Below are 51,481 nucleotides of genomic sequence, written 5' to 3' on the forward strand. Positions count from 1 at the left end.
CACTGACGCTGAAGCAGGCGGACAAGCCGAAGCCCGTCGTGGTGACGCTGACGCGCGAAGTCATCAATGTGCCCTCCGTCCACCAGTCGCTCTATGGCGATGTCGGTTACATCCGCCTGTCGGTCTTCAGCGAGAATGCCGATCAGGGCATCCGGGACGCCATCAGCAAGCTCAAGGCCCAAGCCAAGACGCCGATCCACGGCTATATCCTGGACCTGCGCAACAATCCGGGCGGGCTATTGGATCAGGCGGTGTCGGTGGCAAACGACTTCCTCAACCAGGGCGAGATCGTCTCGACCCGCGCGCGTCATCCTGAGGATAGCCAGGTCTGGAGCGCCAAGCCCGATGGCGACATCGTCGGCGGCGCGCCGCTGGTGGTGCTGATCAATCCGGGTTCGGCCTCGGCGAGCGAGATCGTGTCGGGCGCCTTGCAGGATAATCGCCGCGCCATCGTTCTGGGCCTGCGCAGCTTCGGCAAGGGCTCGGTGCAGACGGTTATTCCGCTGCCGGGGAACGGTGCGATGCGCCTGACGACGGCGCGCTACTACACGCCGTCGGGCCGCTCGATCCAGGATCTCGGCATCACGCCGGATGTGCAGGTCGCCTCCTCCGACCACGAGGATGCGGATCTTCAGCCGCTGCGGGAGGCCGATTTGCAGCATGCGATGGAGAACCCCAACAGCAAGCAGCTGCCGCCCTTGCCGCCGCGCACGGATCTGCCGCCGCTGGCCCATGATATCGCGAGCAAGCCGCCCGCCGGCTGGCCGAAATTCGACGCCACCAAGCCCGCGACGGATTTCCAGCTTCAGGAGGCGATCAAGCTGGTGAACGCGATGCCCGGACAGACCCGCGCCTCCAACTGAGGTGGACGAGATGGTCTCGGCGGAGTCCCTGCCCTATCGCCCGAATGTCGGCGCGGTGTTGTTCAACCGCGCCGGCCGGGTGTTCGTTGCCCGGCGCGCGAAATTTCCCAACGCCGAGGGCCCGGCGGGCGGCTGGCAATTGCCGCAGGGCGGGATCGACGAGAACGAGGATCCGCGCGCGGCGGTATTGCGCGAACTGGCGGAAGAAATCGGCACCGACCGCGCCGAGATCATCGGCGAGCATTCCGAGTGGCTGTCCTATGACCTGCCGCCGGAGCTCATCGGCAAGGCGCTGCACGGCCGGTATCGCGGCCAGCGCCAGCGCTGGTTCGCGCTGCGCTTCACGGGCGAGGACAGCGACATCCGCCTGGACCTCGACCCGCATCCCGAATTCGACGCCTGGCGCTGGGACGAGCTCGCACAACTTCCCGAGCTCGCCGTTGGTTTCAAGCGCGAAATTTATGTGACTTTGGTGAAAGCGTTTGCTGAGTTTGCGGTTATTTGAGATTTTTGAGAATTCCGTGAGGCGCTAAGGTTTTTGGTTTTCCGCCCGCGGAAGGTATGAAGGCGATCGCGGCCCCACGGGAGACGGGGTAGGGGTAGGGGTACGGTTGGAAACAGCGAGGCAATGGGCGACGTAGGCGTCGGCAAAATCGAAGGCGGTACCACCCGTTGACCGAAAGTTGAAAAAGCTTACGGCCCTACGGGGGATTCGGAAATTCGTTGTCTGGCGTCAGATGAGCTCAGGCGACTGCCCAAGCTCATCTTTGAATTGAAATTCGAAAATTGCGTGACTTAGGCGAAGCCGTTCGCCAAGTTCGCGTGTCTCGTTAAGACATACCCCAAGTGTGCAAAAAGTTGGCGGTTTGCAGTATCGCCGACTGGTACTCTTCTTCAGTCATACCGAGAGCCTGGCGTGAGCGGTCGCTGTCGAGGTAAGAAGAAGGCGAGCGCGACGGCGATGGAGACCTCGGGATTCCGCTTCTGGCAGCTTGTTGTTGGGCCGACCCTATTTAGGCCGCCATCCGAAAATCTTCTGGCCGAAGACTAGTTGTATAGACATGCTCAAACTGGTCGTTGATGTCACTGGTCGCACTAAAACCGGATTGACCCCCGTTAATAAGACCGTAGTCGCGAGCGCCTGACATGATTTTTCTCCTGTTGAGACCGCAAAATTTCCACAGTTCGCTTAAATTAAGATGAACGGTCCAGTGAAGGCTACGCGATTACGGTTTTGTAAGAAAGTTGTTCAACCCGCCAAATGGTATTTGCGGCATCGGAATGGCTGACCACGTCGCCATGGGGCTTGGGCGCAATTAGTTACAGCCCCCAATAGGTGTTGTGCGCCAGAATGGCTGTTAGCCCCTCACTATGGGCTCGCCTTTGTTGACCCCGAATTAAAAACGACCCACCGTTCCGCCTCGAAAACTGAACCTACCGGAGACTTCGCCATGTCCATGACCAAACTCACCGCCTCTGACGGCCACAGCTTCGGGGCCTACACCGCCGGTGCTAATCATCTGACGGTCGGCCTCGTCGTCGTGCAGGAGATTTTTGGCGTCAATCCCCACATGCGCCATGCGAGCGATGTGCTCGCCGCTGCCGGGTTCAAGGTGATCTGCCCGGCGGTCTTCGACCGCGCCGAGCGCGATGTCGAGCTCGGCTATACCGGCGAGGATATGCAGAAGGGCGTCGCCCTGCGCGGCAAGATCAAGGATGCGGATACGCTGCTGGATCTCGAGGCCGCGGCGACAGCACTCGGCACGCCGCGCGTGGGGATTATCGGCTATTGCTGGGGCGGCACGCTTGCCTGGCTGGGAGCGACCCGGAGCACGAAATTCCACGCGGCCTCAGGCTGGTACGGCGGCGGCATCGCGGCGGCCAAGACCGAGACGCCGCATTGCCCCGTGCAATTGCATTTCGGCGCCAAGGACGACCACATTCCGCTAACCGATGTCGAGGCAATCCGCCAGGCCCAGCCGGGCGTGGAAGTCTTCGTTTATGACGCGGGCCACGGCTTCGGCTGCGAGGAGCGCGGAAGCTTTGACCAGGCGAGCTACGATCAGGCCCAGGCGCGCAGCCTCGCCTTCTTCCGCAAGCATCTCGGCTCGACCGCCAACTAAAGCCAGAGGCTTTTCCGGACGCGGCGGAAGTTCTCCGCCCGTCCGGTCTAGGTGGCGCTCGGACGGCGCACCGTCATCATCTTGCAACACTACACGCTGATAGCTCGCCGTTTTGACAGGCGAGGGCCGCAGGCTGTACGGTCGCGCGTCGTCTTCGACTTCGCGTAAAGCGATCCAAGGCCCAGATGGCGGGATCTGACCCTCTCCCCGCCTTAGCTCATCGCTCGATTTAACGCCTGTCGATGTTGGAGGCCCTGATGGCCCAGCCTTTGTCACCCGAACTTCTTGAGAAAATGCATGCCTATTGGCGCGCAGCGAATTATCTTTCGGTGGGGCAGATTTATCTGCAGGACAATCCGCTGCTCGAAAAGCCGCTCACGATGGATCATGTGAAGCGAAGGCTTCTGGGGCATTGGGGCACCACACCCGGGTTGAACATGCTCTATATCCATCTCAACCGGCTCATCAAAGATCATGACCTGAACATGATCTATGTCATGGGCCCAGGCCATGGCGGCCCCGGCATCGTGGCGCAAACCTATCTCGAAGGGTCTTATACGGAGCGCTATCCGGCGATCGAGCGCAGCCGCAACGGGCTGCACCGGCTATTCCGCCAATTTTCCTGGCCCTATGGAATTCCCAGCCACGTCGCGCCGGAAACGCCTGGCTCGATCCATGAGGGCGGCGAGCTTGGTTATTCTCTGGCGCACGCCTATGGCGCGGCTTTCGACAATCCGGATCTGATCGTCGCCTGCGTCGTCGGCGATGGTGAGGCCGAGACCGGCGCGCTGGCAACAAGCTGGCACTCCAACAAATTCCTCAATCCCGCGCGTGATGGTGCGGTGCTTCCGATTCTTCATCTCAACGGCTTCAAGATCGCCAATCCGACGATCCTGGCCCGGATCAGCCGCGAGGAGCTTACCTCACTGTTCCAGGGCTACGGCTACGAGCCGCATTTCGTCGAGGGCGACGATCCGCAGCTAGTGCATCAGGAACTCGCGGCCACGCTCGACACCATCTACGAAAAAATCCGCGTGATCCAATCGGAAGCGCGCGCCGGCGACGCGAAGGATGTGCGGCGCCCGCGCTGGCCGATGATTATCTTCCGCACGCCGAAAGGCTGGACCGGACCGAAATTCGTCGACAACAAGCCCGTTGAGGGAACCTGGCGCGCCCATCAGGTGCCGATCGCGGACTTCAAGAACCCCGAGCATCTGCGGCAACTCGAAGACTGGATGCGGAGCTACAAGCCCGAGGAACTCTTCGACGCAGACGGCAAGTTTTTCGACAAATACGCGGAGATCGCGCCGACCGGACAGCGCCGCATGGGTGCTAATCCGCATGCCAATGGCGGCGAACTCCTCCAGCCGTTGTCGATGCCGCATTTCCGCGACTATGGCGTGAAGATGGATGCGCCCGGCACGGTTCACGCGGAAGCGACGCGGGTCTTGGGCCATTTCCTACGCGACGTGATGAAGCTCAGTCTCGGCAAACGCAATTTCCGGGTCTTTGGCCCGGACGAGACGGCATCGAACCGGCTGGAAGCCATCTTCGAGGTCGCCGGCAAGGAATGGATGGCTGATGTCGAGGATGTCGACATCAATCTGAGCAAGGAAGGCCGTGTCATGGAGGTGCTGAGCGAGCATCTCTGTGAGGGCTGGCTCGAAGGCTATCTCCTCACCGGGCGGCACGGCTTCTTCTCCTGCTACGAGGCCTTCATCCACATCATCGATTCGATGTTCAACCAGCATGCGAAATGGCTGAAGGTGACACGGAAGATTCCGTGGCGCGAGCCAATCGCGTCGCTGAATTATCTGCTGTCCTCGCATGTCTGGCGCCAGGATCACAACGGCTTCTCGCATCAGGATCCCGGCTTCATCGACCATGTTGCCGCCAAGAAGTCCGAGATCGTCCGCATTTATCTGCCGCCCGATGCGAACACGCTTCTATCGGTCGCCGACCATTGCCTGCGCAGCCGCAATTACATCAACCTGATCGTCGCTGGAAAACAACCGGAGTGGCAGTGGCTCGACATCGATTCCGCCACGCGCCACTGCGCGGCTGGTGCCGGGATCTGGGATTGGGCGAGCAATGATGATGGCGATCCCGATGTGGTGATGGCCTGCGCCGGGGATATTCCGACGCTGGAAACCATGGCCGCCGTCACGCTGCTGCGCAGATATGTTCCCGACATCCGCATCCGCGTCGTCAACGTGGTTGACCTGATGATATTGGAGCCGCAATCCGAGCATCCGCATGGCTGGGAAGACGAAAGCTTCGATGAGCTCTTTACCAAGGATAAGCCGGTCATCTTCGCGTTCCACGGCTATCCGGGCATCATCCACAAGCTGACCTATCGCCGGCACAATCACGACAACATCCATGTGCGCGGCTACAAGGAAGAGGGCACGACCACAACGCCCTTCGACATGGTGGTGCTGAACAACCTCGACCGCTTCCAGCTCGCGCTCGATGCCATCCGGCGCATTCCACGTCTCGCCGATCAGGTGGAAGCCGCGACGGCGCGTTACTGGACCGATATGGAGCGCCACAAGCTTTATATCAGCGAACATGGCGACGACATGCCGGAGATTCGCGACTGGCGCTGGATCGCGTGAACGATCGGCATGAGATGGAGGTACTCGCTCTCAACAGCGGCTCCTCCTCTCTCAAGTTTGGGCTATATCGTGTCGGCTCCACGCGGGCCGAATTACTGGTCACCGGGGAAGCCGAGTCGATCGGCGACCCCGGCGGCAAGCTCAGCGCGAAAGATGCGCATGGGAACAGCCTGCTATCCGAGACGGCATCGCTTCCGAGCCAGAAAGAAGCGATCGCGCGTATCGGCAAGCTTCTCGCCGATACCAAGCAGCCCTCGCCCAAGGCGATTGGCCATCGCATTGTGCATGGTGGCCCCAAGCTGCGGCAGCACTGCATCATCGATGACACTGTTCTCGATGAACTGAAGGCCGCGACAGCCTTCGCGCCGCTGCACACGCCGTCCGCGCTGGCGGTCATCCGCTTCGCGCAGGAGCATTTTCCTGGGCTACCGCAAGCCGCCTGTTTCGACACCACCTTCCATGCCGCAATGCCGGATGTCGCGCGGGTTCTGCCAATACCGAAAGTGCTGCTCGCGGAGGGCATCCAACGCTACGGCTTCCACGGCCTCTCCTGCGAATCAATCCTCCACCAACTTGGAAGCGATCCGCCGCGCCGTTTGGTGATCGCCCATCTCGGCAATGGCGCGAGCGTCACCGCTGTACGCGACGGCAAATCCATCGATACCAGCATGGGGCTGACACCGACCGGCGGTATCATCATGGGCACACGCACCGGCGACCTCGATCCCGGCGTGCTCGTCTATCTGATGCGCGAGAAGAAATTCGACGCAGCCAAGATCGAGGATCTCGTCGATCACCGATCCGGCCTGCAAGGCATCTCGGGCATCGGCCATGACATGCGCGGCCTGCACGAGGCAGCAGCGACCAACCCCGATGCACGCCTCGCCATCAGCATGTTCTGCTATTCCGTGCGCAAGCAAATCGCCGCGATGATCGGCGCGCTCGGCGGTGTCGATATGATCGTGTTCGCCGGCGGCATCGGCGAACACGACGACGCGGTGCGAGCGGAAATCTGTGACAACCTACCCTGGATTAGCGGCACCGCTTCCGGCTGCTCAGTGCGCGTCATCCCTTCACAAGAGGACGAACAAATCGCCCGCCACAGCTTCGCATTGTCGTCAGCCGCCCCGCGCTAGCCCGCCAGCGCCGCTTGACATCGCCCCGACCCGCGATCAAAGGCCGACCGGGGAGATAATAAACCATGGCCCGCCTCGACATCGCCGTTCGTGGACTCTTCGCGACGCCGGTCGCGGCGGTCGAGCTGCCGGATGCGGCGGCCCGCAATGCCGAACTCGCCGAGATCATCCTCCGCCGCCGGGCCGAAACGCCCTCCGTCCAAGCCTCCAACGCCGGCGGCTGGCATTCCGATCGCGACATCATCGAATGGGGCGGCCCGCGTATCACCGAAATCCTGACCCTCGCGCGGCAGGTCGCGAACCATCTCACCGCCGACCGTCAGGGCAAGCCCATCGCCCCGAGCTGGACCATGCAGGCCTGGGCCAATGTGAATGGACCCGGCGCCGGCAATATCAGCCACTACCATCCCGGCAGCTTCTGGTCCGGCACCTATTACGTCGATGATGGCGGCTGCGCGGAGAATCCCGCGCTCGGCGGCGAGTTCGAAATGCTCGATCCGCGCGGGCCCGGCCCCGGCATGTACGCCCCGGCGCTGAAATTCGCCGGCGAGGATGGCGCCTCGGTCGGCGCGGGGGAAACCATCCGGCCACGGCCTGGCCTTTTGTTCCTGTTCCCCTCCTGGCTCTTCCATCAGGTCCGCCCCTATCGCGGCGACGCGCTGCGCATCTCCATCGCCTTCAATCTGGGCCTGCCGCAAAGCGAGCGCGGTTGATGGCGGAGCTGCCGCGCCCCGTCTCCCGCCGGCAGCAGGAGATCGCGACGCTCATCCGGGAGACCGGCCGGGTGGCGGTGGAGGAGCTGGCCGCGCGCTTCGCCGTCACACCTCAGACCATTCGCCGCGACCTCAACGACCTCAGCGAGGCGCGGATCATCACCCGTACCCATGGCGGAGCGGTGGTCGGTTCCGGGGTCGAGAACCTCGCCTATGACGCGCGTAAGCTGGTGGCGCGGAGCGAGAAGCGACGGATCGGCGAGGCCGCCGCGGCGCTCATCCCCGACCACTCCTCGCTCTTCATCAACCTCGGCACGACGACCGAGGAGGTGGCGCAGGCGATTGCCGGGCGTCAGGGTTTGCTGGTCATAACGAACAATATCAACGTGGCAAACGCGCTTTATCGCAATACCTCGATCAGCGTGATCATCGCCGGGGGCACCATCCGTGCGAGCGACGGCGGCGTAGTGGGCCGCATGGCGGCAGAGGTGATCCGGCAGTTCAAGGTCGATACCGCCGTGATCGGCACCTCGGCGATCGACGCGGATGGCACGTTGCTCGATTACGACATCCGCGAAGTGCAGGTCTCGCGGGCCATTATCGAAAACGCTCGGCGGGTGGTGCTGGTGACCGACAGCAGCAAATTCAGCCGCCGCGCCCCCGTGCGGATCGGCCGGCTCGACGAGATCGACGTGCTGGTGATCGACCGCCTGCCCTCCCCGGAGATCGCCGAAATGTGCCGGAGGATGGAAATCGAGGTGATCGAGACAGGCGGCGGGCCGGAGGAGGATTAGTTTTCGGGTCGGCTACGCCGTCGCCCTTGCTATCACAACCGTCATGGCACGCCTTCGCGTGCCATGACGGAGGCGCACGCCCCTGCCCCAGCGCAAAACTCGCAAAAATGCTCGTTTTGGTCGCTTGCGTGTTCGTTTTTTTCGTGATGTAGTCTGATCCGAACGGGCGCACGAAAGAACGCGCCCTGGGATGCGGAACTTCCTTGGACGCGAGCACTTCACCATCGATCTATGACCTCGCCATCATCGGCGGCGGCATCAACGGTTGCGGCATCGCCAGAGATGCGGCTGGCCGTGGGCTGAAGGTATTCCTGTGCGAGCAGCATGATCTCGGCTCGGGCACGTCCTCAGCCTCGACCAAGCTGATCCATGGTGGGTTGCGCTACCTCGAATATTACGAATTCCGCCTGGTGCGGGAGGCGCTGATGGAGCGCGAGGTGCTGTGGGGCATCGCGCCGCATATCGTCTGGCCGCTGCGTTTCCTGCTGCCCTATCACGCGAAGCTGCGGCCGCAATGGCTGCTGCGCACAGGGCTTTTTCTCTATGACCATATCGGCGGCCGCAAGAAATTGCCGCCCACGCGCACGGTGAATCTGACGCAGGATAAAGTCGGGCTTCCGCTCAAGCCCGAATTCAAGCGCGGCTTCGAATATTCCGACTGCTGGGTCGAAGATTCGCGCCTCGTCGTGTTGAATGCGCGCTCCGCCGCCGAATTGGGGGCGACTATCGCGTCGCGTACCCGCTGTGTCTCCGCTGAGCGCGAGGCCGGCCTCTGGCACCTAACGCTGCGCGAGGAAACGGGCGGCGACACTCGGACGATCACGGCACGCGCCCTGGTCAACGCCGCCGGCCCCTGGGTCGGCGAGGTCGCACATTCCGTCGTGCGCAGCAATCAGCGCGCGCCGGTCCGGCTGGTCCAGGGCAGCCATATCGTCGTGCCCAAGCTCTATGATCATGCTGGCTGCTACATCTTTCAGAATGCGGACAAGCGCATTTTCTTCGTTATTCCCTATGAGCAGGATTTCACGCTCATCGGCACCACCGACCAGGACTACAAAGGCGACCCGACCGGCGTGCATGCCACCGCCGAGGAGATCGCCTATCTCTGCGACTCCGCCAGCGAATATTTGCGGGTGCCGGTGACCTCCGACCAGGTGGTCTGGACCTATTCCGGCGTCCGTTCGCTCTATGACGAAAGCGGCACCACCGACGCACAGGCGGCGACCCGCGACTATGTTCTGAAGCTGGAAGCAGAGTCCGGCGCGCCGCCGCTGCTCTCGATCTTTGGCGGCAAAATCACGACCTTTCGGCGCCTTGCGGAATCCGCGCTGGCCCAGCTCGGGCCGCATTTGCCGAAGGTTCAGGGACGCGCTGCGGGCTGGACAGGACGCGAGCCCCTACCCGGCGGCGACTTTCCGAAGGAGGGCTTCGAGCCGGTTCTGCGCAGCGTCTGCTCGCGCTATCCCTTCCTGTCCGATCGCCTTGCCCGGCGGCTGCTGCGGGCCTATGGCACGCGCGTCCACATTTTGCTGAACGGCGCAGGTAGTCTGGCGGATCTCGGCCAGGTTTTCGGCGCGGATTTGACCGAGGCCGAGCTGCGCTACCTTGCCGAACACGAATGGGCGCGCACCGGCGCCGACGTCGTGTGGCGGCGCAGCAAACTCGGTCTTCGGCTGAACGAAAGCGAAATACTTGCGGTGGATGCGGCTTTGGCGGACATGATTGCCGTTAGGGAGACGGCAAAATGAGTTTGGTACTCGATCACGTCGGGCTGACGGTGGGGCAGGAGGTCGTGATCAACGATGTCTCCCTCACTTTCGAGCGCGGCACCATGAACGTGCTGCTCGGGCCCACGCTCTCCGGCAAAACGACTCTGATGCGGCTGATGGCCGGTCTCGACAAACTGACCGCGGGCACAATTCATGTTCATGGCAAGAATGTCGCCGGCATCCCCGTGCGCCGCCGTTCGGTGGCCATGGTCTACCAGCAATTCGTCAATTACCCGTCTCTGACGGTCTACGAGAATATCGCCTCGCCGCTGCGCGTCGCCGGTCTGCCGAAGGCCGAAATCGAGGATCGTGTGACTGAGGCATCCCGCGTGCTGCGGCTCGATCCCTTTCTCGATCGCCTCCCCGCCCAGCTTTCAGGCGGCCAGCAGCAGCGTACCGCAATCGCCCGCGCGTTGGTGAAACGCGCCGAGCTCGTGCTGCTCGATGAGCCGCTCGCCAATCTCGACTACAAGCTGCGCGAGGAATTGCGCGAGGAATTGCCCCGCCTTTTCGCCGAAAGCGGCACCATCCTGGTGTACGCCACCACCGAACCCGCCGAGGCGCTGCTCCTCGGCGGCACCACGGCGACGCTGTGGCAGGGTCGTGTGACCCAGATCGGCGCCACGCCCTTGGTTTATCGCAAGCCGGCGAATATAGATGCCGCGCGAGTTTTCTCTGACCCGCCCCTCAATGAAATGGGCGTGACGAAATCGGCGAGTCAGGTAACACTTTCCGATGGTCGCGCGCTGACTTCTGACGCTTTGCTCGCCGGTCTGCCGGATGGGGCGTACCGGATTGGTTTCAGGGTCGAGGATGCGCGCATCGGGCCGCCGACCGGTGCCACTGACGCTTTTCCAGGTGTCGTGTCGGTCACCGAGATCAGCGGTTCGGAGAGTTTCGTGCATCTTGATGTCGGCTTCGCAACCTGGGTCAGCCTCGTCCTCGGTGTGCATGATTGGCAGCCGGGCGCGGCCGCCGAGATTCGTATCGATCCGCGACGCGTCTTCGTTTTCGATGCCGCCGGTCTGTTGCTGCGTGCGCCGGAGGCGATGTCCGTGTCGCCCCTCGCGGTCATGGCTTGAGGGCGCGCGCATGGCAACGATCACTCTCGACCATATCGCCCACGCCTACCCGGGACCCTCGGGCGCCGAAAAGCGCTATGCCCTCAAGCCGATCGAGCATGTCTGGCAGAATGGCCGGGCCTATGCGCTGCTCGGCCCCTCAGGCTGCGGCAAGACGACGTTGCTGAATATCATCTCCGGGCTGGTGATTCCCTCGGACGGCCGGCTGCTATTCGACGGCCAGGATGTCACACGGCTGCCGACCGAGAAGCGCAATATCGCACAGGTCTTCCAGTTCCCGGTGATCTACGACACCATGACGGTCGCGGAGAATCTCGCATTTCCGCTGAAGAACCGCGGCATGGAGCGCCGGCTGATCGAGGCGCGCGTCGCGGAAATCGCCGAATTGCTGGATCTCACCCCGGTGCTGCGCCGCCGCGCCCGAGGGCTTACCGCCGATGCGAAACAGAAGATCTCGCTCGGCCGTGGCCTCGTGCGGTCGGATGTCTCGGCCGTGTTGTTCGATGAGCCGCTGACGGTGATCGATCCCGCGCTGAAATGGGAATTGCGCTCGAAGCTGAAAGCAGTTCACCAGGCGCTTGATATGCTCATGATCTATGTGACGCATGATCAGGTCGAGGCACTGACTTTCGCCGATGAGGTCGTCGTCATGAAGGATGGCGCGGTGCTGCAGATCGGCACGCCGGCGGATTTGTTCGAGCGGCCGGCCCATAGTTTCGTCGGCTATTTCATCGGCTCGCCCGGCATGAACTTCCTGCCCGCCGTGATCGAGGGACGGCAGGCGGTTGTGGACGGCCAGCGCTTCGACCTCGGCGCGCAATACGCGCTGCCGGCCGGCGACGTGCAGATCGGCTTCCGCCCCGATTATGCGACCGTAACGGCGAGCGGCGGCATTCCCGTCAAGCTACAACGCATCGAGGATCTCGGCCGCCGCCGCCTCGCCCGCGTCACGCTGGGCGGTCACGGCCTTGTCGCCACTTTGCCGAATGACGTGACGCTGACCGGTGAAGCGGCGGGGTTGCATGTCCAGCCCGGCCATCTGCATGTCTATGTCGATGAGCATCGCATCGAAGGCCAACGGATGACGGAGCCGCTCCATGCTTGATAAACCATGGAACAACCGGGCGTGGTTTTTCGTCATCCCGGTGCTGGTCTTCGTCCTTTTCTCCTCGATTATCCCGATGATGACGGTCGTGAACTATTCGGTTCAGGACACCATGGGGCAGAACAATTTCTTCTGGAACGGCGCTGCCTGGTTCCAAAATCTACTCGACCCAACCACGGATATCGGCGGCCGATTCGCGGCCGCGCTGGTGCGCAACCTCATTTTCTCCCTCGTGGTGCTCTGCATCGAGCTGCCGCTCGGCATCGCGGTCGCCATCTGCATCCCACGTCATGGCTGGAGAGTTGGCGCCGCTTTGGTGCTGATCGCACTGCCGCTGCTGATCCCCTGGACCGTCGTCGGCACCATCTGGCAGATCTTCGCGCGACAAGATATCGGCCTGCTGGGAGCGGCACTCAACAGTGTCGGCATCCACTACAACGACACGCAGGATCCGACTTCCGCCTGGGCCACCATCGTCGTTATGGATGTGTGGCACTGGACCGGCATGGTGGCGCTGCTGGCCTATGCCGGCCTGAAGGCGATCCCTGATGCCTTTTATCAGGCGGCGCGGATTGACGGCGCCAGTCGCTGGTCGGTGTTCCGCAATATCGAGCTGCCGAAGCTGCAGAAGGTCTTGGTGATTGCGGTTCTACTGCGCTTCATGGAAAGCTTCATGATCTATACCGAACCCTCGGTGGTGACCGGCGGCGGTCCGGGTGAGGCCACCAGCTTCCTCTCGCTGGATCTCGTGAAAATCGCACTCGGCCAGGTCGATCTCGGCAATGCAGCGGCGATGTCGCTGGTTTATAACCTCATCACATTGTCCCTCTGCTGGATTTTCTTCACCGTCATGACGCAACTCGAGCAGCGGAAGGGTTCGTGATGCGTATCCAGGGCCGCGGCATCGCGATCACCATCTATCTCCTGGCCTTGTTCCTGCCGATCTACTGGCTACTGAACATGAGCTTCAAGACCAATGGCGAAATCATGTCGGGGCTCAACTTCTGGCCCCATCACGTAACGCTCCGCAATTATGCTCATATTTTCACGGACCCGGCCTGGTATCTCGGCTTTGTCCATTCGCTCACCTATGTCGCGCTCAACACAGTCATCTCTGTCTCTCTCGCGCTGCCGGCGGCCTACGCTTTCAGCCGCTACCGCTTCATCGGCGACAAGCACCTGTTTTTCTGGCTGCTCTCGAACCTGATGGCGCCGACGGCGGTCTATGCGATGCCGTTCTTTAATCTCTATTATTCGATCGGTCTGTTCGACACGGTCTGGGCCGTGGCACTCGCGCATTGCCTGTTCAACGTGCCTCTGGCGGTGTGGATTCTGGAAGGCTTCATTTCCGGCGTGCCGCGCGAGATCGACGAAACGGCGGCGCTGGACGGCTATTCCTTCCCGCGTTTCTTCATCAAGATATTCCTGCCGCTCATTGCCAATGGCATTGGCGTCGCGGCATTCTTTTGCTTCATGTTCTCCTGGGTCGAGCAGCTTCTGGCCACGACATTGACGACAGTTCATGCCAAGCCCATCGTTGCGGTAATGACGCGGGTGTATTCCGCCGAGGGAATGGATTGGGGCCTGCTCGCCGCCGCCGGGGTTCTCACCATGGTTCCCGGCGCGATCGTCATCTGGTTCGTGCGTAACCACATTGCCAAGGGCTTTGCCCTTGGTCGCGTTTGAGGAGGGCCGCGCCTCATGGCATGGATGGCCTGGACCTGGGCGACGGCGGGCTTCTTCGCGGCGATCGCGCTGATGCTGATCGTGATGACTTTGCTCGCGGTTTATCGTCCGGAAACGCCGCGGCGGGGGATTTTGCAGTTTCCAACAACGCGTGGCGATCGGTTGTTCGTGTCGCTGATCGGCACGGCGTTTATCTTTATCCTATGGATCCGTATTACCGGCGGTGACAATCTTTGGTATCCCGTCGTGATCGCGGTCCTGTATAGCGCGGCGATGTTCCGCTTCGCTTAGGTCAAGAACGAGAGCCGGAAGACCCTGAATGATGTCATTCAGGGCGCCGGATAGCTGGGGAAGGGAAAAATATGAAAAGACGTGACGTCATCAAAGGAGGTGCCGCAGCCGCTGCGAGCGCCGCCATCCTCGTCCATAGCGCGCCATCCCATGCGCAGCAGGTCGATGCCGCGAAGAAGTGGATCGACAACGAGTTCCAGCCCTCCACGCTCAGCAAGGATGAGCAGATGGAGGAGATGCAGTGGTTCATCAATGCGGCGAAGCCTTTCGCCGGCATGTCGGTGAACACCGTGTCCGAAATTCTCAACATCCACGAATATGAATCCAAGACTCTGACGAAGGCCTTCGCCGAAATCACCGGTATCAAGGTCAACCACGATCTGATGGACGAGGGTCTGCTCGTCGACAAGATCGAGGTCGAGATGCAGTCCGGCCATCCGATCTATGACTTCTGGATGAATGATTCGGACTTCATCGGTACGCATCCACGCTACAACGACATCGTTGACGGCTCGTTGACCGACTTCATGGCGAAGAACGGGAAGGACGTCACTAACCCGCATCTCGACCTGAAGGATTTCGTCGGCCTCTCCTTCGGCACCTTCACTGACGGCAAGCTCTATCAGCTCCCCGATCAGGCATTCGCGAACCTCTATTGGTTCCGCTATGACTGGTTCAAGCGGCCGGAGCTGAAGGCGCAGTTCAAGCAGAAGTTCGGCTATGAACTCGGCGTGCCGGTAAACTGGTCGGCCTATGAGGACATCGCCGACTTCTTCACCAATGACGTGAAGACGATCGATGGCGTGCGCGTCTATGGCCACATGGATTATGGCAAAAAGGACCCGAGCCTCGGCTGGCGCTTTACTGATGCCTGGCTGTCAATGGCCGGCGGTGGCGATCGCGGGCTGCCGAATGGTCTGCCGGTCGATGAGTGGGGCATTCGCAACGAAGGCGGGCGTCCGCGTGGCTCGTCTACGTCGCGCGGCGGTGATGCCAACGGGCCGGCGGCGGTTTATGCGCTGACGAAGTTCGTTGAGTGGCTCAAGAAGTATGCGCCGCCCGAAGCGGCCGGCATGGACTTCCTGGAAGCCGGACCAGTGCCGGGCCAGGGCCATATCGCGCAGCAGATCTTCTGGTACACGACCTTCTCCGCCACCATGAACCAGCCTGGCTCGCCGATGATGAATTCGGACGGCACGCCGAAATGGCGCATGGCGCCCTCGCCCCATGGCCCCTACTGGAAAGAGGGCATGAAGCTCGGCTACCAGGATTGCGGCTGTTGGACGATGCTGAAATACGCGCCCATGGAGAAGATCAAGGCCGGCTGGCTCTACGCCCAGTTCAGCGTCTCCAAGACCGTCAGCCTCAAGAAGGCGCTGCTCACCCAGCATCTGATCCGCGCAAGCGACATCAACAGCTCTGCGATGTCGGAAGCTGCTCCCAAGCTGGGTGGTCTCGTCGAGTTCTATCGCGGACCGGCCGTCAAGCAATGGACGCCTACCGGTGTCAACGTGCCTGACTACGGTAAGATGGCGCAGGTCTGGTGGCAGAACGTGTCGAACGCGATCGCGGGCTCGGTGACACCGCAGCAGGCGATGGACGGGCTGGCACGCGATCAGGACGCCATCATGACGCGTATCCAGCGTTCGGGCGTGCAAGGAGATCTTGGCCCGCTGATGAACAAGGCACGTGATCCGGAATACTGGTTCAAGTATGCCGAAACCAACGGCCATCTCGCACCTCAGCGCAAGCTCGCGAACGAGAAGCCGCAAGGCGAGACGGTGGACTACGACGAGCTCATCAAGAGCTGGTCCGCGCCGGGCACCAACAAGACCTGAGCCTCGGCTGACGAATGAAAGGGGAGCCGGCAACGGCTCCCCTTTTCTCGCGACGATAGGAACGAATGAGCCGTGGCCGCGCATATTCTCGTCATCGACCAGGGCACCACCTCCACCCGTGCGATTGTCTTCGATGCGGCGATGAAGCCCGTCGCCAGCGCGCAGGAAGAGTTTCCGCAGATTTTCCCGCAGCCTGGCTGGGTCGAGCATAATCCCGAAACGCTTTGGGCAACGACACTCGGCACCGCGCGCGCGGCGCTGGCGCAAGCGGATCTCGAAGCGAGCGACATCGCGGCACTCGGCATCGCCAATCAACGAGAGACGACGCTGATCTGGGACCGCGCGAGCGGCCGTCCCATTTACAACGCCATTGTCTGGCAGGACCGCCGCACCGCCGCGCATTGTGAGGCGCTTGAGGCTGAGGGCCATGCGGCCCTTGTTGCCGAGCGCAGCGGGTTGCGGCTGGATCCGTATTTTTCCGCGACCAAGATCGGCTGGATGCTCGATCACGTCGCCGGCGCCCGCAAACGCGCGGAGGCGGGCGAACTTGCTTTCGGCACCGTCGACAGTTTCCTGCTCTGGCGTCTGACCGACGGCGCGGTGCATGCGATAGACGCCACCAACGCCTCGCGTACTCTGCTTTGCGATATCCGCAGCGGGACTTGGGACGCGGACCTACTTCGCCTTTTCAACGTGCCCGCCTCGCTGCTTCCCGAGATCCGCGATTGCGCCGGCGATTTCGGTGCCACGCGGCCCGACCTATTGGGTGGCGCCATTGGCATCCGCGGCGTCGCGGGCGACCAGCAGGCGGCGCTTATCGGGCAGGCGTGTTTCGCGCCCGGCATGGTGAAGGCGACCTACGGGACAGGCGGCTTCGTGCTGCTCAATATTGGCGACACGCCGAAGGCTTCCGCGCATCGGCTGCTCACCACGATTGCCTGGCAGCGCGGCGGCCATCGCACCTATGCCTTCGAGGGTTCCATTTTCTCCGCGGGCGCCAGTGTGCAGTGGCTGCGGGATGGTCTCGGTCTGGTCGAAAATTCGGCGGAGACCGGCAGGCTCGCCGAAGCCTCTGATCCGCAGCAGCCGGTTTATCTGGTGCCCGCCTTCACCGGGCTCGGAGCGCCGCATTGGAACAGCCGCGCGCAGGGGCTGATTTCCGGCATCACACGCGGCACGACGAAAAAAGAGCTCGCCCGCGCAACCTTGGAAAGTGTGGGATATCAAACGCGCGATCTGCTGCAGGCGATGCTCGCCGATTATGGCCAGCCCGCTGACGACATGATCGTGCGCGTCGATGGCGGCATGTCGGCCAGTGATTGGACGATGCAATTCCTCGCCGACATGCTTAACCGCCCCGTCGATCGCCCAGCTTTTCGCGAAACCACCGCAATGGGCGCGGGTTACCTCGCGGGGCTGGATGCCGGGATTTATCCCGAGCCCGAGGAATTCGCGAAACTCTGGTCAGTCGATCGGCATTTCGTGCCCGGTTTGGACGCTGCGACGCGCGAGCGGAAATATCGGGGATGGCAGAAAGCGGTGAAGCTCGCGATGATTCCGGATGATGAAAGTTAGAGCAGATATCTTTGGTTTGAACCGCTGTCATTCCATCGTCATGCTCGGCGCAGGCCGAGGATCCAGGCCTTCCTCCCTCGTCGAAAGCGAGGCGTGGATGGCACGCCTTCGCGTGCCATGACGGATCTCTGAATCGTAATTCAAAAAGATGCAGATCATATTTCGCTGTGATCCGGCGCTGATCGATCGCATTCCGCGGCCGGTGCCGGCGCGGGATGCGCTGCCCGATTGGCTGCGCACAATGCCGCGCCACGCCTTCTCCGATCTGCATGGCGAGAACATTCGCACGGTCAAGCACTGCCCGCCCTTCGTCGATGCGATGTCCTTGGGCTTCGTGATTCCGCTGCCCTGCGATGTTCATGTCGAGAACGGCCGGCTCTCGTGGAATTGGGACATCCCCGCACTGGCCGCACGCACCCATCCCCGCGCGCCGATGAGCTTTCATGCGCCGGCGCAAGTCGACGGCACGCCTTTTCAGCAGCCAGGCCAGATCATCGTCAAGTTCAACAGTTTCTGGACGGTGGAATTGCCCGAGGGCTGGTCTTTGTTCGCGACACATCCGGTGAACCGCGACGATCTGCCGTTTCGGCTGTTGAGCGGCCTCGTGGACTCCGACCGGTTCCATGATGTCGGCATCCTCTTCCCCGCCGTCTGGCTCGATGCAGGCTTCTCGGGCGTGCTCCCTAAGGGCATGCCGGTCGCGCAATGTGTGCCGGTACCGCGCGTGCCGCTCGATCTCACCTACCAGAGTTTCGCGCCCGATGAGACCAAGCGCTATGACGAGACCGCGCAAACACTCCTCAGCGGCCCTGGACATTATCGAAAGACTTTCCGTGCCGCCCGCTCAGGAGCCGATAGCGCCACGGCGGAGGAGGTCGCGCCTCAAAACGGAAGGGTCGAGCCATAGGGCGCCGGTCCGCCCGGAAGCAAGTGCCTGAGCGATCCGCCCGAAGCTATCCGGCCGCAGCCGCAATGCCACGCCATAGGCATCCAGTGCCGCCTCCAGCTTCCCCGCCTCCTGCAACGCGATGCCGAGGTTGAGCGCCGCTTCGTGGAAATCCGGGCGCTGCCTGAGTGCTTCGGCATAGGCCTCGGCAGCCTCCGCATGCTCACCCTTATCCTGGCGCGAAAGGGCGAGGCTATACCACGCAGCGGCCAACCCCGGATCGAGCGCAACGGCCTTGACGAAAGCCGCGAGCGCCGCGTCTCCCCGGCCCAACTCCACCAGCACCTGTCCTAGGCGATGCGCTCCGGGCGCTGAACTCTGCGCTGCCCGGCCGAGCGACGCCAGCGCGGCGTTGGTTTGTCCGGACTGATGCAACACCTCGCCGAGGGCTAGCCAGCCTTCGGCGTAGGCGGGAAAGCGTTCCAGTTCGGGAAGCAATGCCGCAACGCTGGGGTCGCGCGCTTGCAGCAGCGCAACGGCGCGGCGAAACAGATCCGCGGCGCGTGTCACCGGCGCGGGAGGTTGGTGGTATCAAGCATGTGCAGCGAACTAACAGATCCAACACCCGCGCGACACGCTTGTAGGGTTGCATGGTTGCAATCTTCCCTTCCCGAGAGGGTGAGGCCGGGTTGGGTTCGCTCGGGCGGCGAAGCGTGCCCGTGGCTGCCGACCCCCAACCCCACCCTCACAGTTGAGGGGCTACACGTCTCGCCTATCGGCTTTTCTTGTAAAGCTTGCTTGCGATGTCAAAGATTTCCTCAGGCGCGTAATCCGGTGCGAAGGCGCCGTAATTGCCCAGCAACTCGGGGATCTTGCCGCCCTCTGGATGTCCTTCGACAACCTCGAGGTTGCCCGGCGGATCGCCCGGCAGTGCCACTTCGTCGTTCGACCAGATGCCCGACATTTCCTTGTAGTCATTGGGGCTGAAGCGGTACAGCCTCCGGTGGCTGCCCTCGTTGAGGTATTTCTGACACTCCGGCACGCGATCGAGGTTGATGTTCGGCGTCGGCAGCATCTTCTCGATCTCGACGCCCGTCAGCTTCTTCAGCGCCAGCGCATAGGCATGCGCGTGCACGGATCCGCGCACGAGCAGATAGCCGCAAACCTCGCGCCCCGTCGGCTCCGTCATCGTCTCATACACGCGCAGCTTGTGGATACGGGCGCCGCATTCGAGATGGAAGTTGTGCAGCAGGTCGATGATCAGATTGCCGGTTGTGGTTACCATGTCCATGTTCCAGGACGCGGCGTTGCTGTTCATCGGCAGAGCGCCGCCGCCATTGCTGAGAAAGCTCCCAGCGAGGCGAATGCCCTGCATCTCATTGAACGGCGCTTCCGAAACATCGACATCCGGTGTCGGATCGCCCGGCCCACAATTCAGCATGGAGATGCCGGTGCTTACCAGCTCGACATGCCCGAGTTCCTCGGCGAAGATGCTTGATACTAAACTATAGAATGGTTTCAACTTCGTCTTATTGCGAAAGTTGAAGCTCTGAAACATGTAGTTGCCGAGCGTGGACATCTCGCCGTACTTGCCGCCGAGGAGTTCCTGCAGTGCCGCCGCCGCGTTGGGGTCCGGCTTCTTCGGTTCCGGCAAGGCGGCCTGAAGCTTGTCGATCCGCATGAACATGGCGTGTATTCCTCGTGATGGTGTAACCGGGCGCTACATGGCCCGATGCCTTGGCCGTAACAGGACACTTTGCCGCTGCTGCTAAGACTGTGATCAGACGGCAGGGCACACCGAGCCAGCTACCCCGATCGATCGCCCGGACAGGCGAGGTCGACACACGAGAGGCGATGGTAAATTATCGCCCCCGAGAACCACGATGTTGGGACGCTATATGAGTACGACTAGGATTGCTGTCATAGGGGCCGGGTTCAGCGGCACGCTGCTGACGCTGCACCTGCTGCGGCAGTGTCCAACCGCTGAAATCGTGTTGATCGAGCGCAATCCGCAATTCGGCCGGGGCCAGGCCTATGCGACCGGCAATGCCAATCACCTCCTCAACGTGCCGGCCGGGCGGATGAGCGCCTTTCGCGATCGCCCGAATAACTTCCTCGAATGGCTACAAAGCACGCCGCATCCCGAGCTTGGCGAGGCACCCACCGCCGGCAGCTTCGTGCCGCGCCTGCTTTTTGGCCGCTATATCCGCCACCTGCTCAAGGAGCAGATTCGGCACGCCGACAAGGATGGCCGGCTGGAGCTGGTGCGCGGCGACGTGCTGCGAATGGATGCCAGCGATAGCCGCCTTGCTCTCGAGCTCGACCGGGACCGCCGAACCGTCGCCGATGCAACCGTGCTCGCGGTTGGCAATTTTCCGCCCGAGCCGCCGCCTGTGGCCGACCCCGGTTTCTATGATAGCGCCCTCTATCGCGCCGATCCTTGGGCGCCGGATGCGCTCACCGACCTCGACCCCGAGGCGCCGGTGCTGCTCATCGGCACCGGCCTTACCATGATCGACACCGTCGTTTCCCTGCTCGATCAGGGCCATACCGGGCCGATCCACGCCCTTTCCCGCCGCGGCCTGCTGCCGCATCGGCACAATGGCAGCGGCCAGCCACCACGGAACGAACCGTCATCCTACCCCACCGTTCTAAGCGACCTCGTACGCCTCATGCGGCGGGAGATCACGCGCATGACTGGGCTGGGCGGCACCTGGCATCCGGTGATCGACGCTCTTCGCCCCATCACGACAGAGCTGTGGCAGACCGCCTCGGCCGAGGACAAGGCGCGCTTCGTGCGGCACCTGCGCCCCTGGTGGGATATCCACCGTCACCGCATCGCGGCGGATGTCTCCGACCGCATCGAGGCGGCACGGGAACGCGGTCAGCTCACGAAATGCGCGGGCCGTATCCGCGAGTACCGGGAGACGCCGGGGGGCGTCGAGGTCACGTTCCAGCCGCGCGGCACATCCTCGCTGGCCTCCTTCCAGGTCGCGCGGGTGGTGAACTGCTCCGGGCCGTCCTGCGACTACGACCGCATCACGCATCCTCTGATTCGCAACCTGCTGGCCGAGGGGCTCGTGCGCCCCGACCCGCTGCGCCTCGGCCTGGATGTCACGACGACCTGCGCCGTGCGGGACCGGCAGGGCGCGATCTCCCGCCGCGTCTTCGCGGTCGGGCCGGTGACCAGGGGCGCCTTCTGGGAAATGACCGCGGTGCCCGACATCCGGCGGCAAACAGAACTGCTGGCGGAACATCTCGGCAATATGACCGCACGCAAGGCCTTCGCATTGCCCGCCCTTGCCAGCCACAAACCGTGATGACGGTTGCCGCCCCTCTGACCTAGCGAGGCAGGGCACGCCATGTCCTGCTTTCCCAGTCGAATTCCAAGCGCCGTCGTGGCAGGCTGAGCGCCGAAGCGGACCGCCGGCCGCGTGCTGGCCGCCCTCGGGGATTAACTCCCCGCGGATCGGACCTCAGACCCAGGCCAGGCCCCCGATCCGTGCTGGAGTCTGAGCCATGACCACCGACCGCATCGCCACCCTCGCCGCCCTGGAACGCAAGGTCCTCTGGCTCGCGACCTGGATGATCCACAATGCCAACCACCTGCGGCCCAGCGCGGACGGGCTGAAGGTCGGCGGCCATCAAGCCTCCTCGGCCTCGATCGCCACCATCATGACGGCGCTCTATTTCTCGGTGCTGGGGCCGGAGGACCGAGTCGCGGTCAAGCCGCATGCCAGCCCGATCTTCCACGCGATCCAGTACCTGTTTGGGCAGCAAACCCTGGAGAAGCTCCAGAATTTCCGCGGCTACAAGGGCGCGCAATCCTATCCGTCGCGCACCAAGGACGTGGATGACGTCGATTTCTCGACCGGCTCGGTGGGGCTCGGTGTCGCCCAGACGCTCTTCGCCTCGCTGGTGCAGGACTATGTCCGCGCCAAGGGCTGGGGCCTAGACCGTCCGCAGGGCCGCATGGTCGCGCTCATCGGCGATGCCGAGATGGACGAGGGCAATATCTTCGAGGCCCTGCTGGAGGGCTGGAAGCACGGCCTTCGCCGCACCTGGTGGGTGGTCGATTACAACCGCCAGAGCCTGGACGCCGTGGTGCGCGAGGGGCTGTGGGCGAAGTTCGAGTCGATGTTCCGCAATTTCGGCTGGGATGTGGTGGTGCTGCGCCATGGGCGGCTGCAGCAGACCGCCTTCGCGGAGCCCGGTGGCGAGCGGCTCCGCGACTGGATCGAGGCTTGTCCCAACCAGCTTTACTCCGCGCTGACCTTCCAGGGCGGTGCCGCCTGGCGCAAGCGCCTGCTCGACGAGCTGGGCGACCAGGGGCCGACCTCCGCCCTCATCGAGCGCCGGTCCGACGATGAGCTGGCGCAGCTCATGGGCAATCTCGGGGGCCACGACCTGCCCTCGCTGCTCGACGCTTTCGAGGCAGCCAAGACGCATGACCGCCCGGTCTGCTTCATCGCCTATACGATCAAGGGCTTCGGCCTGCCGCTGGCCGGACACAAGGACAACCACGCCGGGCTTATGACGGCGCCGCAGGTCGAGATCATGCGCAACGCCATGCGGGTGCGTGAGGGCCATGAATGGGAGGCATTCGAGGGTCTCTCGCTCCCCGCCGAGGATCTGCGCGCCTTCATCGACGCCGCGCCCTTCATCCAGCAGGGCCGCCGCCGTTACGAGGCGCCCTTGGTCGAGGTGCCGGAGGCGCTGGCCGTGCCGCAGCAACCCGTCATGTCGACGCAGCACGGCTTCGGCCTGCTCATGCACGAGATCTCGAAGGGCACGACGGATCTCGCGCGACGGATCGTCACCACCTCGCCGGACGTCACGGTCTCCACGAATCTCGGCGCCTGGGTAAACCGTCGCGGCCTCTTCGCGCGAGAGGAGATGGTGGATCTGTTCCGCAAGGAGCGCATCCCCTCGACCTTCAACTGGCATTTCTCACCGCAGGGTCAGCATCTTGAACTCGGCATCGCCGAGATGAACCTCTTCATCATGCTGTCGGCCCTCGGCCTGTCGCATTCGCTCTTTGGCGAGCGGCTGCTGCCAGTCGGCACGCTCTATGATCCCTTCATCGAGCGCGGGCTCGATGCGCTGAATTACGCCTGCTACCAGGATGCGCGCTTCATCATCGTGGCCACGCCTTCCGGCATCACGCTCGCCGGCGAGGGTGGCGCGCATCAGTCGATCGCGACGCCGCTGATCGGCATGGCGCAGGATGGGCTGGCCAGTTTCGAGCCGGCATTCGTCGATGAGCTGGCGCTGATCCTGCGCTGGGCCTTCGACTATATCCAGCGCCCGGCGGATGCGGCGCCTGACGCCTTGGCGGGTTTGCGGGACGAAAGCGGCGGCTCGGTCTATTTGCGGCTCTCCACACGCGGCATCGCGCAGCCACAACGGCAATTGGCCCCCGAGACTGCGCGGGACGTGATTGACGGCGCTTACTGGATGCGCCGACCTGGCCCGAATGCCGAGGTCGTCGTCGCCTATACCGGCGCGGTGGCGCCCGAGGCTCTGGCGGCGGTTGGGCTGATCGGCGAGGACCGTCGCGATGTCGGACTCCTCGCGATCACCTCTGCCGATCGGCTGCATGCCGGGTGGACGGCGGCGCAGCGCGCCCGCGAGAACGGGTTGCCTGGCGCGCGAAGCCATATCGAGCGGCTACTAGCGGATGTGCCGCAGCGTTGCGGCCTGGTGACGGTGCTTGACGGCCACCCGGCGACGCTCGCCTGGCTCGGCGCCGTGGGGGGCCATCGCACCCGCGCGCTCGGGGTCGAGAAGTTCGGGCAGACGGGGACGCTGGCGGATCTCTACCGCCATGCCGGGATCGACGCCCAGGCAATAGCCGCCGCCGCCCAGGCCATCGCACCCGGCCGCCCGATCCGGCATCTGGCGGCGGTATCGTTTACGGCGGCTTAGGGCGGAGTTGCAGGCGGCCTGTTATGCTGGCCGACAAAGAGACTGCCCGATTCGGCGAGTATTTCGTCATGCTCGGCGAAGGCCGAGCATCCAGGCCTTGCCTTCACTCCGCGAGCAAAGGCGTGGATCTTCGGCCTTCTCCGAAGATGACGTTGCTACTGCCGCAGCGTCGCCAACTCCCGCCCTAGCTCGGTGCGCCCACCTGCGCCATCGGATCGGCCTTCGCGAAAGCTGGGATTTCCGCACAGCGAGCGGAGATCCGGTTCACCGTCGGGATGTCTGGCACCTCGACCTTGAAGACCCTGGCGACGGCAGTGACGCTCGCGAGGCAGATATCCGCGAGCGTCGGCGTATCGCCATGGCAGAAGACGCCGGTGGCCGACTCCTTGCTGAGACGCGCCTCCATCGCCTGAAAGCCACGCGTGAACCAGTTCACCTGCCATGCGCGCCAAGCGGCATCGTCGAAACCACCAGAGGCCGTCAAATACTTCTTCACGCGCGGCACGATCAGCGGATGCGTGTCGCTCGCCATCAAGGCCGCGAGCGATCGCACCCGCGCCCGGCCATGGGGATCACTTGGGAACAGCGGCGGCGACGGAAAGCGCTCGTCCAGAAACTCCAGGATCGCCACGGATTGCGTAAGCGGCGGATATCCCGGCTCGATCAAAGCCGGAATCGCGCCTTGCGGATTGATCGCGAGGAAGTCGGCGCTGAGTTGTTCCCCAGCATCGAGGTCGATCAGGATTTCTCGCGCCGTGAGTCCCTTGAAGTTCAGCGCGACGCGCACACGAAAGGTCGCTGACGAACGCCAGAAAGCATAGAGTTCGAAGGCTGGCTCTGCCATTTTCTTATCCCTCAGTGCCGCCGCTCATAGCTCACGCCGCGCGCCAGCCAGCAGCCGGCTTCCAGCCCCGCCACCTCGCCTCGCTCATCCCGGCGGAACTTCAGGGTCCAGTCGCCGGGCGGGTGAAAATCCAGCGCGCGCGGACAGGGCAGCAGCCAGCGGTCGGGACCAAACGGGGTGAGTTGCAGCATCTCGCCCTCGCCCAGCGCGCCCGAGAAAGCACCGTAAAGCGCGCCGCCGGACGAGGTGCAGGTGAGAGTCGCATCGAGTTCATCGGAGTGGAACAGGCCCTCGATATCCGGCGAAGCGTCGCCCGTGCACGGTATCAATGGCGCGTCGAGATTGTCCGACGGCCGGTTCAGCCAGAGCGTGTCTCCGCGACGATACAGCCGGTTGCCGCCGCCGCGGTAATCGCGCTGCGCGGTCGGCCACAGGATGTCGGGCAGCGGCCCATAATGAAATTGCAGGCTGCCGTCATGGACCGGCTCGACCCGAACCGAGAGGCCGCTCGCCGGTTCGATGTAGCGGCCGGCCCAGCCAGAACCCAGCGAGATCGCGGGCGTCTTCGGCTCCACTTCGCCCAGCGCCGCGCCGAGCAGGTCGAGCGCCGCCGCCTGCGGATCGGCCATGTGATTAAACAGGACGACGACGGAAACGCGCTCCGCCGGCACATAGAGGCGGAAGCTGCGGAAGCCGCGCAGGCCGCCGGCATGGCAGGTCGCCCGGCGGCCAAACAACGTCGCGTGGCTCAGCCCGAAGCCATAGAAGGCGGGCGCGCCGTTGCGGAAAACCTGCGGCGCCGAGAGCCGGTTGTAGAGGCCCTGCGGATCGTCGCGCGTGGCGTCGATGAAGCTCTCCCACGCGATCATGTCGTCCAGGGAGGCGGTGAGCCCGGCGTCGCCGGTCCAATGGATACGATTGACCGCCGGGCGGAAGCCGAATTCCGCCGATCCCTCATAGCCCAGCGTGCCGCCGGGAACTGTCGTGGTGACGGCGTTCAGCGCCGCATGGGGCATCGCGGCGCGATCGAAGATGCGATAGCGCAAAAGGTCGGCGAAGGACTGGCTGGTTTGCCGCTCGATAATCTCTGACAGAATGCGAAAATTCTGGTTCACGTATGAATAGGCGGTGCCCGGCTGGAAATGCAGCGTGCGCGTGCGGCCGATCAGGCGATGCGCATCCTGCGGCCCGAAAACACCCTCCACCGGCGCGCCGCATAGCATCGCGAGCGCCCAATAGTCCCGCAGCCCGGACTGGTTGTGGCAAAGATCGAGGATGCCGGGCGCCTCCTGCTGCAAATCCGGCATCAGGCGCCGCACTTCGTCATTCAGCGTGGTGGGCTCGGGGAACAGGTCGAGCAACAGGCCGCAGGTGAACTGCTTGGTGATCGAGCAGATCAGCGACATGGTTTGCGGCGTGAAGGGCAGCCGCTGCTCGGTATCCGCCCAGCCCCAGGCGTGCCGCACCAGCACCTCGCCATCCCGCAACACGGCGACGGCGCCGCCGGGTCCGGCATAGCGTCTCGGCAGAGCGCCGACCGCTCTTTCGAGACGGGTAAAGGTCGAGCCGCTATCGGTCATTCAGAAGATCCCGGGCGCTGTGGTGGCACGCCGAGCCTAACCTAGCGGCGCCGGACGGGGGAGGGGGAGGACTTGGCTCACCGTCATGGCACGCGAACGCCTGCAATCCACGCCTTTCGGGGCCGGGACCATCACCCGAGGAAGGCGTGGATGGCATGCCTTCGCATGCCATGACGTATTGAGGGCGTCGGCTGCGCCGCAGCCCGGCCTAGCCGCCTTTCGCGTAGATCTCCTTCGCATTATCGGCATCGATCCGACTCGTCGGCACCGTCACCAGGCGAGGCACCGAGGTTGCGCAGTCGATCAAGATCTTCTTGGCGAGATCCAGGGCCTCCGCCGCGCCGGTCGGATAAACGAAGGTCGCCGCCCATTCGCCATCCGCCACCGAGCGAATGCCGCCCGATGGACCCGGCAACCCATCCGTGCCGATGATCTTGACCTGGCCAAGCTTATTCGCCTGCTTGACAGCGATATAAGCGCCCGCCGCCGCCAGATCGTTGCTGGTATAGACCAGCTTGATGTCCGGATGGGCCTGCAGCATCGCGGAGAATACCGTCACCGCCTTGTCCTGCATCCAATCCACCGGCTGCGTCGCCACAACCGTGATCTTCGAATTGCCCGCAATGCCCGCCTTGAAGCCTTCGAGGCGTTCGATGGCGGGCGACGAACTCGGCAGCCCTTCGAGGATCGCGACCTCGCCGCCATCCGGCAGCAGTTTGGCGGCGTATTCGCCGGCCTCCTTGGCGATGGCGCGGTTATCGCCACTGACGAAGCTCGTGTAGTCATTGCCCTCGGTCGCGCGATCCATCTCGATGACCGGGATGCCGGCCTTGTAGATTCGGCTGACCGCCGGCGTCAGCGGTGCCGCCTCGAAGGCCGAGATGAACAGGATATCAACTTGTTGCGTCAGGAAGTTCTCGACTTGCGAGACCTGCGTATTGTCATTCGCCTGACCATCCGCGATCACCAGCTTGAACTGCGGATAGTTCTTCACCAGCGTTTGCAGGTCGTGGTTGACGTGCTCGCGATACGGCTCCTTGAAGTTCGCCTGGCTGAAGCCGATCACGTATTGGTTGTTGGGACCGCAGGTCTTGGCGATCGATTGCGCCGCCTGCGCACCCGGCGCGACCATCGCAAACGCGGCCGCCGCGAAAGTGGTGGCCATCAGCGAGGCTTTGACTGTCTTCATCTCATCTCTCCCCATTTTTAAGTTAGCGCGAGCTTCCGTCGCGTCCTCCGACGAGCGTTTGCAGCCCGGCCGCGAGAACGATGATCGCTCCCGTGGCGAGAAGCTGCATGGCGGCGCTCACGTCGTTGAGTTGCAAGATATTGGCGAGCGCGCCCAGCATGACCGCGCCCGCGATGGTGCCGATCATGCTGCCCGCGCCGCCGAACAGATCCGTGCCGCCGATCACCACCGCCGCGATGGCGCTTAATTCGTAGCCGGAACCGTCATTCGGGCTGCCGAAACTGAACTGTCCCGCATGTACGATGCCCGCGATACCCGCGCAAAGACCGCTGAGCCCATAGACGGAAATCTTGATCCAGCGCACCGGAATGCCCGAAAGCCGCGCCGCGCGCTCATTGCCGCCCACCGCGAAAACATAGCGGCCATAGCGTGTCTGGTTCAGCAGGAAGGTCGCGACAATCGCCAGCGCGAGAAAGACCAAGGTAGCGACCGGGAAAGTATCACCGAACAGCCGCTCGCCGAGGATCGCGAAGGCCGGCGGCGCGCTGCCTGGACCGTGGCCGTAATTGATGTTGATGAAGGTATTGTCGGAAGCGATCAGCGCCAAGCCACGCGCCGCCTGTAGCCCCGCCAGCGTCACGATGAACGCCTGGATGCGCAGCCGCGTCGAAAGATAGCCCTGCATCAAGCCGAAGAGTGTGGCGACGACGACCACCAGCGGCAGCGTCGTCGCCAGTCCCCAACCCTGGTTCACCAGCAGCGCCGCCGTCAGCACACTGGAAAGACCAAGCACGGCGCCGACCGAAAGATCGATCCCCGCCGCGATGATGACGAAGGTCATGCCGAGTGCGAGAATGCCAGTCTCGGAAATCGAGCGCACGATATTCGCGATATTCTCCGGCCCGAGAAACAGAATGTGGCCATGCCGGCGTGGCGAGAAAATGATGCCGCCGACCACCACGAGAATCAGGCCGAGCAGGCTCTGGAAGCGAATGAGATAGCTCAGCGGATGCTTGCGCGGTCGAGGCGCGGTGGCAGCGACCGGCGCAGGATTCTCCTCAGTCGCACCGCTCATGCTGCCTGAACCTCTCCAAGACTGTAGCGCCGCAAGGTTTCCTCGCTGACGCCGGCATCGAAACTCGCGACAGTGATGCCGCCATGCATGACGATGATGCGGTCGCAAAGGCCAAGCAGTTCGGGCAATTCCGACGATGCCACCAGAACACCGAGGCCGGCACTGGCGAGATCCCGAAGCTGGCGATAGATCTCGGCCTTGGCGCCGACATCGACGCCGCGCGTCGGCTCGTCGAGCAACAGCAGATGCGGGCCGCTGAGCAATTCCTTGGCGAAAACGACTTTCTGCTGGTTCCCGCCGGAGAGGTTGACGACGCGGGTGGAGGGCACGCGCGGCCGCACATCGAACCGGGAAAGCGCTGCCGACACCTCGGCCTGTTCGCGGGATGCGGAGGCGAGGCCCCAAGGGGTCACGCGCGGCAGCGTCGACATCACGATGTTCCGCGCGACCGACTGGCCGAGCACGAGCCCGGTGCCGCGCCGGTCATCCGTGACATAGGCCATGCCCGCGCGACGGGCCGTCGCCACTGAACCAAGCTTTACGGGCCGGCCGCCGATCTCGACCCTGCCGACCCAACGCCCCCGCGCCTCGAAGCCGTAGAGCGCCGACAGGAGTTCGGTGCGCCCGGCGCCCATCAAGCCCGAGAGGCCGACGATCTCGCCCTCATGCACGGTCAGCGAAACATCCTGCGGTGCCTGCCAGCCGGCGCGATCCACCAGGGGGACGAAGCGCGCATGCACGAGATTCAGAATCGGCTCGCCGAGCAGACCGGCGCGCGGCGGGAAAAGATCCTTGAAGTCCTTGCCGACCAGCATCCGCACCAGCTCAGCTTGCGGCGCATCGGGCGCCGCCTCGCCGACCACCCCGCCGTCGCGCATCACCGTCACGCGGTCGGCGATGCGCGGCACTTCCTCCAGCCGATGCGAGATGTAGATGATGCCGACGCCGCGCGCCCGAAGCTCTCGCACCGTGCCGAAGAGATATTCGGCCTCGGTCGCGGAGAGCGCCGCCGTGGGCTCATCCAGGATCAGAATTCGGGCCTCGGCAGCAAGCGCTTTCGCGATCGCAACAAGTTGCCGCTCGCCCATGCGAAGAGACGACACCAAAAGCGCCGGATCGAGACTGACGCCGGCGCGGCGCAATAGCTCATGCGCCTCCCGCATCATGCGCGACCGCGCCAGGGTGCGGATGCCCGTCAATTGTTCGTGGCCGAGGAAAAGATTGGCGGCGATGTCGAGCCCCGGAACGAGATCCAGCTCCTGCGGGATCATCACGATGCCGGCGGCATGGGCGTCCCTCGGCGTCTGGAAATTCACCGGAGCGCCATCGAGCGACATCGCGCCGTGGTCGGGCTGGGCCGCGCCGCTGATGATGCTCATGAGGGTCGATTTGCCGGCGCCGTTCTCGCCGAGCAGGACGTGGATCTCGCCCGCGGACAGGGTGAAGTCGACGCCGCGTAGCGCCTGCACTCCGCCGAACCGCTTCTCGATCCCTGACAGAACCAGGATGGGCAGGCTCATGCCCGCTGACCGTCCATTCGCACTCTCCCCGCGCCATCGGCCATCTCAGCCGCTCTCTTGCTTGTCGTTCACGCTAGGCTTGGGCAAGTCCTTGTCAAGCACGCGTCAGGGACCGCGCGGGAGTGGATATTCCGCCAGAGCGGGATGTCTTTGGCTTGAACCGTGCCCATTCCACGTCGTCATGGCATGCGAAGGCATGCCATCCACGCCTTCGGTCAGGCGCCATAACTGAGGCGTGGATGGCACGCCTTCGCGTGCCATGACGGATTCTCTGGATCGCGATTCAATACAAGACCACCACGCCCTACCCCGTCCGCGCCAACACATCCGCCACGCGCCGAGCCAGTTGCTCACGCTTGAACGGCTTTCCGATGAGTTGCACGCCCTCATCGAGACGGCCGTGATGCACGATCGAGTTTTCCGTGTAGCCGGACATGAAGAGCACCTTAACCCCCGGCCTCATTGCCGTGATGCGCCCCGCCATCTCGCGCCCGCGCAGCTCGCCCGGCAGCACCACGTCCGACAACACCAATGCGATGCTGTCGGCCTGGGCGGCGAAAACCCTGAGGCCTTCCTCGCCATCCGCCGCCTCCAGCACGCGATAGCCAAGATCGTTGAGGATAGCGACCGCTACCTCCCGCACCGCAGGCTCGTCCTCCACCACCAGGATGGTCGCCGAACCGCGCGGCAGAGCGATGGGCGGACCAGAGCGCTCCACAGCCTCGAAGGCGGCATTATGGGCGCGGGGCAGGTAGATACGTACCGTCGTACCCTGTCCCGGCTCGGAATAGATCTTCACGTGGCCACCCGACTGCTTGACGAAGCCGAAGACCATCGCGAGGCCGAGGCCGGTTCCCTTGCCGTCCGGCTTGGTCGTGAAGAATGGCTCGAAGACGCGGCGCGCCACCTCGGCGGTCATGCCATGCCCGGTGTCGGATACCGCGAGCATCGCGTAATCCCCCGCGTCAACCTCCGCGTGGCGGCGGGCGTAATCCTCGTCGAGCACCCGGTTGCCCAGCTCGATCGTCAGCCGACCCCCGCCGGGCATGGCGTCGCGTGCATTCAGCGCGAGATTGAGCACGGCGCTTTCCAACTGCGCGGCGTCCGCCATCGCGGGCCACAGTCCGGCAGTTTCGACGTATCGCACGTCGATGTGCTCGCCGAGCGTGCGCCGGAGAAGCGGCACCATCGCCGGCACGGTGGCGGTCAGATCCAGCGGCGCCGGCGCCAAGGGCTGCTTTCGCGCGAAGGACAGCAATTGCGCGGTGAGCGTGGCGCCGCGCTCGGCGGCCCAGGCGGCGCGCTCGATGCGAAGCTGCAGCGCCGGATCCGTGCCGAGCCTTGTCGATACCACTTCCAGATTGCCCATGATCACGGTGAGCAGGTTGTTGAAGTCATGCGCGATGCCGCCGGTGAGCTGGCCGATCGCCTGCATCTTCTGGGCCTCGCGCATAACGCTCTCGGCCTGCGCCCGCTTCGTCATATCGGTCACGGTGATCACGAAACCGCCATCCGGCATAGCGGTGCGACGCAACTCAAGCGTATGGCCGCCGGCCCGCATGCCCTCATAGACGGTCGCCTCGCCGAGACCGTGGCGCCCATGGCGGAGCTGATCTTCGGTTTCCAGGATCATCCCGTCTTCGGCGGCGTGCCCGGCTATGTCGGTATATCGCGTGCCGGGGCGGAGCATCGGCTCGGGTAGATCCAGCAGCACCTGGAAGCACTCGTTCCAGTTCGTGAGATGTCGCTCGACATCGAAGACCCCGACACCCTGGCTCAGACTGTCGAGCGAGACACGCAAGCGCTGCGCGGCGAGCCGCTCCTCCGATTCCGCCCGGTATGAACGCGACCATGCCTGATTGAGCAACCAGGCGGCATAGATCAGCGCCAGAATCGCGAGAGCGGTGCCGCCGAAGAAAAGCCAGCGGATCAGCAGGGCTCGCTCATCCAGCACCGCGAGGCGCTTGGCGAGCAGACTGTGTTCCTCGTTCGCCATGCCGGCGATCGTGGATTCAATCTCGACCATGAGATCGCGGCCGAGGTTGGTCTGGACGATCCGCAACGCCGCGGAAGCGCCGTCGTCGCGGCGGATCACGATGGTCTGGCTCATCTCCTCAAGCTTGCGCTGGACCAGGGGGCCCAAGGCCGCAAGCCGCGCCTGCTCGGCTGGATTGTCGGCCGTCAACTGGTTCAGCGCGGATTCCAAAAGGGTCACTCGCCCGAGAGCCGCGTTATATGGCTTGAGATAGTCCTCGTTTCCGGTCAGCAGGAAGCCACGCTGGCCGCTTTCGGCGTCGTGGATGCTGAGGTCCAGATCCTTTATGGCGCCGATCACACTATAACTGTGCTGCCACCATTGCCGCGCGCTGCGGGCCGCATTCAGGCGATCCCAGGTCGCGATGCCGACCAGCAGCAAAAGGACGACCAGAACTCCGAAACCGAGAAGATTAGCGCGGGTGACGATATACTTGGTCACTACTTACTCGCTGCGCCGCTTCTGGACCTAGGCGATCCGCTCTCCCGCGCGAGAAGGTCGGTCCCGGCGGTAGAGTGCACGCGAAGACGTCCCTAATTCAAGAATACTCGCGTGTCCCAGTACAGTGTATCCTGGTTGGGCGGAACCCCTCACGATTTCGCGCGCGCGCGGGGCCAGCGAGAGGTGGCGGCGAGGCAGGCAAAGAGGATCAGCACGGCGCCTGCCACGGTCCAGATCGCCGGACGCTCCGCGAAGAAGACGTAGCCGTAAATTGCGGCCCAAAAGAAGGCGGTGTATTCCAGCACACCCAACCGTCCCGCCGGCGCACGGGCATAGGCCCAGGCCATGCAATAATGGCCGCAGGTTCCCATCAGCCCCGAGACGACAAAAGCCAGCCAATGCGAGGCTGTCGGCGCCTGCCAATGGATCAGCATCACGGGCGAGATCAGCAAAAAGGCAAAGCAGTTCGACAGCATGACCAGCGTGCCGATGCGGTCGAGATGGCTCTGCTTCCGCATCAGGACGTTGGACAGGGCGTAGAAGAACGCGCAGCTCAGCGCCGCGAGGATCCCGACGAGGTCGAAGGCGCGGCGCGGATCAGCGATCTGGCCTTGGGCGATCACCACCACGCCGGCCAGGCCAATCACGATCCCCAACAGCGCACGCGGGGCAATCGGCTCCTTGAGCACGACGCGGCCAAGAAGCGAAAGCAGGAGCGGCGCGATGAAGGTGAGCGCGACAGCCTCGGCCAAAGGCAGGCGGGCGATGGCGGTGAAGAACGAGGCTGCGGTGATCAGCACCACGATGGAGCGGCTGAAGTTGCGACGAAGTGACCCGAGGCTCGGCGTCTTCTCTCGCGTTACAAAGAAGGCGAGCACCGCGAAGCCGGCCCCAGTCGCGTAACGCAGTCCGACGACCTCGCTGATCGGATAGACCGGGGAGACGACCTTCATGACGGCATCCATCGCCGACATGATCGCGATGCCGCCGGCAGCCGCCAGCACGGGGAAGATCGTCGTTTCGGTGCGGAACTGCATCGTCGGCGCTTCTAGCCGCCCGCGGCCGCGACGGGCCGCCGGCGCACAATGCTAGAGACTGACCTGACCCGGGATGTGCATCCCCGGCATCAGAACGTGCAGCACGAGCAAGACGAGCAGCACCGTGATGAGCAGGCCGAACACTCCGCCCAGCAGGCGCAGCGCCGCGACGATGAGGAGGATCGCCACGATCACCAGGATCGCCGCCTGGAGCTGTCCGTTGACCCCGGCATCGATCAACAGACGGCGGCAGAAGGTCTCGACCACGCCGATCACCGTCATGACCGCCGCGACCAGACGCAGCAACAGGGTCAGAACGAAATTGATCGCCGACATAACGCCTTGGTCCATCGTAAGATCCGAACTCTCTGCCCTGGCCGCATCCTAGCGGCGGGAACCACCGCAGGCGAGCCCAGCTGCCGCCCGTTCGCGCGCGAGGCGCTAGTGACGCAGCTCCGTCGCCACGCCGCCGGGGGGAAGCTGGTCGAATACCAGCAGCCGGACCGTCGCAGTGCCGACCGGCGTCGCGGAGTGCCAGACGTTGATCATCTCCACGATCACATCGCCCGGACCAAAGACCTTGGCCAAGCCGGTCTGCACATTGGTGATCTTCAGCCGGCCGGCCTGGACATAGCCGTAGCGGGCATAGGGGTGCCGGTGCACGGGAAGCACCGAGCCGGGCGGGATGACGTATTCCGACACGACCAACCGCACCGGTCCCGAAGGCAGAGTGATCGGCTGCCCGGCCGCCGTCTCCGTGCCGCTGAACAGCGTGGTGACGGTCACGGCGGGAGACTTCGCCTGCGCTCCAGCCAGCACCGGACCGAATGCGGTCGTGGCGAGAACGCCGAGAGCCAGGGCCGCGTTACGTCGTGTCATCGCCAACCTCCGTCGGGTGTCCCATGGCTTCACCGGCCGACTTGCCTTGGCGGAAAGGAGCCATGAAGGTGTCCGCCCGGCACAATCGGGGCAGCCCCTGTGCACCGAGCAGCCGTTTGCCAGATCCCGGCACCTTCGTCACCGCCCTCCTGTCTGAGATGTCACGGGCTCGACAGCGAATGATGAGCATCCCCCGCCTCTCCCACGGAAAGCTGATGCGACACGTGCCGCTTACGGTGCATCCCTGGTCGAAAGGCCGTATCGCCAAAAGGAGTATGTCCCCGCTAAAAACCGGTCACATCCTCGCCAGGTACGCCAAAAATATTTCCGCGCGCCTCTCTTCCGCACTACTTGATTAATTCTATGGCCGCGTCATCTGGACGCTCGGCTTTTTGAAATTCGACTACGTGACAAGACCACTGAGAGTTCGCGCCTTTGCGAGAATCATTGCGGAAAGCGAGAGATGGTAGAGCGCCTTCACATTGAAGCGGCAGAACTACATGACCAAGCGGCCAAAGCACATCGGGCGGCGGCCGAGAAGCATGGAACGAGCAACCATGGAGCCGCCAGCGAGTATTCTTCGCGGGCTCATGCCCACTCTGAAGCGGCCTATAAGGCATCTGCAAGGGCGCACGGAAAAAGCGCCTCGAAGGGACCGTAGGGACAGCTAGAACAATTTATATGCAGCGGGCTTTGCCGTCGAGACTGTTCACTCGCTTACGGTATCCGACAGACTGCCGCGAACGTAGTTAAGGCTCGCGCGCAGTGTCGTTTCTATCGCCGCCAACGCCACGGCCTCGGGCCGGCGCACCGGCAAGGCGTCCAGACCGCGATGGAGCCGAAGCGGAATCTCGATGCTGATGGGAAGCCCCGGGAAACCTGTTAGGCCAGACAAAACCGGTCGGTAGTCGATATCTCCGGCGCCAAGCGTCACAAAATACCAGCCACCCGCGCGCCGCTTGACATCCTTGATGTGGAAATGCGCGCTGCTCGGCAGGGCTAGCAAGCCGTCTTCCGCCGCATCTTTGTCGTCCTTCATGTGCGACACGCGATTGCCTGGATCGAAGTTGAGCCGCACCTGCGGCGACCCGATCGCGCGCACCAGTTCCACCCCGTCGGCCGCCGTGTTGACGAGATCATCCTCTCCGTTCCCCGGATTCTCCAGTCCGATGGTGAGACCGATCGCCGCGCCGTGTTGCGCGAGCGCATCGATGTTCATGCGGAATTGTTTCGCGCGGACGCGCAGGCTGGCATTGGTGTTGATGATCCCGGCGCCGAGCGTCCGCGCGAAATCCATGCGGCGCCGAAAGACTTCCAGCGCGTCCGGGGTGCCAAGATCCATGTGAGCGGAGACGGCGTGGCAGCGCAGACCGCTCGCGGCCATGGCTCGACGGTAAGCGGTGGCAGCGGTCTTGGAGAAAGCCTCTTCCGTGAAGGGTTCCGTATAGCCAACGATATAAGCTGGCTCGACATGGCTCACCCCGCAATTGGCGAGGCTGTCGAGGGTCGCGCCAAGCGGGTAGCCGTCATAGGGCGCAGCCGAAACCGAGAGAATGCGGTTGCCCATCAGAGATTAGGATACCGCGTTCCCAAGCACTGCGCAGGTCATCATCCAGCCGATGGCGTCAGCGATACTACAACCGTCGAAGGCAATGCTCAGCGGCGCGGGACGCAGCGAACCGGGAATGCGCGCGCAGATGTCGGCGAGCGTCACGCTGGTCAAGTCAAAGGCAACACTGCAAGGCTCGGATACGCGATAAGGCTTGATCTCACCGGCGCGCTTGACGGCGGCCTCCGCGCCCGCACGGATACGCTCGCGCGCGACCTGCGGCGAGAGCGAACGCGCCGCGCGCTGGCCGAGCGCCGTCTTCACGCGAACGAATTCGGCACCGGGAAACAGAGTGCCGCAGGTCCGCTCGGTCACGTCGTCACCCGAGAGCAGGATCACCGGCACGCCCATCGCACCACCATAGGCGCCGAAAAACATCGCCTCCGAGGCACGCTCGCCATTCAAGCGAACCTCGGTGAAGGCGCGCGAACTCACTGTATGAGCGAGCACGCCGTGATCGGCACCCGGCGCGTGATAGCCGACGCACATCGCACCGGCGTACGAGGGATCCAGACCCTCAAACATTGAGGCCATCTTGATATTGCCGCGGATGAGTTCGGCGCGCGGGTCGAGCAGGTCCGGGATGATGTTGACCATCGGCCCATGGCTGTCATTGACCAGCACCTCCGTCGCGCCGCCATCGAAGGCACCGGCGACCGCGGCATTCGCCTCTTCCGTCATCAGGCGGCGGGAGTGCTCGTATTCAAGATTACCCGGCTGGCCTTGCTCCGGGATCACGACGCCCGCAACGCCCTCAATGTCCATTGAGATGAAGATTTTCTTGGTCACGTCTTTGTCTCCTCCCGATCGACGGCGCTCAGGCCGACTAATCAAAGCGCCAGCGAAGCCTCAGCGTTGAACCGCTCCCACATCGCGCCATAGCCCTTATGCGCGAAACCATAAGTGCGGGACTGCAGGCGCTCGATCAGAGTATCCGTCGCACTGGCCGCCGTTTGCCAGCACCACTCCACGAATTCTGATTGCTCCTGTAGCGTGCCGGTTCGGACAGTCTCGGACTGGCGATGAAACTCCCGCTCGAGCACGTCGAATTCCGCGCGGATTTCCGGCTTGACCTCGCGGTAATGCGCCATCGCCCGGCGATGCAGCCGCTCATGCCGCCACCACAGCGTGCCGTCGGTATCGACGCCGCTTGGCTGAAGCCCAACGCTCGGTAGGGGAATGCCGAAGAACAGCGGCTTGAAGATCGACAGATCGGTGGCCGAGGTACCCGTCATCCACACCACGAGGCTATCCGCGCGCGTCTCGGTGATCATGGCACCGGTCGCGTGCCAGAAACGCTGCGGCGAGGGTCCGGCATGCATGCACAGTTTCGTCGAGCGATCGCCCTCGGTCACGTCATACGTTGCCTCGTCGCCGACATCCCGCAGCACCGCCGCCATGTCGTGCATCGTGATGCTGCCACGCCGCGCCGCGAGCAGCCCGGCGGCGCAGCTCTCACGCTCATCCGCGCCGCTGTCGTATTCGCGCGCGGGATCGACGAACATCGCGCGGAAATCCGGCTTGGTGCCGTTGGCCGTCAGCGAAGACAGGTCCCAATCCGCGCCGATCTGGATGCGGTTGGAGATCGCCTCCGTCGCTCGCGCCCGCCGCGCGGCCCAGTGATGGCCGGCGCAATTCACGATCCACGCCTCATGGCGATCGGCGATGAGCAAACCAGAATCGAAGCAGTAATTGCCCATCATTTGGCAGTTGCCGCCCTGGCCGAACTGCACGACATGCGCGCCGATGACATCCACCGCCTCACGCGCCGTCGTCGCGCGCTCCAGACCGAGGCGCAGGAGATCGAGCACGACAACCCCGTCCTTCTCGGCGCGCTGATTGGTGAAGATCGCCTCGTCACCGATCGCCACGCCATGCTCATTACAGCCGATCTCCCCGCCCCAGCTCCAGAAGGAACGGTCGAGGATGATCTCATGCGTATGGAGCGCTTGCGGGATCGTCATATGCGTCACGCGCACCGCCGCGCCGGGAAGGTAGTCGCGCGCCGGGAAACGCAGAATCTGCTGCGCCTCATTGACTTCGGTGTCGGCGTTTTTCGCCAGCAGCATCGCGCCGTCGGCTGTCGCCTCGGGCAGTGCTACGATCGTGTCGCACATCGCTTCTTCCTCTCAGCAGTCAGAACCGTTCGGCACGGTACGGCGTGGGATCGGTGAAGGGCTTGTCCCCCATCATCATCTCGGCGATGAGGCGGCCGGTGGTGGGACCGAGGGTGAGGCCGTGATGCGCGTGGCCGAAGGCATACCACAAACCCGGCTGGCCCGGCGCCGGCCCGATGATCGGCATCATATCCGGCGTGCAGGGACGCGCACCCAGCCAAGGCTTGGGATCGAGCGCTGTGCCCAGCGCCGGCATAAGGCGCCGCGCGGCGGGCTCTGCGCGGCCGAGCTGCACCGGGGTCGGCCGGGCATCGCGGTCGGCGAACTCCGCGCCGGTGGTCAGCCGGATGCCGCGCCGCATGGGCGCCAGCATATAGCCGTTGGTGACATCCAGCACCGGCCCGTTCAGTAGGGCGTTGCCGTCCGGCTTGTAATGCATGTGGTAGCCGCGCTTGACGAAAAGCGGCGCGTTGTAGCCGAGCGGCTTGGTGATCTCCGGGGCCCAGGCGCCCAGCGCAACTACCGCCCGCCGCGCCGTCACCGCGCCGTCATTAGTCCCGACCCGCCAGCCGCCGCCGCTCGCCGATAAGGTGCGCGCGTCGCCTACCCGCAACACACCGCCGAGCCGCTCGAACAATCCGACATAGGCGAGGGTCAGCGCATGCGGATCGCTGACCGCCACCGCCTGCTGCCAATGCAGCCCGCCCACCAAGCCTTGCCGCAAATGCGGTTCGTGCCGCGCCAATGCGCCCGCGTCGAGCGCCTGATGCGTGACGCCGAATTCGCGCTGCATGACCTCAGCTTCCGCCAGCGCTTCCTCAAGCTTGCGCGGATCCTCATGCGCCTGCGTCCAGCCGGTCGGGCGGAGCAGATCCATTGCACCCGCTGCCTCGGCGAGCGCCGCATGGTCATGCACGCTCTCGGCGATCAGCGGCGCGTAGAGGCGGGCGATGGCGAGGTAACGATCCCGCTGTGAGTGATGCCAATAGCGGAAGAAAGGCGAGACCAGGCGCGGCAACATCGACGGATGATAGAAAGCCTCGGTCGAGCGGTTGCGCGCGTAGCGGAAAAGCTCGGCGAGGCCGCGCGGGAAGATATGCGGGAACACCGCCTCGCGCTGGATGATGCCGGCATTGCCGAAAGAGGTCTCCTCACCCGGCGCCCGGCGATCGACCAGCACCACGCGCAACCCGCGCATCTGCAGATGCACCGCGACGGAAACACCGACGACGCCACCGCCTAATACGATGGCGTCGAACTCCTCCACGCGGTCACTGCACATGGTCGGCCGCGAAATGGCAGGCGGCCCAGCGGCGTCCGGGCAACGTCACACGCGGCGGAGGCGTCTCGCAGATCGACCGCGCCTCCGGGCAGCGCGTGCGGAAGGGACAGCCGCTCGGCGGATCGACGGCGCTTGGCGGCTCACCGGCCAGCGGCGCCTCGCTCGACACCGCCGAGGGGTCGGCGCGCGGCACCGCCGCCAGCAGCGCGCGGGTATAGGGATGCGCGGGATGCGCGAAGACCGCCGCGGTGGGTCCGTTTTCAACCATGGTGCCGAGATACATCACGCCCACGGTCTCGCAGAGATATTCGATCACGCCAAGATCGTGGCTGATGAACATAAGCGCGAGACCAAGGTCTCGCCGCAGATCCGCGAGTAGGTTGAGCACCTGCGCCCGTACGGACACATCCAGGCCCGACACCGCCTCATCCGCGACCAAAAGGCGCGGCCGCAGGGACAGCGCGCGGGCAATGCCGACGCGTTGCCGCTGCCCGCCCGATAGTTCGGAGGGGTACCGCGCTCCCGCCGAAGCCGGTAGGCCGACGCGTTGCAGCAGCCGCGCTACCTCCTCCGCCACTTCGCCACTCGGCACGACGCCGTGCAGTCGGATCGGCTCGGCGATGGCGGCACCGATGCGCATGCGCGGATTGAGCGAGGAATAGGGATCCTGGAAGACCATCTGAACCTGCCGCCGCAACGCGCGCTTACCGGCGGCATCGAGGCGCGCGATGTCCTGCCCGTCGAACAGGATCACCCCATCATCCGGCGGCAGCAGACCCAGCACCATGCGGCCGAGCGTCGTCTTGCCACAGCCCGACTCGCCGACCAGCCCGAAGCTTTCGCGCGGCGCTATGGTGAAACCAACGTTATGCGCCGCCTGCACGCGCCTCTGCGCTTGCCCGGCGAGCGCCGCCATCAGCGGCCGCCGCAGCGGGAAATACTTGTAGAGTGCCTGCACGGAGAGGAGCGGCGTCTCAGCCATGCCCCGCCTCCATCGGATGATAGCAGGCGAAGCCACCGCCGCCCGAATGCCGCGTCCAGGATGGGAATGTCGTCTCGCATACCGTGGAGCGGCGGGGGCAGCGCGGCGCGAACGGACAGCCGGGAGGTTTCTGCGCCGGATCAGGCGGCATACCGGCGATCGGGTGCAGCGGATGCGCGGCGCGGCTGCCGCGCGGGATCGAGTCCAGCAGCGCCACCGTATAAGGATGCGCGGGGGCCTTGAAGATGCGCGCGATCGGCGCTTCCTCGACAATGCGCCCGGCATACATCACCGCGACGCGGTCGCAGGTCTGCGCCACCACGCCAAGGTCATGCGTCACCAGGATCAGCGCCATGCCGAGCCGTTTGCGCAGATCCGAGAGCAGTCGCAGGATCTGCGCCTGGATGGTGACATCCAGCGCCGTCGTCGGCTCATCCGCCAGCAGCAAGCGCGGCGAGCAGGCGAGCGCGATGGCGATCGCCGTGCGCTGCCGCTGCCCACCCGAAAGCTCATGCGGATAGGCTGCCGCTATGCGCTGCGGATCGGGCAAGCCGACCAGCCGCATCACCTCCTGCGTGCGCTCGCGGCCACCGTCCCGGCCGCCTTTGCCGTGGGTGCGCAAACCCTCCGCCACTTGCTGGCCGACCGTGATGACCGGGTTGAGCGCGGTGAGCGGATCCTGGAACACCATGCCGATGCCGGCGCCGCGTATGGGCCGCAGCGTCGCCTCGGACGCCTGCGCCAGTTGGTTGCCCTCGAAAGCCACGGTTCCGGCGGTGATCCGCACGCGGGCCGCCAGCAGGCGGATCACCGCCCGGATGGTCGTGCTTTTGCCGCAGCCAGATTCGCCGACGATGCCGTAAGCCTCGCCCTGGCGCACCGCGAAGGACACATCCTCCACCAGCGGCACCGTCGCACCCCTGCGGGTGAGACCGATGCCCAGACCCTGCACTTGCAGAAGCGCGCCGCTCATCAGCGCCCGAGCTCCGGCCGCAACACATCCGCCAGGCCGTCACCGAGCAGGCTGAAGGACACCGCGAGCGCCACGATGGCAAGGCCCGGAAACGCGCTGATCCAGGGTGCCTGGCTCACGAAACTATAGCCGTCCGCGATGATCAGCCCCCATTCCGCCGCCGGCGGTTGCGCGCCGAGGCCGAGGAAGCCGAGCGAACTGCCCGTGAAAACCGCGAGGATGACATCCGAACTCGCATAGATCAGCGATTGCGTGATGACATTGGGCAGAACATGGCGGGCGAGGATGCGGGTATTGCCGAAACCCAGGATATTCGCCGCCTGCACGTAATCCATTTGCTTGACGACGAGAATTTCGGAGCGGGTGATGCGGGCATAGCTCACCCAGTTCACCACCGCGACGGCGATATACATATTCGTCAGGCCCGGCCCAAGCACGGCGACGATGGCGATGACCGCGACGAGGAAGGGAAAGGCGACAGCGACATCCGCAAGCCGCATCGACAGCCCGTCAAAGAAGCCGCCGAAGTAGCCGCCGATGATGCCAATGGTCGTGCCGATGATAAAGACCGGCACCACGCAGAACAGGCCGATCTGCAAATCCAGCCGTGTTCCATAGACGACCCGCGTAAAGACGCCGCGTCCGAGATTGTCGGTGCCGAACGGAAAGGCGAGGCTCGGCGGATGCAGCGAATGCATCAGATCCATCGTCGTCGGATCGCCGGTGAGCAGCATCGGTCCGAAGACCGCGAGCAAGATCCAGGCGATCAGCAGCCCGACACCGAGCTTGAGATTGCGGGGCCAGTTTCTCACCCGATCTGCGCCTTTCGCACACGCGGATCGAGCAGCATCTGGAGCAGATCGGTGGCGAGGTAGATCAGCACCACGATGACGCCAAAGATCAGCGTCACCATCTGGATCGTCGGGTAATCGCGCGTGTTGATCGAGCTGATCATGAGCTGGCCCAGACCGGGCACCGAGAAGACATTCTCCACGATCACCGTCGAGCCGACGAGGAAGCCGATGTTGAGACCCAGCACGCCAATCGCCGGCAGGATCGCAACTCGAAGGGCGTGGCGCAGCAACACCGCCCAGCCGCTCAGCCCCTTCGCGCGCGCCGTATCAATGAAGCCGGCACCCAGCGCCTCGGTCATGCTGCTGCGCAGGGCCCGCATCACCAGCGGCGCCACATTCAGAGAAATAGTCAGCGCGGGCAGGAACAGGTTGAACATCCGCTGCCCCCAGGTATTGCCATAACCGCCGATGGGGAAAATCTTGAAGGTGACCGATAGGAGCAGGATCAGGATGAAGCCCGTCCAATAGGGCGGCAGACCGACGCCCACGGTCGAGACGATCCGCACGACATGATCCGCCGCGCGGTCGCGCCGCGTCGCCGCGAGGATACCGGCGGGAACGGCGAGGACGAGCGTGAGCACGGTGCTATAGGCCAGCAGCAGCAGGGTCGGCACCGCGCGCTCTCCGACCAGCCGGGCGATCGGCTCGCCGTAGTAATAGGACTGCCCGAAATCGCCCTGCACCAGGTTGCGCAGGTAGATCAGATACTGCACCACGATACTGTCATTCAGCCCCAGCCGCGCCCGCACCGCCGCCAGCAAATCGGGCGTCGCATGAATGCCGAGGATGGCACGCGCCGGATCACCCGGAATCAGCCTCACGAGCAGAAAGACCGCGAGCGTGATCCCGAGCGCCACCGGGATCATCAGCAACAGGCGGCGAAGGATATAGCTCAGCATGAGGCGGGTCTCGCGGCCACCGCTGGCATCGTCAGCGGAGGGTGCCCTGCCAGGGACCGAGCAACCACGACTTGCTTGGGGCCAGCAGGCAAGGCGTGGATGGCACGCCTACGCGTGCCATGACGGGAGAGGCGTGGCGGTGGGAAGCCGTAGACCACCACCGTCATCCTCGGCGAAGGCCGAGGATCCACGCCTTCCTTGCGGTCCGAAGGGGTGCACGGCATAGGGCGTCCGACACGCCTATGTGTGCCATGACGAGGGAATCCTTGCGCCGCGAACCCAAGCCCGCGCCTCAGCTCTTCCAGACGTCTTCCAGCCAGTAATTGCCCGTCGGCAGAACCGCGAAGCCATGCACGCCGTCGCGCACCGCTGTCACCGCTGGCGTCCAGTAGAGCCAAAGGAATGGCGCGTCTTCGAAAATCTGGCGCTGCATGTCGAGATAGATTTGCTTCCGCTTACTCTCGTCCAGTTCGCCCAGCGCCTGTTTGGCAAGCGTGTTGACCTTGGCGTTGTTGTAGTAGGTCCAGACGGCGAAGGTGCCCTCGTCTCCGGCGCCCGCGAAGGCCACCAGTTCACAGGGGTCGAAGATGTCGCTGGTCATATAGCCCTGCGACATCTCGTAATCGGCGGAGGCCTGCTGGGCGTTAAGCGTATCCTGCTCCACCTGCTCGATCGACATCTTGATTCCCAGCGGCAAGACCATCTGCTGGACGATTTGCGCCACCTGATTGAAGATCGTGTCGCCCGCGTAGATCTTGCACTTGACCGGGAAACCATTCGGCATGGTGCTCGCCGCCATGAGTTGCTTCGCTTTGGCGAGGTCGTAGGGATAGGGCTTGTTCTCGGTATCGGCGAGGAACATCTTCGGCAGGAAGGTCGTCGGCACCTCGCCATAGCCGAATAGCACCGCCTTGATAATCGCCTCGCGATCGACCGCGTAATTGAAAGCCTGGCGAATCTTTACATCCTGGAACACCGGCAGCTTCTCGTTCCACTGGAACCAGTCGATGCGATCATAGGTCGCGACCTGAACATCCAATCCCGAAACATGCTTAAGTTTGTCGATCTGGTTAAAGGGCACCTGCGTGCCGACGTCGATCTCACCGGACTGCACCTTCAGCATCCGAACATTGTCGTCGGCGATGACCGACAGCACCACGGTATCGAGATAGGGGCGGTTCGGATCCCAGAAATGCGGGCTCCGCTGCATCGTGCAGCTGTCGCCCTTCTTCCACTCCGTCAGCATAAAGGGCCCCGACCCGATCGGCTTGTCGCCGAAAGTCTTGACGCCGACCTTGTTGAAATAGGCCTTCGGCACGATGCAGGCGCCATGCACGGAGACGGCCGCCAGGAAAGGCGCCCAGTCCTGCTGCAGCTTGAAGACGATGGTGTGTTTGTCCGGCGTCTCCATGCTGAGCTTGGGAAACAGCGACGCGGCCCAAGAATCCTTGTCGTAAATCGCGCGCTGGAACGAGAATTCGACATCCTCGGAGGTGACGGGCGTGCCGTCCGAGAAGGCGGCGTTCTCCCGGAGGTGGAAGGTGTAGGTGCGCTTGTCGTCCGATACGTCCCAGCTGCTGGCGAGATCCGGAACCACGTTGTCGCCGCCCGGGCTGGTGCGGATGAGTAGCTGGAAGATCAGCAGCTTCGCCCAGATCGACATGTTGTCGGTGGGCACCACCGGCTCAAAGGACACTACGTCGGCGGTGCGCGCCATGGTGAGGGTCCCGCCCTTCTTGGGCGTATCGGCATAGGCGCCCGACCGCGGAAGGCCGACGCCGACGGTCGCGGCGGCCATCCCTAGGCCGGTGGTCGCGAGCAGGCGGCGACGCGAGAACAGGAAAGCGGAGAGAGGATCGGTCGGAAGCGCCATCGTCAAAGCCCCTCAATGTCTGAAAACGTCGCGCATTTCCGATCTCTCCGAGACGGCGTGTCAAGAACTTCGTTCTTGGGCTGTTTCGCTTCTCCGTGGCTCAATTGCTATGCAAAGCATCCTATTCTTGCACCACATTTAATTTTGGAACGCACCAAAGCTGCATCAAAAAACGGCAGCTGGCTCATGAAAACCCACCCCCGGCCCTTCCTTTTCAGGGGCGGGAGTTCGCGTCTCTTCACCCCTCCCTGCAAGGGAGGGGCTGGGGGTGGGTTTCTTATGTGCCGAAAGGCTCGGGGCTCCAGGCTCGCAAGGAGCAGGCCACCAAGGCCACGCCCTACCCGCACCTGCCACCCTCGCCCCGTCCCTTGCCGTTACGCGCGCGCTGCGATTAGGGTCCGCGCCCAGGACGCGACCTAGGGGATACCAAGATGGCAACGAAACCCGTTTATCAGCCAGCCGCCGATCGCTACGGCGCCATGCCATACCGCCGCTGCGGCAGATCCGGCCTCGACCTGCCGGCGATCTCCCTCGGCCTGTGGCATAATTTCGGCGGCGAGGATGTCTTCGAGACCGGCCGGGCCGTGCTGCGCCGCGCCTTCGACCGTGGCGTGACCCATTTCGACCTCGCCAATAACTATGGCCCTCCCTACGGCTCGGCCGAAGAAAACTTCGGCGTCTATATGGAGCGGGACTTCAAGCCCTACCGCGACGAGCTGATCATCAGCAGCAAGGCCGGCTGGGACATGTGGCCCGGCCCCTATGGCGTCGGCGGCAGCCGCAAGTATCTCATCGCGAGCTGCGAGCAGAGCCTCAAGCGGATGAACCTCGACTATGTCGATATTTTCTATTCGCATCGCCCGGACTTCTCGACGCCGCTCGAGGAGACTATGGGCGCCCTAGCTCAGCTCGTTCGGCAGGGCAAGGCGCTGTATGTCGGCATCTCCTCCTACGGGCCGGAGCGGACCCGCAAGGCGGCGGCGATCCTCAAGGATCTCGGCGTGCCGCTGTTGATCCACCAGCCCTCCTATTCGCTGGTCAACCGCTGGATCGAGGACGACCTGCTCAGCACGCTGGAGGATATCGGCGCGGGTTCGATCGTCTTCTCGCCGCTCGCCCAGGGGCTGCTGACCGACAAATATCTGAACGGTGTGCCCGCCGGCACCCGCGCTTCCAAGGGCACTTCCTTCGCGCAGGAGCTGCTGACCGAGGAGAATCTTGCCCGCGTGCGGGCGCTGCACGCTATCGCCCAGAAGCGCGGCCAGTCTCTGGCGCAGATGGCGATCGCCTGGGTGCTGCGGCTGCCCGGCGTGACCTCCGCGCTCATCGGCGCGCGCAATGTGCATCAGCTCGACAATGCGCTCGACGCGCTGAAGACCGCGACCTTCTCCGCCGCGGAACTCACCGAGATCGACCGCCACGCCACTGAGGGCGGCATCGATCTGTGGCGCGAGGTCGCCACGCGCGGCGACTGAACCACGCCTGCCCGCCGCGGTCTCACACACCGCGGCGGACAACTTCCAAGTCGGCCCCTTCCGCCGGAAAGGCTTGCAGTGACAGACGCCATCGAAGCCGTCCAAGTCGTTCCCTCGCCCAACCTCGCCGCGACCGGAGCGCCGCCCTATGCGGTGGGTGCCACGATCTCGCTGCAGGAACAGCAGTTCCGAACGCTGAAGAATGGCGACATGTTCGGCGTCTTCGACCTGACGGGAAGCATCAGTGACGGCGGCACCGAGGGCCTCTACAACCGCGATACCCGCCACCTTTCCCGCTTCGACCTGCGGATCGGCGGCGGCCGGCCGATCCTGCTGAGCTCGACCTTGCGGGACGACAATGGCTCGCTGACATGCGACCTCACCAATCCTGATCTGTCGATTGGCGACAAAGTCGTGCTGGAGCACGACACCATCCATATCCGCCGTTCGCGTTTCCTGATCAACGCGACATGTTTCGAGCGGATGGCGGTGCGCAATTTCTCGGCCTCGCCGCAGCTCCTCCGCCTGGAACTTTTCTTCGACTCCGATTTCGCGGATCTTTTCGAGGTGCGCGGCACACCGCGTGAGCATCGCGGTACGCGCCTGCCGACCGAAATCACCGAAACCGGGGTCGTTCTGGGTTATCTCGGCCTCGATGATCGCAAGCGTTACACACGAATCCGCTTCGATCCTGCGCCGACAACGCTGGAACCCAATCGCGCGGTGTTCGACCTCATGCTGCAGCCGCACGAGCGCGCGCTGATCTTCTTCGAGATTACGTGCCACGACGGTACTTTCCCGATCCGGGGGGTGCGCGAGAATTTCATGCTGTCGATGATCGAGGCGCGGCGCTGGATGCGCGCGAACTCAGCCCAGGCGGCGGCCATCGCGAGCTCGAACGAAGTCTTCAACGAGGCGATCCGCCGCTCGATCTGCGATCTTTATATGCTGATCACGCAGAAGCCGACCGGCCTCTACCCCTATGCCGGAATTCCCTGGTTCAGCGCGCCCTTCGGCCGTGACGCGCTCATCACCGCGATGCAGACGCTGTGGCTAGACCCGAGTATTGCGCGGGGCGTGCTGAGCTACCTCGCGGAGAACCAGGCGACGGAGGTGGACGCAGCGGCGGATGCCGAGCCCGGCAAAATCCTGCACGAGGTCCGGCACGGCGAAATGGCCCTGCTCGGCGAAGTGCCTTTTGCTCACTACTATGGCAGTGTCGATAGCACGCCGCTTTTCGTCATGCTGGCCGGCGCTTATGTCGAGCGCACACATGATGACACCACCGCGCGCCGGTTGTGGCCGCATCTCGAAGCCGCCATCGCCTGGATTGACAATTACGGCGACCGCGATGGCGATGGCTTCGTCGAATATTATCGCGCGACGGAGAATGGTCTCGCGAACCAGGGCTGGAAGGATAGTTGGGACAGCGTCTTCCACGCCGATGGCACGCTCGCAAAAGGCTCGATCGCGCTTTGCGAAGTGCAGGGCTATGTCTATGCCGCGCGCCGTGCGATGGCGCTGATCGGCCGCCGCCTCGGACATGCGGATGTCGCCACGGTGCAGGACCAGAAGGCCGAGGCTTTGCGTGTCGCTTTCGAGGCGAGCTTCTGGTGTGAGGAAATCGGCACTTACGCGCTGGCACTCGATGGCGAGAAGAAGCCTTGCCGCGTCCAGACCTCGAATGCCGGTCAGGTTTTGCTTTCGGGAATTGCCTCGCCTGACCGCGCGGCGCGGGTGACAGAGGGCCTCATGGCAAGCCGGTTCTTCACTGGCTGGGGCGTGCGCACCGTCGCCACGACAGAGGCGCGCTACAATCCGATGGCCTATCACAACGGATCCGTCTGGCCGCATGACAATGCGATGATGGGCATGGGCCTGTCGCGCTATGGCCACACCGCGGCCGTCGCGAAAATCTTCCACGGCATTTTCGATGCGGCGCTTTACATCGAGCTACGCCGGCTGCCCGAATTGTTTTGCGGCTTCGCGCGCCGGCGCGGCCAGGGTCCGACCTTCTACCCGGTCGCCTGCTCGCCACAGGCTTGGGCGGCGACCGCGCTGCCCGCTTTGCTGCAAGCGTGCCTCGGCATCAGCTTCGATCCGGCGGAACGCTCGGTCACCTTCAACAAGCCGACGCTGCCGGATTTCCTCGATGAGGTAACGCTTTACAACCTCATGCCTGGCCTGGGACCCGACAAGATCAGCGTTGTCCTGCGGCGCGTCGGCACGGAGGTCGCAATGAACGTCATCGCGCGCTCTGGCGATGTGCATGTGCTGATGCGGAGCTAATTGCCCCGACGTCATCCTCGGCGAAGGCCGAGGCATTCGCCGAGCATGACGATACGTCCGCCGCGCCGCGTTTTTGCGCCGCGCCTACCTCAGACGACGCTCAGATGAACGTCCAGGTTATTGCGGGTAGCGTTAGAGTATGGGCACACCTGATGCGCCTTTTCGACCAGCGCCTGGGCTTCCGCTTTGTCGATGCCCGGCAATGACACCGCCAGCGCCACGTCGAGACCGAAGCCACCTTCCGAGCGCGGGCCGATCCCCACAGTCGCGGTAACGGTCGCATCGTCCGGCACCTTGGGGCCGCCCTGGGCCGCGACGAATTTCATCGCGCCGAGGAAGCAGGCGGAATAGCCGGCCGCGAAAAGCTGCTCCGGGTTATTGCCGGTGCCCCCGCCACCGCCGAGTTCTTTTGGCGTGGACAAACGCACATCGAGCGCATTGTCCTTGACGATGGAACGCCCATCGCGTCCGCCCGTCGCCGTCGCGGAGGTCGTGTAGAGCACGTTCGTAGGCATTGTCTGTCCTCCAACAAAATCGAAACGCGCTCGCATCATAGCCGAAGGCCGTGCAAGACGAGAAGACCAGTCGGCTGCCGAACGACAGCCGCCCGCAGTCCCGTTACTCCGCGGCGGCCGCGACGTTGGCGGCGGTGGTCGGTGCGGAAGCCTCGCTCGTATGGATGCGGCGGATTGCCTCCCTCACACCCTCGGCCCAAGCGGGATCGGCGCGGTGGAAATGCTCGATCTGCCGGTCGATGATGTAAGGCGGCACGCCCTGCATCGCACCCGCGATGTTATCGAAAAGACGCTTGCGCTGCCCTTCGTCGAACATGCGGAACAGGTTGCCCGGCTGCGCATAGTCATCGTTGCCATCGCGATGATTGTAGTGGTCGGCATCGCCGTGAATACGCAGTGGCGGCTCTTTGGTGGACGGCGCCTCCACCGGGCCATCGAAGGAATTGGGCTCGTAATAGGCGTCCGTGCCGCGCGGCGCGTCGAAACGCATCGGGCCGTCGGCATGGTAGGTATGGACGGGAACCTTCGGCTTGTTAACAGGCAGCTTCTCGTAATGCGTGCCGACGCGATAGCGATGCGCATCGGCATAAGCAAAGATGCGGCTCTGCAACACCTTGTCCGGCGAGTAGCTGATGCCGGGCACGACATTGGACGGCGAGAAAGACGCTTGCTCGATCTCCGCGAAATAATGCTCGGGATTGCGGTTGAGCTCGAACTCGCCGACATGGATCAATGGATATTCGCCATGCGGCCAGACCTTTGTGAGGTCGAAGGGATTGTAGCTGGTCTTCTCGGCATCGGCCTCGGGCATGATCTGGACGAAGAAGGTCCATTTCGGAAAGTCGCCGGCCTCGATCGACTCGTACAGGTCGCGCTGGTGGCTTTCACGATCATTCGCGATGACGGCGTTGGCTTCCTCGTTGGTCCAATGCTTGTGACCCTGCTGGGTCTTGAAGTGGAATTTCACCCAGTAGCGCTCACCGGCGTCGTTCCACAGGCTGTAGGTGTGGCTGCCATAGCCGTTCACGTGACGGTAGCTGGTGGGCAGGCCGCGATCGCTCATCAGGATGGTGACCTGATGCAGACTCTCCGGGCTCAGCGACCAGAAATCCCACATCGCGGTGGGCGAACGCATATTGGTGCGCGGATGGCGCTTCTGCGTGCGGATGAAGTCCGGGAATTTCATCGGGTCACGGATGAAGAAGACCGGCGTGTTATTGCCGACGAGGTCCCAATTGCCCTCCTCGGTATAGAACTTCAGCGCGAAGCCACGCACATCGCGCTCGGCATCCGCCGCGCCACGCTCGCCGGCGACGGTGGAGAAGCGCAGCAGCAAGTCAGTCTTGGAGCCGGGGGTGAAGACCTTGGCGCGAGTATATTTCGTAATGTCGCCCGTGATCGTCAGCGTCCCATAGGCGCCGGAGCCCTTGGCATGGACGACCCGCTCGGGGATGCGCTCACGGTTCTGGTGAGCCAGCTTCTCAAGCAGCTGGTAGTCCTGCAACAAAATCGGGCCGCGCGCGCCGGCGGTGATGCTGTTTTGGTTGTCGGGGACGGGTGCGCCCGCCGTGCTGGTGAGCGTGGGGCGTGTCACATCATCGGGCAT

At 63.8% G+C, this 51,481-nt stretch carries 42 protein-coding genes (1 of these 42 only partly in view); 20 read left to right on the forward strand and 22 right to left on the reverse strand.

All coding sequences use genetic code 11. The features are described from left to right. The 16 genes from GSQ83_RS20795 to GSQ83_RS20870 form a co-directional block, all read left to right on the forward strand. On the forward strand, positions 1 to 863 hold the 3' portion of the coding sequence (locus tag GSQ83_RS20795; protein ID WP_158804764.1) for a S41 family peptidase. It extends 526 nt beyond the left edge of the window; 863 of the gene's 1,389 nt are visible here — the last part of the coding sequence; its start codon lies off the left edge, out of view; its stop codon occupies positions 861 to 863. A gap of 10 nt (positions 864 to 873) precedes the next feature. Then, positions 874 to 1,368, forward strand: a complete 495-nt coding sequence (locus GSQ83_RS20800; RefSeq protein WP_158804882.1) for an RNA pyrophosphohydrolase — start codon at positions 874 to 876, stop codon at positions 1,366 to 1,368. Between the two features lie 946 nt (positions 1,369 to 2,314). Continuing rightward, positions 2,315 to 2,986: a dienelactone hydrolase family protein gene (locus GSQ83_RS20805; protein WP_158804765.1), complete on the forward strand. Its 672-nt coding sequence runs from the start codon at positions 2,315 to 2,317 to the stop codon at positions 2,984 to 2,986. Positions 2,987 to 3,228: 242 nt separating this feature from the next. Beyond that, the gene (locus tag GSQ83_RS20810; protein ID WP_216850397.1) at positions 3,229 to 5,604 is read left to right on the forward strand and encodes a phosphoketolase family protein; all 2,376 of its coding nucleotides are present in this window, start codon (positions 3,229 to 3,231) and stop codon (positions 5,602 to 5,604) included. Next, entirely contained in the window at positions 5,601 to 6,740 is a 1,140-nt protein-coding gene (locus tag GSQ83_RS20815; protein WP_216850399.1) for an acetate/propionate family kinase, read from the forward strand. The genes GSQ83_RS20810 and GSQ83_RS20815 overlap by 4 nt, the downstream gene beginning before the upstream one ends. A gap of 65 nt (positions 6,741 to 6,805) precedes the next feature. Continuing rightward, the gene (locus GSQ83_RS20820) at positions 6,806 to 7,453 is read left to right on the forward strand and encodes a 2OG-Fe(II) oxygenase family protein (RefSeq protein ID WP_158804767.1); all 648 of its coding nucleotides are present in this window, start codon (positions 6,806 to 6,808) and stop codon (positions 7,451 to 7,453) included. Continuing rightward, entirely contained in the window at positions 7,453 to 8,247 is a 795-nt protein-coding gene (locus GSQ83_RS20825; RefSeq protein WP_158804768.1) for a DeoR/GlpR family DNA-binding transcription regulator, read from the forward strand. The genes GSQ83_RS20820 and GSQ83_RS20825 overlap by 1 nt, the downstream gene beginning before the upstream one ends. 203 nt (positions 8,248 to 8,450) lie before the next feature. Continuing rightward, positions 8,451 to 9,995 carry a glycerol-3-phosphate dehydrogenase gene (gene glpD / locus GSQ83_RS20830; protein WP_174246702.1) on the forward strand — a complete coding sequence of 515 codons (1,545 nt, stop codon included), beginning with the start codon at positions 8,451 to 8,453 and terminating at the stop codon, positions 9,993 to 9,995. Continuing rightward, on the forward strand, positions 9,992 to 11,098 hold the full coding sequence (locus GSQ83_RS20835) for an ABC transporter ATP-binding protein (protein WP_158804769.1): 1,107 nt from the start codon (positions 9,992 to 9,994) through the stop codon (positions 11,096 to 11,098). Before glpD ends, GSQ83_RS20835 begins: the two co-directional genes overlap by 4 nt. 10 nt (positions 11,099 to 11,108) lie before the next feature. Next, positions 11,109 to 12,203, forward strand: coding sequence for an ABC transporter ATP-binding protein (locus GSQ83_RS20840; RefSeq protein WP_158804770.1), 1,095 nt, complete (start codon positions 11,109 to 11,111; stop codon positions 12,201 to 12,203). Beyond that, positions 12,196 to 13,086, forward strand: a complete 891-nt coding sequence (locus GSQ83_RS20845) for a carbohydrate ABC transporter permease (protein ID WP_158804771.1) — start codon at positions 12,196 to 12,198, stop codon at positions 13,084 to 13,086. Before GSQ83_RS20840 ends, GSQ83_RS20845 begins: the two co-directional genes overlap by 8 nt. Continuing rightward, on the forward strand, positions 13,086 to 13,889 hold the full coding sequence (locus tag GSQ83_RS20850) for a carbohydrate ABC transporter permease (RefSeq protein WP_216850401.1): 804 nt from the start codon (positions 13,086 to 13,088) through the stop codon (positions 13,887 to 13,889). Before GSQ83_RS20845 ends, GSQ83_RS20850 begins: the two co-directional genes overlap by 1 nt. A 15-nt stretch (positions 13,890 to 13,904) precedes the next feature. Continuing rightward, complete coding sequence (locus GSQ83_RS20855; RefSeq protein ID WP_158804773.1) at positions 13,905 to 14,180, forward strand: DUF2160 domain-containing protein; 276 nt, start codon at positions 13,905 to 13,907, stop codon at positions 14,178 to 14,180. Positions 14,181 to 14,251: 71 nt separating this feature from the next. After that, a complete protein-coding gene (locus GSQ83_RS20860; RefSeq protein ID WP_158804774.1) occupies positions 14,252 to 16,018 on the forward strand; it encodes an ABC transporter substrate-binding protein in 1,767 nt (588 codons plus the stop codon). 72 nt (positions 16,019 to 16,090) lie between these two features. Next, positions 16,091 to 17,593, forward strand: coding sequence for a glycerol kinase GlpK (gene glpK / locus GSQ83_RS20865; RefSeq protein WP_158804775.1), 1,503 nt, complete (start codon positions 16,091 to 16,093; stop codon positions 17,591 to 17,593). 148 nt (positions 17,594 to 17,741) lie between these two features. Further along, a complete protein-coding gene (locus tag GSQ83_RS20870; protein ID WP_158804776.1) occupies positions 17,742 to 18,500 on the forward strand; it encodes a hypothetical protein in 759 nt (252 codons plus the stop codon). Here the strand turns inward: GSQ83_RS20870 and GSQ83_RS20875 are convergent. Further along, the gene (locus tag GSQ83_RS20875; protein WP_158804777.1) at positions 18,438 to 19,049 is read right to left on the reverse strand and encodes a tetratricopeptide repeat protein; all 612 of its coding nucleotides are present in this window, start codon (positions 19,047 to 19,049) and stop codon (positions 18,438 to 18,440) included. The two genes, GSQ83_RS20870 and GSQ83_RS20875, sit on opposite strands and share 63 nt — an antisense overlap. 202 nt (positions 19,050 to 19,251) lie before the next feature. Beyond that, on the reverse strand, positions 19,252 to 20,166 hold the full coding sequence (locus tag GSQ83_RS20880) for a manganese catalase family protein (RefSeq protein ID WP_158804778.1): 915 nt from the start codon (positions 20,164 to 20,166) through the stop codon (positions 19,252 to 19,254). Between the two features lie 211 nt (positions 20,167 to 20,377). Between GSQ83_RS20880 and GSQ83_RS20885 the strand changes: the two genes are divergently transcribed. Both GSQ83_RS20885 and GSQ83_RS20890 read left to right on the forward strand, forming a co-directional pair. Then, positions 20,378 to 21,799, forward strand: a complete 1,422-nt coding sequence (locus GSQ83_RS20885; protein WP_158804779.1) for an FAD/NAD(P)-binding protein — start codon at positions 20,378 to 20,380, stop codon at positions 21,797 to 21,799. A 199-nt stretch (positions 21,800 to 21,998) separates the two neighbouring features. Next, a complete protein-coding gene (locus tag GSQ83_RS20890) occupies positions 21,999 to 24,407 on the forward strand; it encodes a transketolase (RefSeq protein ID WP_158804780.1) in 2,409 nt (802 codons plus the stop codon). 184 nt (positions 24,408 to 24,591) lie between these two features. Here GSQ83_RS20890 and maiA read toward each other — a convergent pair whose 3' ends face one another. The 18 genes from maiA to GSQ83_RS20980 form a co-directional block, all read right to left on the reverse strand. After that, on the reverse strand, positions 24,592 to 25,251 hold the full coding sequence (maiA, locus tag GSQ83_RS20895; protein WP_158804781.1) for a maleylacetoacetate isomerase: 660 nt from the start codon (positions 25,249 to 25,251) through the stop codon (positions 24,592 to 24,594). A gap of 11 nt (positions 25,252 to 25,262) precedes the next feature. Further along, on the reverse strand, positions 25,263 to 26,831 hold the full coding sequence (locus GSQ83_RS20900; protein WP_158804782.1) for a D-aminopeptidase: 1,569 nt from the start codon (positions 26,829 to 26,831) through the stop codon (positions 25,263 to 25,265). A gap of 208 nt (positions 26,832 to 27,039) precedes the next feature. Next, positions 27,040 to 28,020 carry a substrate-binding domain-containing protein gene (locus GSQ83_RS20905; protein ID WP_174246703.1) on the reverse strand — a complete coding sequence of 327 codons (981 nt, stop codon included), beginning with the start codon at positions 28,018 to 28,020 and terminating at the stop codon, positions 27,040 to 27,042. 22 nt (positions 28,021 to 28,042) lie between these two features. After that, on the reverse strand, positions 28,043 to 29,095 hold the full coding sequence (locus GSQ83_RS20910; protein WP_158804784.1) for an ABC transporter permease: 1,053 nt from the start codon (positions 29,093 to 29,095) through the stop codon (positions 28,043 to 28,045). Beyond that, the gene (locus tag GSQ83_RS20915) at positions 29,092 to 30,615 is read right to left on the reverse strand and encodes a sugar ABC transporter ATP-binding protein (RefSeq protein WP_158804785.1); all 1,524 of its coding nucleotides are present in this window, start codon (positions 30,613 to 30,615) and stop codon (positions 29,092 to 29,094) included. The genes GSQ83_RS20910 and GSQ83_RS20915 overlap by 4 nt, the downstream gene beginning before the upstream one ends. 304 nt (positions 30,616 to 30,919) lie before the next feature. Further along, positions 30,920 to 33,091 carry a CHASE3 domain-containing protein gene (locus GSQ83_RS20920; RefSeq protein ID WP_158804786.1) on the reverse strand — a complete coding sequence of 724 codons (2,172 nt, stop codon included), beginning with the start codon at positions 33,089 to 33,091 and terminating at the stop codon, positions 30,920 to 30,922. 149 nt (positions 33,092 to 33,240) lie between these two features. Continuing rightward, positions 33,241 to 34,128 (reverse strand): DMT family transporter, encoded by an 888-nt coding sequence (locus GSQ83_RS20925; protein WP_158804787.1) that lies wholly within the window; start codon positions 34,126 to 34,128, stop codon positions 33,241 to 33,243. Between the two features lie 51 nt (positions 34,129 to 34,179). After that, positions 34,180 to 34,479: a hypothetical protein gene (locus tag GSQ83_RS20930; RefSeq protein WP_158804788.1), complete on the reverse strand. Its 300-nt coding sequence runs from the start codon at positions 34,477 to 34,479 to the stop codon at positions 34,180 to 34,182. 90 nt (positions 34,480 to 34,569) lie between these two features. Continuing rightward, complete coding sequence (locus GSQ83_RS20935) at positions 34,570 to 35,007, reverse strand: cupin domain-containing protein (protein ID WP_158804789.1); 438 nt, start codon at positions 35,005 to 35,007, stop codon at positions 34,570 to 34,572. Between the two features lie 709 nt (positions 35,008 to 35,716). Next, positions 35,717 to 36,574, reverse strand: a complete 858-nt coding sequence (locus GSQ83_RS20940) for a sugar phosphate isomerase/epimerase (protein ID WP_158804790.1) — start codon at positions 36,572 to 36,574, stop codon at positions 35,717 to 35,719. Positions 36,575 to 36,580: 6 nt separating this feature from the next. Then, a complete protein-coding gene (locus GSQ83_RS20945; RefSeq protein ID WP_254065809.1) occupies positions 36,581 to 37,405 on the reverse strand; it encodes a M55 family metallopeptidase in 825 nt (274 codons plus the stop codon). 41 nt (positions 37,406 to 37,446) lie between these two features. After that, entirely contained in the window at positions 37,447 to 38,733 is a 1,287-nt protein-coding gene (locus GSQ83_RS20950) for a C69 family dipeptidase (protein ID WP_158804791.1), read from the reverse strand. A gap of 19 nt (positions 38,734 to 38,752) precedes the next feature. After that, positions 38,753 to 40,015: an FAD-binding oxidoreductase gene (locus tag GSQ83_RS20955; protein WP_158804792.1), complete on the reverse strand. Its 1,263-nt coding sequence runs from the start codon at positions 40,013 to 40,015 to the stop codon at positions 38,753 to 38,755. Then, positions 40,005 to 40,997 (reverse strand): ABC transporter ATP-binding protein, encoded by a 993-nt coding sequence (locus GSQ83_RS20960; RefSeq protein ID WP_158804793.1) that lies wholly within the window; start codon positions 40,995 to 40,997, stop codon positions 40,005 to 40,007. The genes GSQ83_RS20955 and GSQ83_RS20960 overlap by 11 nt, the downstream gene beginning before the upstream one ends. Next, on the reverse strand, positions 40,990 to 41,970 hold the full coding sequence (locus GSQ83_RS20965; protein ID WP_158804794.1) for an ABC transporter ATP-binding protein: 981 nt from the start codon (positions 41,968 to 41,970) through the stop codon (positions 40,990 to 40,992). Before GSQ83_RS20965 ends, GSQ83_RS20960 begins: the two co-directional genes overlap by 8 nt. Then, positions 41,970 to 42,782, reverse strand: coding sequence for an ABC transporter permease (locus GSQ83_RS20970; RefSeq protein ID WP_216850403.1), 813 nt, complete (start codon positions 42,780 to 42,782; stop codon positions 41,970 to 41,972). Before GSQ83_RS20970 ends, GSQ83_RS20965 begins: the two co-directional genes overlap by 1 nt. Continuing rightward, positions 42,779 to 43,723: an ABC transporter permease gene (locus GSQ83_RS20975; RefSeq protein ID WP_158804795.1), complete on the reverse strand. Its 945-nt coding sequence runs from the start codon at positions 43,721 to 43,723 to the stop codon at positions 42,779 to 42,781. Before GSQ83_RS20975 ends, GSQ83_RS20970 begins: the two co-directional genes overlap by 4 nt. A 292-nt stretch (positions 43,724 to 44,015) precedes the next feature. Next, positions 44,016 to 45,596, reverse strand: a complete 1,581-nt coding sequence (locus tag GSQ83_RS20980; RefSeq protein ID WP_158804796.1) for an ABC transporter substrate-binding protein — start codon at positions 45,594 to 45,596, stop codon at positions 44,016 to 44,018. A 431-nt stretch (positions 45,597 to 46,027) separates the two neighbouring features. Here GSQ83_RS20980 and mgrA point away from each other — a divergent pair, with 431 nt between their 5' ends. Continuing rightward, complete coding sequence (gene mgrA / locus GSQ83_RS20985) at positions 46,028 to 47,071, forward strand: L-glyceraldehyde 3-phosphate reductase (RefSeq protein ID WP_158804797.1); 1,044 nt, start codon at positions 46,028 to 46,030, stop codon at positions 47,069 to 47,071. A gap of 78 nt (positions 47,072 to 47,149) precedes the next feature. After that, positions 47,150 to 49,360 carry an amylo-alpha-1,6-glucosidase gene (locus GSQ83_RS20990; protein WP_254065810.1) on the forward strand — a complete coding sequence of 737 codons (2,211 nt, stop codon included), beginning with the start codon at positions 47,150 to 47,152 and terminating at the stop codon, positions 49,358 to 49,360. An 89-nt stretch (positions 49,361 to 49,449) separates the two neighbouring features. On the opposite strand, the gene GSQ83_RS20995 is transcribed toward GSQ83_RS20990, so the two are convergent. Together GSQ83_RS20995 and GSQ83_RS21000 are read right to left on the reverse strand one after the other, a co-directional pair. Then, the gene (locus GSQ83_RS20995) at positions 49,450 to 49,875 is read right to left on the reverse strand and encodes an organic hydroperoxide resistance protein (RefSeq protein WP_158804798.1); all 426 of its coding nucleotides are present in this window, start codon (positions 49,873 to 49,875) and stop codon (positions 49,450 to 49,452) included. Between the two features lie 103 nt (positions 49,876 to 49,978). Further along, the gene (locus tag GSQ83_RS21000) at positions 49,979 to 51,481 is read right to left on the reverse strand and encodes a catalase (protein WP_158804799.1); all 1,503 of its coding nucleotides are present in this window, start codon (positions 51,479 to 51,481) and stop codon (positions 49,979 to 49,981) included.

Source organism: Acidisoma sp. L85, from assembly GCF_009765865.1.
GTDB lineage: Bacteria > Pseudomonadota > Alphaproteobacteria > Acetobacterales > Acetobacteraceae > Acidisoma.

Excerpts from the sequence above, each read along its gene's own strand:
- GSQ83_RS20800 (WP_158804882.1), top strand. The coding sequence starts at position 874 with ATGGTCTCGGCGGAGTCCCTGCCCTATCGCCCGAATGTCGGCGCGGTG.
- GSQ83_RS20805 (WP_158804765.1), top strand. The coding sequence starts at position 2,315 with ATGTCCATGACCAAACTCACCGCCTCTGACGGCCACAGCTTCGGGGCC.
- GSQ83_RS20810 (WP_216850397.1), top strand. The coding sequence starts at position 3,229 with ATGTTGGAGGCCCTGATGGCCCAGCCTTTGTCACCCGAACTTCTTGAG.
- GSQ83_RS20820 (WP_158804767.1), top strand. The coding sequence starts at position 6,806 with ATGGCCCGCCTCGACATCGCCGTTCGTGGACTCTTCGCGACGCCGGTC.
- GSQ83_RS20825 (WP_158804768.1), top strand. The coding sequence starts at position 7,453 with ATGGCGGAGCTGCCGCGCCCCGTCTCCCGCCGGCAGCAGGAGATCGCG.
- GSQ83_RS20835 (WP_158804769.1), top strand. The coding sequence starts at position 9,992 with ATGAGTTTGGTACTCGATCACGTCGGGCTGACGGTGGGGCAGGAGGTC.
- GSQ83_RS20840 (WP_158804770.1), top strand. The coding sequence starts at position 11,109 with ATGGCAACGATCACTCTCGACCATATCGCCCACGCCTACCCGGGACCC.
- GSQ83_RS20845 (WP_158804771.1), top strand. The coding sequence starts at position 12,196 with ATGCTTGATAAACCATGGAACAACCGGGCGTGGTTTTTCGTCATCCCG.
- GSQ83_RS20850 (WP_216850401.1), top strand. The coding sequence starts at position 13,086 with ATGCGTATCCAGGGCCGCGGCATCGCGATCACCATCTATCTCCTGGCC.
- GSQ83_RS20855 (WP_158804773.1), top strand. The coding sequence starts at position 13,905 with ATGGCATGGATGGCCTGGACCTGGGCGACGGCGGGCTTCTTCGCGGCG.
- GSQ83_RS20860 (WP_158804774.1), top strand. The coding sequence starts at position 14,252 with ATGAAAAGACGTGACGTCATCAAAGGAGGTGCCGCAGCCGCTGCGAGC.
- GSQ83_RS20870 (WP_158804776.1), top strand. The coding sequence starts at position 17,742 with ATGCAGATCATATTTCGCTGTGATCCGGCGCTGATCGATCGCATTCCG.
- GSQ83_RS20880 (WP_158804778.1), bottom strand. The coding sequence starts at position 20,166 with ATGTTCATGCGGATCGACAAGCTTCAGGCCGCCTTGCCGGAACCGAAG.
- GSQ83_RS20885 (WP_158804779.1), top strand. The coding sequence starts at position 20,378 with ATGAGTACGACTAGGATTGCTGTCATAGGGGCCGGGTTCAGCGGCACG.
- GSQ83_RS20890 (WP_158804780.1), top strand. The coding sequence starts at position 21,999 with ATGACCACCGACCGCATCGCCACCCTCGCCGCCCTGGAACGCAAGGTC.
- maiA (WP_158804781.1), bottom strand. The coding sequence starts at position 25,251 with ATGGCAGAGCCAGCCTTCGAACTCTATGCTTTCTGGCGTTCGTCAGCG.
- GSQ83_RS20900 (WP_158804782.1), bottom strand. The coding sequence starts at position 26,831 with ATGACCGATAGCGGCTCGACCTTTACCCGTCTCGAAAGAGCGGTCGGC.
- GSQ83_RS20905 (WP_174246703.1), bottom strand. The coding sequence starts at position 28,020 with ATGAAGACAGTCAAAGCCTCGCTGATGGCCACCACTTTCGCGGCGGCC.
- GSQ83_RS20910 (WP_158804784.1), bottom strand. The coding sequence starts at position 29,095 with ATGAGCGGTGCGACTGAGGAGAATCCTGCGCCGGTCGCTGCCACCGCG.
- GSQ83_RS20915 (WP_158804785.1), bottom strand. The coding sequence starts at position 30,615 with ATGAGCCTGCCCATCCTGGTTCTGTCAGGGATCGAGAAGCGGTTCGGC.
- GSQ83_RS20925 (WP_158804787.1), bottom strand. The coding sequence starts at position 34,128 with ATGCAGTTCCGCACCGAAACGACGATCTTCCCCGTGCTGGCGGCTGCC.
- GSQ83_RS20930 (WP_158804788.1), bottom strand. The coding sequence starts at position 34,479 with ATGGACCAAGGCGTTATGTCGGCGATCAATTTCGTTCTGACCCTGTTG.
- GSQ83_RS20935 (WP_158804789.1), bottom strand. The coding sequence starts at position 35,007 with ATGACACGACGTAACGCGGCCCTGGCTCTCGGCGTTCTCGCCACGACC.
- GSQ83_RS20940 (WP_158804790.1), bottom strand. The coding sequence starts at position 36,574 with ATGGGCAACCGCATTCTCTCGGTTTCGGCTGCGCCCTATGACGGCTAC.
- GSQ83_RS20950 (WP_158804791.1), bottom strand. The coding sequence starts at position 38,733 with ATGTGCGACACGATCGTAGCACTGCCCGAGGCGACAGCCGACGGCGCG.
- GSQ83_RS20955 (WP_158804792.1), bottom strand. The coding sequence starts at position 40,015 with ATGTGCAGTGACCGCGTGGAGGAGTTCGACGCCATCGTATTAGGCGGT.
- GSQ83_RS20960 (WP_158804793.1), bottom strand. The coding sequence starts at position 40,997 with ATGGCTGAGACGCCGCTCCTCTCCGTGCAGGCACTCTACAAGTATTTC.
- GSQ83_RS20965 (WP_158804794.1), bottom strand. The coding sequence starts at position 41,970 with ATGAGCGGCGCGCTTCTGCAAGTGCAGGGTCTGGGCATCGGTCTCACC.
- GSQ83_RS20975 (WP_158804795.1), bottom strand. The coding sequence starts at position 43,723 with ATGCTGAGCTATATCCTTCGCCGCCTGTTGCTGATGATCCCGGTGGCG.
- GSQ83_RS20980 (WP_158804796.1), bottom strand. The coding sequence starts at position 45,596 with ATGGCGCTTCCGACCGATCCTCTCTCCGCTTTCCTGTTCTCGCGTCGC.
- mgrA (WP_158804797.1), top strand. The coding sequence starts at position 46,028 with ATGGCAACGAAACCCGTTTATCAGCCAGCCGCCGATCGCTACGGCGCC.
- GSQ83_RS20995 (WP_158804798.1), bottom strand. The coding sequence starts at position 49,875 with ATGCCTACGAACGTGCTCTACACGACCTCCGCGACGGCGACGGGCGGA.
- GSQ83_RS21000 (WP_158804799.1), bottom strand. The coding sequence starts at position 51,481 with ATGCCCGATGATGTGACACGCCCCACGCTCACCAGCACGGCGGGCGCA.